Below are 54747 nucleotides of genomic sequence, written 5' to 3' on the forward strand. Positions count from 1 at the left end.
CTCGGCGACCGCGCCGCCACGGTGGCGGCGTCCATCGCGGAGGCGCCTGTCCTCCAGGACGGCGGCACCGTGTGCGCATGGTCGGACGAGGCGACCGGCGCGGCCCTGACGATCCGCCTCGTCGGTGAGGGTGTCGACCACTGGGCGGCGTTCAACCACTGGTACGAACACACCGACTGGACCGACACCGTCGGCGAGATCACCGGGACCAGGTGCTCGGACGACGGTTGCTCGGTCCATGCCCTCGACGGGGAGCGGTTCATCGAGGTGGACACCGTCGGCCTCGACGACCCGGACGGGCAGCGCACGGAGGAGATCGCCCGGGCCGCGCTCGCGGCGGCGCCGGCACCGACCCCGCGTCCGGTGGCGTCCGGCTCGGGCACCGGCACCGGCACCGGCTCGCGTTCGTGCGCAGCCGCGCTGCCCGAGGCATCGGTGCAGGCGATCCTCGGCGCGAGTGCCGGGGGCGCGAGCTATGTCAGCACCGCGACCCCGAGCTACCACCTCGCCCAGGACGCCCTCACCCGCGTCGGCGGCCTCGACTGCCGCCTGCTCTCCGCGGACTCGCGCGAGCTGCTCCGGTTCACCGTGCTGCCCGGAGGTGCGTGGCTGTTCCGCGACGACGCTCCGATCGCCGGCGCCAGATCGGGGTCGGCCGACGACGAGGGTTCGTCCGAGACGGCGCAGCGCGGCGAGGACTGGGTCAGCCTCCGGGCACCCGGAGCCGGCGCGGAGACCACGCGCGCCCTGCTGGCCGAACTGCTCGGCTGAGGGCGACGCGCGAGACCCGACGCGCGCTAGCCCGTGGGGCGGTCCGCGAAGGACACGACGACAGCGCCGACCACGGCGGCGATGGTGACCGCGACGGCGATGAACCACTGGATCCGAGGTGCCGCCCGCCGGATCACGACGACCAGATGTGCCAGCAGCGCCAGGACCGCCACCGCGCCGATGACCGTACCGACCACGCCTGGCTCGAACGCGACGACGCGCTCGGTCGCGAAACTGTCGTCGTCCGCCGGGGGCAGGTAGTACGTCGTGGTCATCTGCATCGCCGCGGCGAGCAGACCGAGCGCGGCGATCACGAGCAGGACTGAGGCTGCGACGATGCGCTTGGCACGGGACATGCCACCAGTATGGCGAGCGTCGGGCCCTGGACAGACGAACGCCCCACCCATGGAGCTGTGGGTGGGGCGTTCTGGCCGTTCGTTCGGACGAGTGCCGGTCGCCGCTCAGGCGTTGATCGCCTCCGGGTGGTCGACCGAGTCGACGGTGATCTTCCGGGGCTTCGCCCGCTCGCTCACCGGGATGATCACGGAGAGCACGCCGCTGTCGTACGACGCCGTGATGCCGTCGAGGTCGAGGCCGTCGCCGAGCGTGAACTGCCGGAGGAAGTGTCCGCCGCCTCGCTCACGGGCGAGCCAGCGCACGCCCTCGCGGCTGTCGGCCGTGCGCTGGGCGCGGATGGTGAGCTGGCCGCCGTCGACGTCGACGTCGATCGAACCGGGGTCGATGCCGGGGAGGTCGGCCAGCATCACGTAGCGGTCGCCGTCGCGGTAGAGGTCCACCGGCATTGGCCGGGGAGCGCGGACGGAGTCCAGCACGGAGGCTGCGAAGCGGTCCAGCTGACTGATCGGATCGAGGGTCATTGCCATGAGTGTTCTCCTTCCCTGTCGCCCGATGACGGTCGGGCTCATCGGTTGTCGCTGTCCAGGAGGTGGAGATCCGGGGCTTTGGATCTGCACTTCGTGGTGTAGATTTTTTATACATCGAACGCAGATTCCGTTGCAACCCGTTTTCAGGAGATCTCAAGCATGGCTGAGCGTGACTCGACGACACCCGTGTACGGCATCGCCGTCGCGGCCCAACTCGCGGGCGTTCCCGAGGCGACCCTGCGGCTGTTCGAGAGCAAGGGACTGCTCACGCCGTCGCGGACGGAGGGCGGCACGCGGCGGTACAGCGAGGACGATCTCGAGCGACTCAAACGCGTGACCGACCTGCGTGACGACGGGGTCAACATCGCGGGGATCGCCCGGGTGCTCGACCTTGAGGACGCCAATCGGGGACTGCAGGATCGGCTCGACGCCGTCGAGGACTGAGCGCGGCAGCTGCGCGACAGGTGGCGGCAAGTGGCAGCATAGAGGGATGAGCCTGCAGCGAAGCACTCCGTCAGCCCAGCACATCGACGCCTCCGGGATCGAAGCCTTCATCGACGCCCTCGAGCACCTGCCGAACGTCGAACCGCACAGCCTCATGCTGCTGCGGTCCGGCCAGGTCGTCGCGGAGGGATGGTGGGCGCCGTACTCCGCGGAGCGCGTGCACCTGCTGTATTCGTTGAGTAAGAGCTTCACCTCCACCGCCGTCGGCTTCGCCGTCGAGGAGGGACTCCTCAGCCTCGACGACACCGTGATCAGCCACTTCCCGGAACTCGACGCCGAGGTGACCGACCCCCGGAGCCGCGCCATGCTCGTGCGGCATGTGCTCGCGATGGCGAGTGGTCACCGGGAGGAGACGATCATGCGGGCGGCGGCGATCGACCCGACGAACCTCGTCCGCGGGTTCCTGCTCCTGCCGCCCGACGAGGACCCCGGCACCGTCTTCGCGTACAACCAGCCGTGCACCTACACGGCCGCGGCGATCATCCAGCGCATCACCGGCGGGACGCTCACCGACTACCTGCGTCCTCGCCTGCTCGACCCACTGGGCATCGGTGACTTCGACTGGCAGCGGGACGACCAGGGTTTCGAGCTCGGCTACAGCGGGCTGCACGCGCGCACGGAGGCGATCGCGTCGCTCGGGCAGCTCTACCTGCAGCGCGGTGTCTGGGAGGGGCGGCAGCTGTTGCCCGAGTCCTGGGTGGCCGAGGCGACGAGGTCGCACATCGCGAACGGTGACGACCCGGAGTCGGATTGGGCGCAGGGGTACGGGTTCCAGTTCTGGATCGCGCGCCACGGGTTCCGAGGCGATGGTGCGTACGGCCAGTACTGCGTCGTGCTGCCGGAACACGACGTCGTCCTGGCGGTGACCGGTCAGAGCCTCGACATGCAGGCCGTCTTGAACGCCGCGTGGGAGCACCTGTTGCCGGCGTTCGGGCGTGGTGATGAGGCCGAGTCGGTGGAGGGCGTGAGCACGGACGCGGACGCGAACATGGACGCGGATCAGGCGCTGCTCGAGCGACTCGCCGGCCTGGCGCTGCCGCCGGTGTCGGCAGATCAGGGCGGCTCTGCCGCGGAGAACGGCGCAGCTGAGGCGTCACTGCGCGACTTGGTCGGGCGGACGTTCGCTGCCGATCCCGGTTCCGCCCTGCCGCAGCTGACGGCCCTCGAGGTGGCGTCGGCCGACGGCGGTCAGGTGCTGCTGGTCGTGCAGGAGGGTGATGACCGGGTGGAGGTCGTCCCCGGTTTCGGCGAGTGGCGGACGCACGGGCCGGTCGTGGCGAGTGCCGGGTGGGGTGCCGACGGTGGCGTGCTGCGGGTCGAGGTGATCTTCGTCGAGACTCCGCATCGGATGCATCTCGTCGTCGATCCGGCGGCGGGCACCTTCGACGCGTGGTGGGAGACGACGCCGCTGCGGACGTCGCGGCTCGCCGAGGTGCGGCGTCCGAGTGAGGTCGTCGACGGTAGCGGTTCGTCCGTCTGGTGACCTGACGCCGGCGGCAGGCTGGGGAGTCCAGGGGCAGGCTTGCCGCCCTTCGACGAGCTCAGGGACCGAGCTGATCCGGCCACACCTCCGCCGATCACTGAGCACACCTCGCCCCGGTCACTGAGCCTGTCGAAGTGCGCACGAGGAACCCTTCGACAAGCTCAGGGAGCGGGACGTTCGGCGCACACGTCCGCCGGTCACGAGCACGTCGAAGTGCGTTCGGGGCGCCCTTCGGCGGGCTCGGAACGGGACGTTCCGGGGCCGCTCCCGCCGGTCACTGAGCCTGTCGAAGTGTTGAGGGACACAGGCAGCGTCCTGCCTGTGCGCGCGCTCGACTCCGGTCACTGAGCCTGTCGAAGTGCGCACGAGGAACCCTTCGACACTTCGACAGGCTCAGTGCGGCGCAGCTCAGGGACTAGGAACGGTCAGAACGGTGCGGGGTCCGGGGCTGTCCGGTGGTGTTTGCCGTCGGGTGTCGTCCAGTCGAGGACGCCGTCCGGCTGGTGGTCGAGGTTCCAGCCGGGAAGGTGCTTCATCCGGTGATGATGTCGGCACAGGCAGGCGAGATTCCCGACATCCGTCGTCCCGCCGTCCTGCCAGGCGACCGAATGGTCGAGGTCGCATGCTCTAGCGCGCCTGCCGCAGCCGGGTGCGCGACAGGTGCCGTCTCGGAGCCGCACCGCCCGTTGGAGATCGGCTGGCACCCGGTACTGATTCCGCCCAACGGAGAGGACGGCTCCGGTTTCGGGCTGGACGAGGATCCGGGTGAAGGAGGGTGCGTTCACCGCGATCCGCGCTGCGACCTCCGGGTCGATCGGCCCGTATCCGTCGAGGGTTGCGGGTGCGTCGGAGACGCCGGCCATGCTGAGCGCCGGGACGGTGATCTGCACGGTGGGCTTGATGTGTTCCTGCACTTCAATCGGGTGCGGGAGTGCCGGGTTCGACGCGACATCGTCTGGCGTGACGCCGGTGAGGGCGAGCGCGGCGAGGGCGTCGGCTTGGAGCTGTCCGCAGGTGCGCTGATCGCCCGCGCGACGTGATTCGGACGCTGCACTCTCAAGCCGCTCGACGATGCCCTGCGCGATCGGCGCGGTCGTGAACAGATGCACCCAGGCCATACCGTCTGAAGCTGGCTCGAACTCGACGCGGCGGTCCGCCTCGGAACGCACAGCGCGGGCGGTGATGGATTCTGGGTGGAGTCGCTCGCGGAGATCCTTCGCGCGCTGCTTCAGCCGCGCAACGGTAGACCGTTCCGCGATGGGAAGGACCTCGGCGAGGAAGGAGACACGGCCGACGGTCGGGACCTCACGCAGTTGGTCGGTGATCGTCCGCGCGTGCCGTCCGGAAATCGTGCCCGCCTCGAGCGCCGCCAACACTGCGGGGGCCTCGTTCACGAGCCGCTCGGCGTCGTCCGTCGCGTGCAGGACCGTCCGCTCCGACGAACGCGTCGCCATCGCGAGCATCGCGCACGTCGAGCGTCGCGAGAGTGCACGTCGCTCGGCGGGTGGGTAGACGGCGGGGACCACCGTGTCTGCGAGGGCGTCGGCGTACGCAGCAGATTTGGCGAGCAGGCGCGCTTCACGCGCGTCGAGCACGGCGCGGAGCCGGCCGATCTCCGCGTACTCATCCGAGAACTCCGCGAGCTGCGCGGCGTACTCGTCGCCAGCTCGAACTGCGAAGGTGGTGGTCTCGGTCATGACTCCAGTCCACCATGGACCACTGACATTCCAGATGCCGAGTTCGGGAGGGTGTGGAGATGCCCCGATGAGCGCTTCGACTGGCTCAGTGACCGGGGTTAGTTGGCGGGAGTCGGTCGGGACGCGGGCCCGCCGCTCAGCACACCTCGACAAGCCCCGCGACCGAAGCTTGGCTCGGTGTGGAGGCGTCTCCGTAAGCACTTCGACAAGCTCAGTGACCGAGGCTGGTCGGCGGGAGTCGGTCGGGTCGCGGCCCTGCCGCTCGGCACACCTCGACAGGCTCGGTGACCGGGTCTGTCGGGTTCGGCGAGCCTCGCGCAGGCCACGCGACCGCCCCCACCGCGCACCGACGACCCACCGACGCTACGCTGCTGAGCACACACGCCGTCACGATGGAGAGACCGCATGAGAGCCCTACGCATCACCGCCCCGAACACGGCGACCGTCCTCGACCGACCGGACCCGCAGCCCGGCCCCGACGACGTCCTCATCCGCATCGAACGCGCCGGAATCTGCGGCACCGACGTCGCCCTCTTCCGCGGCACGATGCCCTACCTGGCCGACGGCCGCACCACGCTCCCGCTCCAACCCGGGCACGAGTGGGCGGGCCGCGTGGTCGCGGTGGGCGACGACGTCACCACGGCGACCCCGGGAGACCTCGTCACGGGCGACACCTTCATCGGCTGCGGACACTGCGAACGCTGCACATCCGGACGCCACCACCTCTGCCCGGAACACCTCGAACTCGGCGTGCTCGGCCAACTCGACGGCGCCCTCGCGGAACTCCTCGTCCTCCCCGAACGCGCCGTGCACCGCCTCCCACCAGGCGTCGAAGCCGACCTCGGTGCGATGGTCGAGCCGGCCTCCTGCTCGCTCCGCGGCGTCCGCCTCACCGAGGCCGGCCCCGGCGACCGCGTACTCGTGTGGGGCGCGGGGACCCTCGGCATGTTCGCCGCACTCTTCGCCGCCGAGTCCGGAGCCACCGTCACCGTCGCCGCCCGACGCGAATCCGACCGGGGGTTCGCAGCCGGGTTCGGCCTCGACACCCGCGATCCGGCGGAGCTCGGCGACGAACGGTTCGACGTCATCATCGAGGCGACCGGCTCCGGCGAGGTCACCCGTCGCCTGCTCGACAACGCCACCGCGGGCGTCCGCATCGCCCTCCTCGGGGTGCCCGCCGGAGACGCCGGCCTCCCCTCCGGCACGCTCATCGCCCGCGATGCGACCGTCCACGCCGTCCTCGGCGGCTCGGCCTCCATCGACGAAGCCGTCAGCCGGTTCGCCACCATGCCCGACACCGTCCGACGCCTGATCGGCACCGTGATCACCCTCGACGAGGTCCCGCAGGTGCTCGCCGACGGACTCCCCCGGGCGACGGGAGCCGGACCGAAGACGCAGATCCGGTTCTGAGGGGGCTCGAGGCCGGAACGCCACACCGCCCACCCAGCCCCAGCACCCTCACACGGAGTCGCGCTCCACCAACCCGCACGGGATCGTCGTCATCTCGGGGACGTCCTCACCGGCGATCAGCCGGTGGAGGGTCTGCACGAGCAGCGCCCCCTTCTCAGCGGTGCGGAGGTCGACGGTCGTCAACGCCGGGTAGGCGTCCGCCGCGAACACGTTGTCGTCGACCGAGGTCATCGCGATCCGCACAGGCACCGGGATCCCCCGGTCGCGCAGCACCCCGAGCGCCCCCGTCGCCATCTGCGCGGATGCCGCGAACACCGCATCGACCGGCCGCCCGGCGGCCAGCAACCGCTCCATCGCCCGGGCACCGCTCGTGGGCGTGAAGTCGCCCTCCTCCTGGAGCCCCGGCTCGAGCCCGGCGGCACCCAGCGCGCGTCGCCACCCCGCCAGACGGTCGACGCCCGCCGCGGTGTCGAGCGGACCGGTGATCGTCGCGATGTCACGCCGCCCCGCCTCGACGAGCCGTCGCGTCGCGAGCGCACCCGCCTCCACGTTGTCGACGTCGACCACGTGCCCTGGCGGGTCCGTCGGCTCAAGCCCACGGACCCCGAAGACCACCGGGAGTGAGGCCGCGAGCTTGGCGTACGCCTGCATGCTCGTGTGATGGGACAGCACCAGCGCCCCGTCGACGTTGCCGCCCGTGAGGAACCGACGCGTCTTGTCGGGGTCGACGTCGGACTCGATGAGGAGCGTCAGCGTGTAGTCGGTCGACGAGGCGTACATGGCGGCGCCCTGGATGACCTCGGCGAAGTACGGGTCGGCGAAGAACTCCGCCGTGCGCTGCGGGATGACCATCGCGATCGTCTGCGCCCGCCGGCGGACGAGGCTGCGGGCCGCGCGGTTGGGCACGTAGTGCAGTTGCTCGACGGCGGCGTTCACGGAGGCCACCGCCTCCGGGGTCACCTGGGAGGATCCGTTGATGACCCGGGAGGCGGTGGACTTCGAGACGCCGGCGAGCGCCGCGACCGCGATGAGTGTTGGGACGGTGATGTCCGCATCGGTGTCGATGGTGTGTCTCCTCAGTCGTGCCGGTGTGAAGACACCTTATGCGGCGCGGGCGTCACCCCTTGACCGCGCCCTGCATGATCCCGGCGACCAACTGCTTGCCCGCGAGGATGAAGAGGATCAGCAGGGGGATGACCGACAGCACCGCGCCGGTGAGGACGAGCGAGTGGTCGGGCGTCTGTCCCCCGCTGGCGCTCAGTGCGGCGAGCGCCGTCTGCACGCTCGGGTTCCGCGGTCCGAGCACGAGGAGCGGCCAGAGGAAGTCCGTCCACGCGGCCATGAAGGTGAAGAGGGCGAGGACCGCCATCGCTGGGCGTGCGGCCGGGAGGGCGACGTGCCAGAACGTGCCCCACATGGAGGCGCCGTCGACCCGCGCCGCTTCGATGAGCTCGTCGGGGATGACGTCGACGAGGTATTGGCGCATGAAGAACACGCCGAACGCGGTGACGAGTCCCGGGATGATGACGGCCTGCAGTGTCCCGACCCACTGCCATTCGGCCATGAGCATGAACAGCGGGATGATGCCGAGCTGGGTGGGGATGGCCATGGTGGCGATGACGGCGAGCAGCAGGCCGTTGCTCGCCCGGAACTTCAGCTTCGCGAAGGAGTACCCCGCGAGCGTGGAGAAGAAGACGACGGAGACGGTGATCGCGCCCGAGATGATGACACTGTTCGCGAGGGCTTGGAGGAAGGGCGCCGACTCGAACACCTTCGTGGCGTTGCTGAGGAAGTTCGGGCCGGGGAGGATCGCCGGCGGCACCAGGTTGGTGTCGGACGACTGCCGGCTGGAGATGACGAACGACCACCACAGCGGGAACGCGGAGACCGCGAAGAAGGCGATGAGGATGGCGTAGGTGAGGACACCGGGGCGTTCGTGGTCCTTGCCCTTCCGGTACTGCGGTTCCGCGGATGTCACCGGTGGTGCGGTCCGGGTGCGTTCCATCAGGGTGCTCATGCTCGTCCGCCTCGCTGCTCGGTGGTGCTCGTGGTCTTCGCGCGACGCTTCGTCGACGTGGTGATCGCCCGCGTCGTGATGAGGGGGTCGCGCACCTTCGCGATGCGCACGGGGCGCGCGTCGTTCGTGCGGATCGCCCGGGTGATCGCGAAGTTGATCAGCCCGGCGAGGATGATCACGAGGAACAGGATCCACGCCGTCGCGGAGGCCCGCCCGAAGTCGCGCCTCGGGAAGGCGAGCTCGTACAGGTAGAGCACGATCGTCTGGAACTGCCGGTCCGATCCCCCGTTGCTGCGCGGGTCGAAGAGCTTCGGTTCCGTGAAGATCTGCAGCCCGCCGATCGTCGAGGTGATGACGACGAAGATGAGCGTCGGCCGGATCATCGGGATCGTGATCGACCAGAACCGTCGGATCTTGTTCGCGCCGTCGAGGGCGGCCGACTCGTAGACGTCGCGCGGGATCGCCTGCATCGCCGCGAGGAGGATGAGGGCGTTGTAGCCGGTCCAGCGCCAGTTGACCATGCTCGCGATCGCGACATGGGACGGGACGACATCGAACGCCCAGCGGATCGGATCGAGCCCGAACGCCTCGAGGAGCCCGGCGATCGGTCCGTGGTACTGGTTGAAGATCTGCAGGAAGATGACGGCGACGGCGACGGGCGCGACGATGTACGGCAGCAGGATGCTCATCCGCCAGAAGGTGCGTCCGCGGAGCGTCTGGTCGAGGAGCGCCGCGATCACCGTCGCGATGACGAGCTGCGGGACGGCCGACAGCAGGAAGATGCTGATCGTGTTGCCGAACGCGTTCCAGAAGAACGGGTCGGAGAGGACCGAGACGTAGTTGTCGAGTCCGACGAAGTCGCCCTGCCCCTTCAGCAGGTGCCACTCGTAGAGCGACACGTTGAAGGTGTAGACGATCGGGAAGATGCCGATGAGGGCGAAGAGGATGAAGAACGGCGCGATGTACAGGTACGGCGACGCGCGGTAGTCGAAGCGGTTCAGCTTCTGTCTGAAGGTCAGCGCGGCCGGTGGCCGGCGGACGGTTGCGGTGCTGGTCATGGCTCTGCCAATCCGAAGGAGGGAGCGGGAGGGGTGCCGGGGCGTCCGCGTGCGAACGGACGCCCCGGCGAGCTGCGTCGGAGAGGAGGTCAGCCGACGAGCTGGTCGAGCAGCTTGACCGCCTCGTTCCAGGCGGTCTCACCGTCGGTGATCTCGCCCTGGCTCACGCGGTCGAGGATCGGACCGAACACGTTGTCCTGGATGTTGGAGTCCTCAGGACCCTTCACCTGGGCGACGACGCCTTCGGATCGTGCGGCGAAGATCTCGCCGACCGGTGCGTCGTTGAAGAACGGGTTGGTGGAGCCCTTCACGAGCTCCTGCCCGTCGAGCGTGCTCGGGAACGGTCCGGCGAGTTCGAACGACGCAGCCTGTGCCTCGGGGGACGCGAGCCAGAGGGCGAGCTCGGCCGCCTCCTCCTTGTGCTCGGAGTTCTCGGCGACACCGAGGAACGCGCCACCCCAGTTGGCCGCACCGCCGGGCATCACGTCGGCGAAGTCCCAGCCGCTGTCGGTCGTGCCCTCGTCGTAGTAGCCCTGCACGATGCCGAGCATCCAGCTCGGGCACATGTAGGTGGCGAACTTGCCCTCCTTGGCCTCCGGGCCGACGTCCCAACCGGGGAGACCGGCACCGAGGCCGGCGTTCTCCGCCTCGACGATCTTCTCGAACTGTTCCTTGAGCACGTCGTTGCCCTCGATGTTCAGGGTCTCACCGTCGGCCTTGTAGTAGCCCTCCTCCTGCTGGTTCACGAACGAGTTCCAGAAGAATCGGGGGCTGTGGTAGAACGCCTGGCCGGTCGCGGCGACGTACTCCTCACCGACCTCGAAGAAGCGGTCCCAGGTCGCGTCCTCGCCGCCGAGGTACTCGGCGACCGCGGCCCGGTCGCTCGGCAGGCCGGCGGCGGCGAAGAGGTCGCCTCGGTAGCAGATGCCCTGCGGGCCGATGTCGAGACCGGCGCCGATCACGCGGCCTTCGGCGTCGGTGCCCTGCTCGTACTTCCAGTCGAGCCAGGTGTCCTTGACGTCCTCGATGCCGTAGTCCCGCAGGTCGACGAAGGAGTCGCTCACCTCGGAGATGGTCCCGAGCCAGCCCTCCTCGATGGCGACGACGTCGCTCAGGCCGGTGCCCGCGGCGATCTTCGCGTAGGCGTCGTCGCGCGCGGCTCCACCGCCCTCGAGGTTGGTCGCCTCGATGGTGATGTTCGGGTGCTCCTCCATGTACTGCTCGTAGTTGGCGTCGACGCCCATGGTGCCGAACGTCGTGACCGAGAGGGTGATCTTCTCGTCTCCGCCACCGCCTGCGGGCGAGCTGCACCCGCTGGCCAGGACGGCGAGGATCGAGGCCCCCGCGATGGATGCGGCGGCGATGCCGCGGCGCGTGCTGTTCACAGTCACTCCTTTGTGTGTGCGCTTCGGTGGCCGCTGAACCCGTCTGCAGGGTCCGCGGTCCAATCCCGTGGGAACGTTCCCACGGGCATGCAGGACACACTAAGCGCTCGTTCGGACGAGGTCAAGAGAGCGCTCTCATTTGTTGCAGAACCGGTTGCCTCGCGGTGAACGCTCGGAGACGGGGAGATGCGGACAGACGTTCAGCGTTCCGATTCGATCCAATTCATGATCGACTCATACCCATGACCGGCTTTGATTCAGGCTTCCTCGACATCGACGAACCGCTCGCCCTCCCGGCCCCGAACGACCCGCAGGAACGTGCTCGACTCCGGCGCCTCGACTACACGCACTTCTCCGTCCTCCTCGACCCCGACCGCCGGCTCGCAGCAGCCACCGGGGTCGACATCGACGGCGCCGCCCTGCTCGACCTGGGTCGCGGCGACGACTGGCACCTCGACGAGCGCATCCCGGCCGGCGAGCAGGCCGGGCCGGAGCTCTACGCACGGAACGACCTCGACCGCGGCCACCTCGTGCGCCGCCGGGACCCGGTGTGGGGTCCTGCGGACGTCGCCCGCCGGGCCAACGTCGACACCTTCTGCTACACGAACGCCGCTCCGCAGGCCGCGGACTTCAACCAGTCCCTCGAGCTGTGGAACGGCCTCGAGGACCTCGTCCTCGAGTACGCCTCGGCGGGGCGGCTGCGACTGTCCGTCTTCACGGGCCCCGTGTTCGCCGACGACGATCCGCTCTACCGTGGCATCCGCATCCCCAAGCGGTTCTGGAAGGTGGCGGCGTGGTCGTCGGCCGGTGCGCTCGCGGCCTCCGGCTACCTCCTCGACCAGTCCGCGCAGCTCGACGACATCGACCTCGACGAGCCGACGGCCACGGGTGATCGCGATGACGACGCCGTACCGCCACTTGGCCCGTTCCGTACCTTCCAGCTGCCGATCCTCGACCTCGTGAGCATCACGGGCCTCGACTTCGGGCCGTTGAGCCGGGCGGACGTCCTGGAAGCCGCCCCGGCGACCGTCCGGCCCGACGTCGACACCTGGATCGAACTGAAACGGCCCGACGACCTGCGGTTCTGAGCCGATGGAGCCGGCCCGGCATTCCCGGAGTACCGATAAGGCGAGCCTCAGTTAGGGTTACATTGGTTCCTCGGATCAGCGTGCCTATGCTGCACGGGTGAGCGCATCACGCGCCGCATCGCCGAAGGAGTCCCCCGTGCACGAGCAACGCCTGTCCACCTCCGTCCTCGTCATCGGAACGGGCGGCTCCGGCCTCCGCGCAGCGATCGAACTCGCCGAACGGGGTGTCGACGTCATCGCCGTCGGCAAGCGTCAGAAGGCCGACGCGCACACCTCGCTCGCGGCCGGCGGGATCAACGCGGCCCTCGCGACGATCGACCCCGAGGACTCCTGGCAGCAGCACGCCGCAGACACCCTCAAGGAGAGCTACCTGCTCGCCAACCCGCACACCGTGCAGATCGTGACCGAGGGGGCAGCCCGCGGGATCGAGGACCTCGAGCGGTACGGCATGCCCTTCGCCCGCGAGGAGGACGGCCGGATCTCGCAGCGGTTCTTCGGCGCCCACACCTTCCGACGCACGGCCTTCGCCGGCGACTACACCGGACTCGAGATCCAGCGCACGCTCGTGAACCGGGCGGCGCAGTTGGACATCCCGATCCTCGACACCGTCTACATCACGAGACTCCTGGTCCGCGACAACGTCATCTTCGGTGCGTACGGCTTCGACCTCGAGACCGGGACCCGCTACCTCATCCACGCCGACGCCGTCATCCTGGCGGCGGGTGGCCACAACCGCATCTGGCGGCGCACCTCCTCGCGCCGTGACGAGAACACCGGCGACTCGTTCCGCCTCGCGGTCGAGGCCGGCGGCAGGATCCGCGACCCCGAGCTCGTCCAGTTCCACCCCTCAGGCCTCATCGAGCCCGAGAACGCCGCGGGCACCCTCGTCTCCGAGGCGGCGCGCGGCGAGGGCGGCATCCTCCGCAACGGGCTCGGCGAGCGCTTCATGGCGCGGTACGACCCGGAGCGCATGGAGCTGTCGACCCGCGACCGCGTCGCCCTGGCCGCCTACACCGAGATCAAGGAGGGGCGCGGCACCCCGAACGGCGGCGTGCTCCTCGACGTCTCGCACCTGCCGCGCGAGACGATCATGCGCCGCCTGCCACGCGTCTACCAGACGCTGCTGGAGCTGCAGATGCTCGACATCACCACCACCCCGATCGAGATCGCCCCGACGGCGCACTACTCGATGGGCGGCGTGTGGGTGCGGCCCGAGGACCACGGGACGGACGTCGACGGGCTGTACGCGATCGGCGAGGCGTCATCCGGATTGCACGGCGCGAACCGGCTCGGCGGCAACTCCCTCATCGAACTGCTCGTGTTCGGGCGCATCGTCGGCGAGGCCGCAGCCCAGTATTCGGCGGGTCTCGAGGCCCACGTCCGTTCCGCCGAGGCGGTCGACGAGGCCCGGGCGGAGATCGACGGGCTCCTCGCCAGCGACGGACCCGAGAACGTGCGCGCCCTCCAGCGCGCGATCCGGAACACGATGACGGAGCACGCGGGGGTCGTCCGCGACGAAGCCGGGCTCCTCGCCGGGCTCGCCGAGCTCGACGCGATCGAGGCGCGGATCGCGGACGTCGGCGTCCACCCCGACATCGCTGGGTTCCAGGACCTCGCCCACGCCTTCGACCTGAAGTCGGCCGCGCTCGCGGCCCGCGCCACGCTCGAAGCGGCGCTCGAACGTCGCGAGACCCGCGGGTGCCACAACCGCTCCGACTTCCCGGAGCTCGACGAGGAGCTGCAGGTGAACCTCGTCTGGTCGGGGCGGGGCCGGATCGAGCGCGAGGCGATCCCCGCCATCCCCGCGGAGATCCAGGAGCTCATGCAGGACGTCTCCGTCGTCGGCAAGCTCGTGGAGTAGGGCGGAGCCCCGGTCCCTGAGCTTGTCGAAGGGCTAGCCGCGCCCCTCGCCACGTTCGAGGGTCGCGCCGATCACCCGGAGGCTCTCGATGAGCACCGAGATCTGGTCACGGCTGAGGCCGGACAGCATCGCGTTCTCATCGGCCACCAGGCGGCGCATCGCCTCGTCCACCCGCTGCCGGCCGAGCGTCGTGAGGACGACGATCTTGCTCCGGCCGTCGGCGGCGTTCTTCTGGCGGACGACCAGGGAACGCGCTGCCAGGCGGTCGAGCTGGCTCGCGAGGTTGCCGCTGGTGACGTGGAGTCGGCCGGCGAGCATCGACGGGGTCATCCCCTCGGCGCCGTGCTGCCGCAGCATGGACAGGAACTCGAACTCCCACGGCCGCAGCTTGCTGGCCGCGAAGGACACCCGACGGACCTCCTGGAGGTGCGGGACGAGCCGGCGCAGGCGCGACACGACGTCGAGCGGCGCGAAGTCCACGTCGGGCAATGCCGCGGCCCAGGCGTCGATGACGATGTCCACATCGTCGTCATCACCCATCGCCATCGTCGGTCCTCCTCGTGTCCTCGCCAACGCTACCCTGGGCTCCGCCACAGCTGGAGGATAGGCGTCCGCTCACGCCGCTGTGGTAAGCGATCCGCCTCGGTGACCCACCACGGTGATCCGTCTCAGCGGACCACCAGTGCCCCGAGTCCGTCGACGAGCAGTCCGACACCGAAGGCGAACCCCTCCGCCTGGTCATCGGGGTCTCGCGGATCGGACGTCGCGCCGGCACCGAGGACGCCGACGCTGTCGTACTGCAGGCGCTGCTGCTCGTGGGACACATGGCCGAGGACGAAGTGCAGGAGCGCGGTGCCCGCTCGTCGGGTGGTCGCCTCGTCGAGACCGGCGAGCGCCACGGCGTCCGTCAGCCGGCGGAGCACGCGTCCGGAGCCCAGCCCGAGCGCGTAGGTGCTCGAGACGACCTCGGCGCCGTCGCGGTAGGCGAGCAGGGCGTCCCGGAGGGCTGCTGCCTCGATCCGGGTCCGTTCCCGCCAGTCGGCGCCGGCGTCTGCGACCGCGTCGACCGGGGCCGGGTGGGCGTCGACGATGCGGTCGGCGAGTTCGGCGATGAGCGTCTGCTTGTTCTCGAAGTGCCAGTAGAGCGCGCTCGGTTGGACGACGAGGGAGGCGGCCAGGCGACGCATGGTGAGGTCTGCCAGGCCGTGGTCGTCGAGGATCCGGAGGGCGACGTCGGCCACGTCGTCGCGCCGATGACGACGGGTGGTTGCGGAACCGGACATGGTTCCAACTATAGTGAACGCTGTTCAGGTGAACGGTGTTCAGGTGGGAATCGACCACCCGGATCGCCTGGACGGATCGACCATCCCTCCCCGAGACAGAGGCATCACATGAGCAGGCTCCGGATCGACGCGACCGACATCGCCCGCATCGCCGTCTTCGCCGCGATCGTCGCCGCCCTGGGGCTGCCGGGGGCGTTCTCCGTCCTGGGTGCCGTCCCGATCACGGCGCAGACCCTCGGCGTCATGCTCGCGGGCGCGATCCTCGGTCCGTGGCGCGGGATGCTCTCGATGCTCGTCCTCCTCGCCCTCGTCGCGATCGGGCTGCCGCTGCTGTCGGGTGGTCGGGGTGGGGTCGGCGTCTTCGTCGGTCCGAGCGCCGGCTACCTGTTCGGCTGGATCGTCGGCGCCTTCGTCATCGGTCTCATCGTGCATGCCGGCGGCCGACGGCTGCGCTGGTGGCGGACGGCCCTCGGCGTCCTCCTCGGCGGCATCGTCGTGATCTACGCCGTCGGTGTCCCCGTCCAGTCCCTCGTCACCCGGCTGTCGCTCGGCGAGACCGTGCTGCAGAGCCTCGTCTTCCTGCCCGGCGACCTCGTCAAGGCGGTGCTCGCGACGGTCATCACGATGACGCTGGCCCGCGCCTACCCCCGGGCGTTCCGTCACGCCGCCGGTGTCGGGTCGACGCGACCGGGTGAGCCCGCCAGGGTCGCATGACGACGGACGCCGGACGCATCGTCCCGCTGCGGGGAGGGGCTCCGGCGGAACTCGTCCGACGCGCGCTGGAGGTCCGCGCGGCGGGCGACGTCCCGTTGCTCGGCGACGATCGGTGGAGCGACCCGTACTGGCGCGCCGTCTGCGATCGCGCCAGCGCTGCGGGACCGCAGCCCGGCCAGGCGTGGGCGACGACGACCTCGGGCACGACGGGCACCCCGCGCATCGTGCTGCGGACCGCCGGCTCCTGGGCGGGCTCGTTCGCGCCGGTCGCGCAGCTGCTCGGCGCCGGCCCAGACGACGTGCTCGCCCTCGCCTCGCCGCCCGCTTCCTCCCTGTCGCTCTTCTCGATCGCGCACGCTGCAGCTGCCGGGTTCGGGCTGATCCTGCCGAGCCGTCACGTGCTCACCGCCGGCGAGGCGCAGGACGCGACGCTCTTCCACGGCACCCCCAACGGTTTGCGGCGGCTCCTCGACGACGGCCGGCCCCCGCGGTTGCGCGCGGCCCTCGTCGGCGGCGCCTCCCTCGATCCGGCGCTCCGTGAGCGGGCGACGGCCCTCGGCGTCCGCGTGGTCTCGTACTACGGCGCCGCCGAACTCTCCTTCGTCGCGGTCGACGACGGCACCGACCCGGAGCAGCCGGGCCTCCGCGCCTTCCCCGGGGTCGCGCTCGAGGTGCGCGACGAGGTGCTCTGGGTCCGGTCGCCCTACCTCGCGAGCAGCACCCTCGGCGGGTCGGGAGCGCTGCACCGCGACGGCGTCTGGGCCACGGTCGGTGATCGTGCCCGACTCGACGGCGCTCGGCTCTCCCTCCTCGGACGCAGCGACGACGCGATCCTGACGGCCGCCGCGACGGTGATCCCGTCCGACGTCGAGGAGGCACTGCGGCTGGTGGACGACATCACGGACGCCGTCGTGTTCGGCCTCCCGAACGACGGCGTCGGCGAACTCGTCACCGCGGTCGTCGAAGCGCGGCCGTGCGCCCGTCCGACGCGCGCCGAGCTGCGGGCGGCCGTCTCCCGCCTCCTCCCGCCGTCGCACCACCCGCGCCGGTGGTTCATCGTCGACGAACTGCCCCGGACGACCACGGGGAAGGCCGCGCGAGCCGCCGTCATCGAGCGCGTCCGCGCCGGGGAGGTGGCCACCCTTGCGCCCTGACATCAGCACCCGACCGGTGGTCGTCGCCGCGCGCCGCACGCCCATCGCGACGCGCAGGCGGGCCCTCGCGGCGCTGACCGTCGAGCAGCTCGCCGTCCCGGTCGTCCGCGCCGTCCACGAGGATGCAGGCGTGGTGCTCGGTGGAGCGCCCGAGATCGCCGACGTCGTGCTCGGCAACTGCATGGGTCCCGGCGGCAATCCGGCCCGGGTCGCCGCCCTCGGCGCCGGGCTCGGGTTCGCGGTGCCCGGCCTCACGGTCGACCGTCAGTGCGGCAGCGGGCTCGCGGCGATCATCGAGGCCGCCACCGCGATCGCAGCCGGCGACGCGCGACCACGGATCGCGGGCGGGGTCGAAAGCGCTTCGACCGCGCCGGTGCGCTCCGTCGACGGCGTCGCCTACGCCCGCGCTCCGTTCGCGCCCGCGGGCTGGCACGACCCCGACATGACGCGGGCGGCGGAGGATCTCGCGCGCCACGACGGGATCTCCCGCGCACGCCAGGACGCGTACGCGGCGCGGAGCACGCACCGCGCGGCGGTCGCGGAGGAGGCGGGCCGGTTCACCGAGGAGCTGGTCGCCCTGCCCGGCACGGCGGACCGCGACGAGCCGACCACGCGGCACCTCGACCGCCTGCTCCCCCGCTTCACCCCGCTCTTCTCGGACGGATCACTCACCGCCGGCAACACCTGCCGCGTGAGCGACGGAGCCGCGGCCGTCCTCCTCGTTCCGGGCGGAGCCACCTCCCGAGGGACGGTGCCCGGCCTCGCGCTGCGCGGACACGCCGTCGTCGGATGCGACCCGGCTCTCCCGGGGATCGGTGCCGCCCCCGCGATCCTCGAGGCCCTCGAGCGGGCAGGCGTCGACCTCGCCTCCGTCCAGGCGGTCGAGCTCGTGGAGGCGTTCGCCGCGCAGACCCTCGCGGTCCTCGACCGGCTCGGCGTCGCCGAGGACGACGAGCGGCTCTGCGCCGACGGCGGCGCCCTCGCCCTCGGCCACCCCTGGGGTGCCAGCGGCGCGGTGTCCGTCGTCCGGCTGTTCTCCCGGCTCGTCCGCGGCGGAGCCCCGGCCGGCACCCTCGGCCTCGCCGCAGCCTCGGTCGGCGGTGGCCTCGGCGTCGCCGCCGTGTTCGAGGTCGTGCGATGATCGAGGACATCGAACCCCCAGCCCTCCGACTCGACCGCGTCACCGCGCGCCTCGGCGACACCACCGCCCTCGACGACGTGACCCTCCAGCTCGACAGCGCACGCATCGCGGTCATCGGGGCGAACGGTTCGGGCAAGTCGACCTTCGCCCGCCTTCTCGGTGGCCTCAGCCGACCGACCTCGGGCACCGTCCACGTCCACGGCGTCGACACCGCGCGGGAGACCGCCCGGCTGCGACGCCTGGTGAGCATCGTGTTCAGCAATCCGGACGCGCAGATCGTCATGCCGACCGTCGCCGAAGACGTCGCCTTCTCCCTCCGCGGCACGTCCGGCTCGAAGGCCGAGACCGCCGAGCGGGTCGCGCACGCACTCGAGGAGTTCGGGTTGACCGGCCTCGCCGACCGCTCCGCGCACGAGCTGTCCGGCGGGCAGAAACAGCTCCTGGCGTTGTGCGGCGCGGTCATCCGTCGGCCGGCGCTCCTCATCGCCGACGAACCGACGGCCTACCTCGACGCCCGCAACAGCGCCGCGGTGGCCGACCACCTCCTGCGACCGGAGGCCGGGCACCAGCTCGTGCTCGTGACGCACGACCTGGAGCTCGCCGCCCGCTGCGACGTCGCGCTCCTCTTCGACGGCGGTCAGGTCACGGCGCAGGGCGACCCGGCCGCCGTCATCGCGAGCTATCGCGCGAGTCTGGCGACGTGACGTCGTGATCACCCTGTATCGACCGGGGACCGGCTGGTTGCATCGGGCACCGGCCGGACCGAAAGCCCTCGGCATCCTCCTCGTGGTCCTCGCCATCTCGCTGCTGCCCACCAGCTGGTGGACGGCGGGGATCGCCGCGGCGGTCACCGTGCTCGCGTACCTCGTGTCCGGACTGGGCCTCGCAGAGCTCGGCCGTCAGCTCGTGCTCATCCGCTGGATCATCACGATCACCGTCATCGGCCAGCTGCTCTTCGTCGACCTCGAGTCGGCCGTCTCGAACACCGCACGCATCGTCGCAGCCATCCTCCTCGCAGCCCTGCTGGTGCTCAGCACCCGCGTCGCGGACCTGCTCGACGCCTTCGAGCGCGCCCTCCGACCGTTCGGCCGGTTCGGAGTAGACCCGGCCAGGATCGCCCTCATGCTCGCCGTCGCGATCAACACCATCCCGGTGCTCGCCCGCCTCGCGGCCGGCGTGCGGGACGCCCAACGGGCCCGCGGGGTGCGTTCCAACCCCGTCACCTTCGTCGTCCCGTTCCTCGTGGTGTCGTTGAAGCACGCCGACGAACTCGGCGACGCCCTCACTGCACGGGGTGTCCGGTGACCGGGGTGCGGGTGCTCGGCCGGACGGTCGACGACGAGACGCGGTGCGTGCACTACGCGACGCCGCTCGACGTCATCGCCATCCGCTTCGCCTGCTGCGGCGAGTACTACCCGTGCCACCGGTGTCACGCCGAGTGCGCCGACCATCCGGCTGAGCAGTGGCCGCGCGAGCAACGCGACCGCGAGGCGATCCTGTGCGGCGTGTGCTCGAGCGAGCTGACGATCGAGCGCTACCTGGAGGTCGACGCCTGTCCGAACTGCTCGGCGGCGTTCAACCCCGGCTGTCGTCTCCACTCGGCGTACTACTTCCAGGCGTGAGCCCCCTTCCAGGCGTGAGCTCCCGGCGGTAGACCCGGTTCCGGACGCTGAGGATCGCCGCACCGATGGCCGCCGCGATGAGCGAACCGGCGAGCACCCCCACCTTCACGTGGTCGTCGGACTCGCTGCCGACGCCGAAGGACAGCTCACCGACGAGCAGCGACACCGTGAACCCGATCCCGGCCACGAAGGCCATGCCGACGAGGTCGACCCACCGGATCGACGGGTCGAGCCGCAGTCCGGGCAGCCGGGTGACGAGGAACGTCGTCAGGGTGATGCCGAGCGGCTTCCCGAGCACGAGGCCCGCGACGATACCGAGCGCGATCGTGTCCTGGAACGACTCGACGAGGCCGGACAGCCCACCGATGACGACGCCGGCGGAGAAGAACGCGAAGATCGGCACGGCCACCGCGGTGGACACGACACTCCACCGGTCGGCGAAGTGTGCGGCCAGTCCGTCGTAGATCGGCGCACCGCTCGCATCCTCCCCCACCCGGACTCGCGCGCGCTTCGTCGCGACGACGGGCACCATGAAGCCGAGCAGGACGCCGGCGACGGTCGCGTGGATCCCCGAGGCGTGGATGAGCGCCCAGGTGGCGAGCCCGAGGGGGATGAGGATCCACCAGGCCCGCACGCCGCGCTGCACGAGCACGGCGAAGAGCGCGAGCGGCACCGCGGCGAGCGCCAGGGGCAGGAACTCGATGTGGTCGGTGTAGAAGATCGCGATGATGCTGATGGCGATGAGGTCGTCGACGACGGCGAGGGTGAGCAGGAAGGTCCGCAACGCCGGCGGGAGGAACTTGCCGACCACCGCGATGACCGCGACGGCGAAGGCGATGTCCGTCGCGGCCGGGATCGCCCAGCCCTGAAGCGCGTCGGGTCCTGCATTCAGGTTCACGAGCACGTAGATGAGCGCGGGGACGGCGACACCGCCGACCGCTGCGGCGATGGGGAGCGCGGCGGTCTTCGGGTTCCGGAGTTTGCCGGCGACGAACTCCTCCTTGAGTTCGAGCCCCACGACGAAGAAGAAGATCGCGAGGAGCCCGTCGGCCGCCCAGGCGCCGACGGAGAGGTTCAGGTGGAGCGCCTCGGGGCCGAAGGTGAGGTCGCGGAGACCGAGGTAGAACTCGGAGGCGCCGGTGTTCGCGAGGACGAGGGCGAGGGCGGTGGCGACGACGAGGAGCGCTCCGCCGACGGTGTCCTGCTGGAGGGTCTGGTGGATGCCGCGCCAGATGGAGTGCGGCGCCTGGTCGGCCGGCAGCTCGTGGTGGTTCGGTGCATCGGTCATGGGAGTCCTTCGGGGCGGGATCGGTCGAGCGTCGGAGCGGCCCTGCTTGGACCACCCGCCGACCAGACTTCCCGGCACACCGCCCACGAGTTTATCCGCTCAGCGTCGTCGACGGCCCGTTGTCTGGGAGTCCGCTGACCTCGTTGTGACTCGGCTGGGCGTCGGGTGTAGACCTGAAGTGCGTCCACCAGGTCGCCCTGTCGGATTCGATCAGTGCGGATCGACAGCCCGAAGAACACGTGAGGAGCAATATATGAGCGCCGGAGACAAGATCAAGAACGCCGCAGAAGACCTCGCTGGCAAGGCCAAGGAGGCCGTCGGTAAGGCGACCGACAACGACAAGCTCGTCGCGGAGGGCAAGGCCGACCAGACCAAGTCCGACGTGAAGCAGGCCGGTGAGAACGTGAAGGACGCGTTCAAGAACTGACCTTCGATCACACGGACGCCGGTGACCCCACGGGTCACCGGCGTTCGTCTGTCTGCAGCGATCAGTCCTTGATGAGGAGGATCGGCTTTCCGTCGTAGGAGTCGTACGGGTTCGGCTCGGTGAACCCGCCGTCGTACATGAGGCCGGCCGGGGCGTTGCCGCCCGAGGGTGCAGCCGCGACGTAGCACTGGGTGATCGGTGCTCCACCGTCGAACTCCTCCGTGAAGGATTCGGAGCCGCACTCGTCCCACCCGATGAGCGTGACCTCCTGGACCTTCTCGCCGTCGGCGTCGACCGGGGAGAAGGAGGTCGCGTCGCTGTTGAACGCCACCGGGTCGCCCGAGACCTTCGTCATCTCGAGCCGGATGAGCGTGAGGTCGAGGCCGTCGAGCTCGCCGCCGTCGAACTGCGACTTCAGGAACGAGACCTGCTCAGGCGTCGCGGGCGTGACCTCGGTCAGCTTCGCGCTGATGAGCGCGGTGACGTCGTCGGTGCCCTGCGACTCATAGACGATCTCTTCGTCGATACCGACCTCGGCACCGGGCTCGGTGACCTCACCGTCGGCGGATCCCGATGCCTTCGGCTTCTCGGACGGGGTCGCGGATGCCGATGCGGACGCCGTCTCCTTCGGCTTCGCCTCGGGGCCCGGCAGCATGCCGCATCCGGCGAGCACGAGGGCGGCGGCGATCGGGACGGTGATCAGGGCGGTGACGCGGGAGAGCTGCATCGGAGTTCCTTTCGACAGCGGACTCCTGCAGTCTGTCCGCCCCTGCTCGTCGGCGCGATGGGGACAACTCCCCACCCGGGCACCCCGCTGAAGGGTGTTTCGGCAGGGCCTCCCTCGCCGGTCGGGACGTGTCTAGGCTCGTCGGCATGGACAACCGAGAGGACGTTCGCGAGTTCCTCGTCACTCGTCGAGCACGCATCCGCCCCGAGCAGGTCGAGCTGCCGGCAGGCCCCAACCGTCGGGTCCCGGGGCTGCGTCGGGCTGAGGTCGCCCTCCTCGCCGGGATGAGCGTGGAGTACTACTCGCGACTCGAACGCGGTGACCTGCGCGGTGCCTCCGAGAGTGTCCTGCACGCCATCGCGACGGCACTCGTGCTGGACGACGCCGAACGCGAGCACCTGTTCGCCCTCGCCCGGGCCGCCGGGCCGGTCTCCACCCGACGCCCCACCAAGCCGTCCCGCACACCGACGGTGCGCCCGGGGCTGCAGGTGATCATCGACTCCATCACCGCCGGCTGCGCGATCATCCGGAACGGCCGGATGGACATCCTCGCGGCGAACGCACTCGGCCGGGCGATGTACGTGGACCTGTTCGACGGATCCGACCGTCCCCCGAACCTCGCCCGCTTCTGCTTCCTCGACCGCCCGCACGCCGACCGCTTCTATCCGGACTGGGACGCGGCGGCGGACGCGACCGTCGCGATCCTCCGCGGCGAGGCGGGACGCGACCCGCACGACAAGGGCCTCCACGACCTCGTCGGCGAGCTCTCGACCCGCAGCGAGGCGTTCCGCCGCAAGTGGGGCATGCACGATGTGCGCCGACACACCACGGGCCGCAAACACTTCATCCACCCCGTCGTCGGCGAGGTCGACCTCGTCTTCGAGGCGGCCGAACTCCGCGAGGACCCCGGCCTCAGCCTGATGATCTACGCCGCGGAACCCGGCACCCCCACGGAGGAGGCCCTCACCCTCCTCGCCAGCTGGGCGGCCACCCGGGCACTCGCGACGACCACCGCGCCGGCCGACCCCCACTGACCAGACCTCCACCGACCCCACCTCCGTCCCGACGCACCACCCCGAACCCCAGGAGTCCCCATGCACACACGCACCCTCGGCACCAGCGGTCTCACGGTCTCGGCCATCGGCCTCGGCTGCATGAGCATGACCGGCGGCTACAGCGGCCGTCCCGACCGTGGCCCGATGATCGACCTGCTCCGCTCGGCCGTCGATCGCGGCGTCACCTTCTTCGACACCGCGGAGATCTACGGACCCCACCGCAACGAGGAACTCGTCGGCGAGGCACTGCGCCCGGTCCGGGACCAGGTCGTCATCGCCACCAAGTTCGCGAACCACGTCGACCCCGACACCCACACGGCGACGGGCCGCATGCTCCGCCCGGACGAGGTCGCGACGGCCGTCGACGGCTCGCTCCACCGCCTCGGCATCGACACGATCGACCTCTACTACCAGCACCGCGTGAACCCCGAGCACCCCATCGAGGAGTTCGCCGAGGCCGTCCGCGAGCTGATCTCGGCCGGGAAGGTCAAGCACTACGGCCTCTCCGAGGCGGCCGAGTCGACGATCCGGCGCGCGCACGCCGTCCAGCCGGTCACCGCGGTCCAGTCCGAGTACTCGCTCTGGTGGCGGCGCCCCGAGGAGGGCGTGCTCGCGGCCTGTGCGGAACTCGGCATCGGCTTCGTCCCGTTCAGCCCGCTCGGCAAGGGGTTCCTCACCGGCACGATCGACACGACGACCGGGTTCGAGGAGGGCAACGACCTGCGGGCCAGCATCCCCCGCTTCGCCCCGGAGGCCCTCCAGCAGAACCTGGCGCTGATGGAGGGCATCACGGAACTCGCCCGCGGACTCGACGCCACCCCGGCGCAGGTCGCGCTCGCCTGGCTCCTCGGTCGCGAGCCGTGGATCGTCCCGATCCCGGGGACGACGAAACCGCACCGCCTCGAGGAGAACCTCCGTGCAGCCGACCTCACCCTGAGCGAGGCCGACCTCCATGCGCTCACCGAGCGATCCGACTCGGTCCACATCGTCGGCGGGCGCTACCCGGACGAGCTCGAGGCGCAGACGAACCGCTGATCCGGCTGCGCTGGTGAGCCGGGCGCCCTCACAGGGATCTCTCTGCTGCCGTTCATCCGCGCGGCGGACGATGGGCCGACGCGTCAGGTGGTCGCGTCCGAGGAGAAGCCATGACCGCGACGATCACCGTGCCGACAGGACGCCCGCAGGAACGCTGGGGCATGCTCCGCGCGCGTCTTGCCGGCCGGGCGATCGCCCCGGTCGTCGGCGTGTTCGCCACCGTCGTCTCGCTCATCGGGATCGGCACCCCGTCGTACTGGGGCGATGAGGCGGCGAGCGTCCTCGCAGCGGAGCGTCCACTCCCGGTGATGTTCGGGATGATCGGCCACATCGACGCCGTGCACGGGCTCTACTACCTGTTCCTGCACCTCTGGACCGGCGCCTTCGGAACCGCCGAAGCCGCCACGAGGATCCCCAGTGCGATCGGCGTCGGCCTCGCGGCGGCCGGCGTCGTGGTGCTCGCGCGGTCACTCTTCACCCCGGCGGTCGGCGTCACCGCCGGACTGCTCTTCGCCGTCATCCCGCAGGTGACGCGGATGGGTGCGGAGACGCGCTCGTACGCGCTGGGGATGGCGGCGGTCGTCTGGCTGACGGTGTGGTTCGTCTCTCTCGTCCGCCGCCGGTCGACCTCGCGCCGCAGCTGGGCGTTGTTCGCCGTCGCGAGCGCCGCCTCGATGTACCTGTTCCTCTACCTCGCCATGCTCCTGATCGTCCACGCCGCCTGGATGCTCCTGCAGCGCCCCGGACGCGCCGTGGTCCGGGCGTGGGCCTGGTCGCTCGCCGGGGCGCTGCTCCTGGGCGCCCCCATCGTGGTCGCCGGGATTGCGCAGCGGGGGCAGATCGCGTTCCTCGGGCGGCGCGACTACGCGACCCCGGAGTCGGTGTTCATCGGCCAGTGGTTCCAGGAACCCGTCTTCGCCGCCGTCGCCTGGGCGCTCATCCTCCTCGCCCCGATCGGCGTCCTCACGATGCGACGCGCCGTCGGTGAGCGGCAAGGGCTCGCGATGGTCGCCGTCTGGGCACTCGCCCCGACCGTCCTGCTCATCATCGGCAACGCCCTCGTGACCCCGATGTACAACCTGCGCTACGTCACCTTCTGCGTGCCGGCCGTCGCGATCATGATGGCGCTCGGACTCCGGACGCTCGTCGGGCTCCTCCCGGCGCGCGCGGACCGTGCCGTGGCGACCGCCGTCGGCGTCGTCCTGGTCATGGCCGTCGCGGTCCCGGTCCTCGTGACGCAACGCGGGCCGTTCGCGAAGGACGACGGGAGCGACCTCCGACAGACCGCCGAGGTCGTCCAGGCGCACGCGTCGCCGGGCGACGCCGTCGTGTTCGACCAGTCGGTGAAGCCCTCGCGGCAGTCCCGACTCGCCATCGACCTGTACCCGACGGCGTTCACCGGCCTCGACGACGTGGCGCTCGTGGAGAGCTACCGCGAGCGCCCCGAGTTGGCCGACCTCGCCGCCCCGTTGGCGGACCTCCACGACGAGCTCGCCGGTCACGCGCGGGTCTGGGCGGTGGAGGGCTCCGAGGCGGCTCCGGACGTCGCCGACCTCGAAGCGCTCGGGTACCGGGTCGAGCGCGTCTTCCCGGTGCACCGCAGCACGGTGTACGAGCTGGTGCGCGACTGACGCGTCAGCGACTCCGCGTCGACGGGCCGCGTCAGCGACTCGCGTTGTGCTGGGACACCGCGTCGCTGACCCAGGAGAACTCGTCGACGAACCGCGACAGGAGCCGGGCGAGTTCGGTGCGGTCGCGCTCGCTCCACTTGCCGACGAGCGTGTTGTAGACCTGCTGGGCCGCCTGCCGGTGCCGGTCGAGGGCGATCCGGCCCTCCTCGGTGGCGCTCACGAGGACGGCGCGGCGGTCGCTCGGGTCGGTCACGCGCTCGACGAGCCCGCCCTGCTCGAGGCGGCGGACCTCGGCGGTGGCGGTCGACTTGTCGACGGACATCCAGCCGGCGACGGCGGACATGCGGATCGGCCCGGCCGAGAGCACGTAGTCGAGGAGCCAGGCGTCGGTGCTCGTGAGTGCCGCGCCGTCGGCGTCGTGCAGCGTCCGTCGGTTGTCGGCCCGGCTCGACCAGCGCGACACCGTCGCGAGCGAGGCTTCGATGACCGCACCGGCGTCGTCTGGGCCGAGATCCTCGCTCATAGCTGAATTCTTTCTGAATACGGGCGTTCGGGTGTTCGTTGGACCATACCAACTATATAGTGGGACAGCACCAACTAACCCTCAACTGTCCCCCACCTCGAGCGCTGCGGAGAACACAGCCCATGGAAATCCCCGGATACGTCTGGCTGCTGACGATCGTCGGCATTCTGGCCCTCCTCGCCTTCGACTTCATCTTCCACGTGCGCAAGGCCCACGAGCCGACGCTGCCGGAAGCCGCGAAGTGGTCGGCCCTCTACGTCGGCGTCGCCATCGTCTTCGGCCTCGGCGTCCTCTTCTTCGGCGGTGGCACGCTCGGATCCGAGTACTTCGCCGGCTACATCACGGAGAAGGCCCTGTCGGTCGACAACCTCTTCGTCTTCCTCATCATCATGTCGAGCTTCCGCGTCCCGCGGGCCGACCAGCAGAAGGTGCTCCTCTTCGGCATCGTCTTCGCCCTCATCGCCCGCACCGGCTTCATCTTCCTCGGTGCCGCCGCGGTCAACGCCTGGTCCTGGCTGTTCTACATCTTCGGTGCGTTCCTCATCTTCACGGCGATCAAGCTCCTCCGCCCGGAAGAGGAGAGCGACGACGCGAACAACTTCGTCATCCGTCTCGCCAAGCGCCTGTTCAAGACCACGGACCGCTACGACGGCGACAAGCTCGTCACCATCGAGAACGGCAAGAAGGTCCTCACGCCGATGCTGCTCGTCATGGTCGCCATCGGCGGCACCGACCTGCTCTTCGCGCTCGACTCGATCCCCGCGATCTTCGGCCTCACGCAGAACCCGTACATCGTCTTCACCGCGACGGCGTTCTCGCTCCTCGGCCTCCGTCAGCTCTACTTCCTCATCGACGGCCTGCTCGACCGCCTCATCTTCCTCAGCTACGGCCTGGCGGCGATCCTCGGCTTCATCGGTGTGAAGCTCGTCCTGCACGCGCTGCACGAGAACACCCTGCCGTTCCTCAACGGTGGCGAGCACATCCCGGTGTTCGAGATCAGCACGGGCCTGTCGCTCATCGTCATCATCGGCATCCTGACCGTCACGGTCCTCGCCTCGCTCCTCAGCCCGGCCGGTCGTGCGCACACGATCATCAGCGACGCCCGCACCCAGGCGAAGAAGATCGTCGACCACGCCGACTCCCCGGAGGACATCCCGGACGGACACCACGTGGACGAGGTCGAACTCGAGACGAGCTACACCCGCATGGTCGAGCGCCAGAAGTCCTTCGCGAACCTGAAGCCCAAGCACCAGGCGAAGGCGGCCGACGACGAGGAGCTCCAGCGGCTGCTCGCCCGGGCCCACGAGCTGCAGGCGAAGAGCTCCGATTCGCGCGGTCTGCTCTGAACGGACCGGGAATCCGGGCGTTCACCTCGCTGAACCGATAACGTTGACGTGCGCTCCCAGCTTCGGCCGGGGGCGCACGTCGGACACCTCACCACCCGCAACACGATGATGCATCTAGGAGACGGAACCATGGGTCTGAGTCTGGAAAAGGGCCAGTCGCTCTCACTGACGAAGCAGGACGGTGGCGCACTCACGCGGATCCGTCTGGGCCTCGGCTGGGACGGCGTCGCACCGGTGAAGCGCGGCCTCTTCGGTCGCTCCTCCGCCCCCGACATCGACCTCGACGCCTCGGCGATCTTCTTCGACGCGACCGGCAAGGTGCTCGACACCATCTGGTTCCAGCAGCTCGCCAGCAAGGACGGCTCGGCCACCCACACCGGCGACAACCTCACGGGTGCGGGCGACGGCGACGACGAGACGATCCTCGTCGACCTCTCGAAGGTGGCCCCGTCCGTCCAGCAGATCGTCTTCGTGATCAGCAGCTACAGCCGCCAGACCTTCGACACCGTGCAGAACGCGTTCAGCCGCATCATCGACGACTCGACCCCCGGCTCGCCCGAGGTCGCCCGCTACCAGCTGACCGACTCCGGCCCGCACACCGCGATGATCATCTCGAAGGTGTCGCGCGAGGGCAACGGCTGGGCCTTCAAGGCGATCGGCGAGCGCGCGAACGGCCGCTCCGTCATGGACCTCCTCGGCCCCGCCGCCCAGGTCCTCTAGCACCACCCCCAGCAGTCCCCGGCGCCTCAGCGCGTGTTCCATCGAAGGAGAAGCGATCACCATGGCAGGACTCAGCCTCGAAAAGGGCAACAACCTCTCGCTCACCAAGACCAGCCCGGGCCTCACGGTCGCGACGGTGGGCCTCGGCTGGGACCCGCGCACCACGAGCGGTGAGGCCTTCGACCTCGACGCCTCGGCCCTGCTCATCGGAGCAGACGGCAAGGTGCGCTCCTCGGCGGACTTCATCTTCTACAACCAGCCCGCGGCCGCGGACGGCTCCGTGAAGCACCTCGGCGACAACCGCACGGGCGACGGCGCCGGCGACGACGAGCAGATCTCCGTCGACCTGGGCGCGGTCGCGGCCGACGTCGAGCGCGTGGTCATCGCCGTGTCGATCGACAAGGCCGACGAGCGTCGCCAGAACTTCGGACAGGTGCGCGGCGCGTACTGCCGCGTCGTCGACCAGGACGGCACGGAGATCGTGCGCTTCGACCTCAGCGAGGACGCGGCCCCCGAGACCGCCATGCTGTTCTCCGAGCTCTACCGCAACGGATCCGAGTGGAAGTTCAAGGCCCTCGGCCAGGGCTACACCACCGGTCTCGCCGGCATCGCCGGTGACTTCGGCGTCCAGCTCGGCTGAGCGCCCGACGCACCCCATCACGAGCAGCCACACACGAGAGCAAGGTCGAAGCCATGAGCACGCCACTCACTCCGCCGGACGCCAACGATCAGGCCGCAGCCTCCCTCGTCCTGCACGCACCGGACGCACCGGACGTCGTGCAGGCCGAAGAGGCACCTGGCATGGTCCCGGTCCCCGCTGAACGCCAGACCGAGATCCAGCAGCAGGCGCGGTCCTTCGTGACCGAGGTGGCGACGCTCGACCCGCGGTCCCCCGAGTTCACGCAGAAGATCGAGGGGATCAACCAGATCGGCGGCAAGGAGATGGTGCAGTCCAGCGGCTACTCCTCCCGCATGCTCGAACGATCCTCGACCTCGGTGGCCGGCGCGAAGCGTTCCGGCGACAGCGCGCAGATCAAGGTCGCGACGACGCTCGGCGACCTCCGCAGCACCGTCGAGGACCTGACGCCGAACCAGGCCGACCTCGGTGTCGGCCGGAAGATCCTCGGCTTCATCCCGGGTGGCAACAAGCTCGCGAAGTACTTCCAGAAGTACGAGTCCGCGCAGACCCAGCTCGACAAGATCATCAAGTCGCTCATGGCCGGCCAGGACGAACTCCTCAAGGACAACGCCGCACTCGCCGGCGAGAAGGTCCAGCTGTGGGAGACGATGCAGGCGCTCAGTGAGTACGCCGTCTTCGCGAAGGCGCTCGACGCCGCGTGTGTCGAGAAGATCGACCAGGCGCGCTCCGCCGGCCGTGTCGAGGAGGCGCAGAAGCTCGAGGCCGACGTCCTCTTCCCCGTGCGTCAGCGCCACCAGGACATCCTCACGCAGCTGGCCGTGTCGGTGCAGGGCTACCTCGCGATGGACCTCATCCGGAAGAACAACCTCGAACTCATCAAGGGTGTCGACCGGGCCCGCACCACGACGATCGCCGCCCTGCGGACCGCCGTCATCGTCGCCCAGGCGCTCGCGAACCAGAAGATGGTCCTCGACCAGATCGACGCGATCAACACCACGACGAACAACATGATCCTGCAGACCAGCGAGATGCTGAAGGACCAGACGACGCGGATCCACCAGCAGGCTTCCACCGCCGGCGTCAGCGTCGACACCCTGCAGCGCGCGTTCGACAACGTGTTCCAGACCATGGACGCGATCGACACCTTCCGTGCCGAAGCCGCGAAGAACATGGAGGGCACGGTCACCGCTCTGGAGTCCGGCCTCGAGAAGGCGAAGCCGTACCTCGAGCGCAGCCGTCAGGCTGAGCAGCGCGAACTCCGCTAGTCTCGGCTCGCTGCGAGGTCAGGGCGCTGAGGACGAGGGGGACGAGAGATGGCATTCGGACGACTGCTGAACGCACTGCGGACCGGTGGGACCGATCCGCTGGGCGTCGTCGACGCCGCACCGGCACCGGTGGGCGAGACGGAGGACGAAGCGACCGCCCGGCACCTCGACGAGCTCCGTGACTCGGTCCGCTCCGTGGGGCGCGACCTCCCGACGCTGCTCACCTCGCAGCTGCGGCAGATCGACGACCAGCTGCGGCTCGTGGTCGCGACGATCGCCGAGCAGGGCGCCTCGACGGAGCAGCGGGTGCTCCTCGACGCGATGATCACCGACTACCTGCCGACGCCGCTGCGCTCGTTCCTCGCCCTCCCCGCCGAGGACCGCGGCGACGACTCCCGCAGCACGATCGTCTTCGCACGGCAGTTGGAGCTCATCGAGGAGACCATCCGCGACCTCCTCAACCAGATCCGCATCGGCGCGATCGCCGAACTCTCCACCCACGGCCGGTTCCTCTCCGACAAGTTCCAGGAGCCCGACGCCGGGCTCGTGCTGGGCGGGCACTGATGGCGTCGCTCGTCGCGGGCGCGAACGCCGCGCTGACCGCCGAGAACCCCGGTCTCGACAAGCTCCTCATCGGGTTCGGTTGGGACGTCATCGCGAGCCGCGGCCCGCAGAGTGAACCCGTGCCGCTGGCGATCATGTGCGGCGACGACGGCAAGGCCCTCTCCGACGACCACCTCGTGTTCTTCAACCAGGTCGAGAGCCAGGACGGTGCGGTCACCTTCGCATCCGAGGCCGACGACGAGGAGATCGACGTCGACCTGTCCCGCGTGCCGGACGCGGTCACGAAGATCGCGTTCCTGCTGTACATCGACCCCGACGTCCGGGGGCCAGGGGACTTCTCCCCCGTCCGCTCCGCCTTCGTCCGCGTCGCGACCGCTGACGACCGCGAGCTCGTGCGCTTCGACATCCCGATGTCCGAGGTGCGCTCCAGCCAGGCGCTGCTGCTCGCCGAGCTGTACCGGCACCGCGACGACTGGAAGTTCCGCGCCCTCGGCCAGGGCTACGCCGGCGGGCTCGCCGGTGTCGCGCGCGACTTCCGAATCGACCTCTGAGCCGTGCCACTCAACACCTCCCCGGTGCGACGGGACATCGACTACCTCCGCCGTCGGGTGAAGCCGCGGCCTGAGCCCGTCGTGGCCGCGCCGGTTGCACAGGTGGCGCCGCCGGCGGCGCCGGCGAGCGCTCCGACCGCACCGCCCGCAGCCGCAGCGCCGTCGACCGGGCTCACGCTCGGCGGGCCGTCGAGCCCTGCGGCGTCGACCCCGGCGCCGGCGGCCCCGGCCCCGACGCAGCCGTCCGCGCCGTCGACCGGGCTCACGCTCGGCGGCGGCTCGTCACCCGCTCCGGCCACACCGTCGGCACGCCCTGCGGCCCCCGCAGCGCCGAGCACCCCGCAGCCGTTCCCAGCCCCGACGGCGGAGGAGGTCCGCGTCCTCGACGACGAGACCCCGCTCGTGCGGTTGGACCCACGGCAGTCGGCGATCGGCAGCCTCATCGTCGGCGGTGCGACGGCGATCGTGTGGGAGACCGTCGACCGCGTCACGGGTGTCGCTTCGGCCGACGGCGGAGCCGACGGGACACCGGTGACCACGCCCGGCAACCGACCGCTCCTGGGCTTCGACGGCGGCGACGCGATCCTCGCGCTCCGCCACGTGCACCTCATCCGACGCGCGCTGTTCGTCGGAACGGCGGGACAGCCGCTCACGGTGCAACTCTTCGACGACGAGAACTTCGCCGCCGCCGACGAGGCGGGCGGCGTGCCGGTCGTCTCCCTGCTCCGCATCGGCTCCCGTCTCGAGCTGCGCCTCGAACCACTTCCAGCAGACATCCCCCTCAAGACGCTTGTCCGGCAGTTCGGCTTCGAGCCGACGCCGTACGTCGTCGGCCGCGAACCCCGGAGACGATGACCATGCGCCACTTCAGCTACGTGGACGACAAGCGCGCCGCGAAACTGTTCCACAAGCTCCCCGAGCCCATCAGCATCGACTCACCTCCCGAGCATCTCGCCGCCGCGCTGGGCGCCACGCTGTACAGCCCGGGCACGCGCACCACCCTGGCGAAGGACGTCGTGAAGCAGGCGAAGCACGGTTGCCTGAGCATGGTCCTGTGCCTCGAGGACTCGGTCCCCGACGACGCGGTCGAGGTCGCCGAGACGAACGTCGCGGAGGCGATGCAGCAGCTCGCCGCCAAGCGTGCGGGGTCCAAGCGCCTCGTGCTGCCGCTGCTCTTCATCCGCGTCCGCACGCCGGAGCAGCTCGAGCGGGTCGCCTGCATGCTCGGTCCCGGCCTCGACCTGCTGAGCGGCTTCGTCATCCCCAAGTACGAGAACAGCGACGGGGTGGCCGACCGCTTCTTCGAGGCACTCGGCCGGGTGCAGCGCGAATACGGCCAGGACGGCTCGAACGGCGCTCGACGACTCCGCGTCATGCCGATCCTCGAATCGCCGCGGATGATCCACCGCGAGACCCGCGACGACACGCTCTCCGGCATCGTCGACGTCACGAAGGCCCACCGCGAGGACGTGCTCGCCGTCCGGATCGGGGCCACCGACCTCTCGAGCGCCTTCTCGCTCCGGCGCTCCCGCGACCTCACCGTGTACGACGTGAAGCTCGTCTCCTCGGTCATCGCCGACGTCGTCAACGTCTTCGGTCGCCCGGGCGACGACTTCGTCATCACCGGGACCGTGTGGGAGCACTTCCAGACGGCGGAGCGCCTCATGCGCCCGCAGTTGCGCATGACCCCGTTCCAGGACGCCAACGAGGCGCAGCTGCGGCAGAAGCTGCTGCTGAAGGGACTCGACGGTCTCATCCGCGAGATCGCCCTCGACCAGGCGAACGGCCTGCTCGGCAAGACGGTCATCCACCCGAGCCACGTGCCGGTCGTCCACGCGATGTCGGTCGTGAGCCACGAGGAGTACGTCGACGCGCTCTCCGTGGTGGGCGACGTCGGCGGCGGAGCGAACGCCTCGCCGTACCGGAACAAGATGAACGAGATGAAACCGCACCAGGCGTGGGCGCGGAAGACCCTGCTGCGCGCCGAGGCCTTCGGGGTGGCGGCGGAGGAGACGACCTTCGTCGACCTCCTCGAGACGAGCATGCGGTGACGGTCTGGACGGGCGGCTTCGTCAGCGAGGCCGTCGGCATCCGCCTGCGCTCGGACGAGGCCCGGAGCCTGATCCCCGTGGAGGACCTCGTCGGGCTGGCCCTCCGCGACAACCCGAAGCGCGCGCAGCTGCTCGTCTCGACGGTGCTCGCCAAACACGTCCCGACGGTGCCGGCGCTCGCCCTCGCGGCGGGTGAGCTCCTCGGTCTCCTCGTCCGGTGCGCGCTCGACGGCACCGAACCGGACCCGGCCCCGTTCGAGACGGTCGCGCGGCTCCTCGCTCGTCGCGGCCTGCCGGACACCACCGGGCTCGCCGAGCTCCGCGCCGTCCGACAGCAGCTGGCCGGCCTCCGCGACGCGGCGCCGGAGCCAGGCTCCGAGCTCGTCACCATCGGATACGCCGAGACGGCCACCGGGCTCGGCCACGTCGTCGCCGACGCCCTCCGCTCGCCCTACCTCCACTCGACGCGCCACGAGGAGGACGCCCCCTTCACACCCTTCGAGGAGGAGCACTCCCACGCGAGCGACCACCGGCTGTACCCGAGCGATCCCGACTGGGCCACCGCCGGCGGGACGACGGTGCTCGTGGACGACGAGCTGAGCACCGGCCGAACGGTCCGGAACACCATCACCGCGCTCCACACCACCACCCCGCAGTCCCGGTGGGTCGTCGCCGCCCTGATCGACCTCCGATCCGAGGAGGACCGGCGGGCGTTCGACGAACTCGCCGCCCGACTCGGCACGACGATCTCCGTGGTGGCGCTCGGCGCGGGTGCCGTCGACCTCCCCCACGACGTGCTCTCGCTCGCGCGACAGGTCATCGACGCAGCACCGCCGGCCGCCGTCGCCGACCGGGCCGCCGGGGTGGTCGACCTCGTCGACGCCACCGACCTCCCGCCGGTGCGGAGCGCCCGGTTCGGCACCGCCGGCCGGTTCGACGAGGCGGCGATCCGGGCGGTCGCCGAACGGGTCCTGCCGTCACTCCCCGCCGGCGAGGTCCTCGTCCTCGGCTCCGAGGAGTTCATCGCGGTGCCGCTCGTGGTCGCCGACCAGCTCGACGAGGCTCGCGGGGCCACCCGCTTCTCGACCACCACGCGGTCGCCCATCGCGGTGATCGACCGCGACGACTACGCCGTCGCGAGCGCCGTGTCCTTCACGAGCCACGACCGCACCATCGACGGCCGTGGCCCCCGGTTCGCCTACAACCTCTCGCGCGGCGGATCCCGCTTCGCGGCGGTGGTCCTGTTCCCCGAACCGGGCGCCGACCGCGAGCTGCTGCTCGAACCCGGCGGCGTCGTCGAGGCGCTCCGGACCGTCACCGACGTCGTCCTCCTCGTCCTGCTCGCCGAATCCGTCCCCACCCCAGCCGAATGGAACCCCGCACCGTGACCATCGACGCCGCCGCCCTGCCCGAGCCGCTCACCGGCCCCGACTTCGGGTCGTACGACGCGAGCGAGGTGCAGTGGCTCCTCACCGACCTCGGCGACACCCGCCTCGAAGCCGACGCGTCCGAACGCGAGGCCGCGATCCAGAGCGGCCGCGCGCACTACGCCGAGTCCCTGCCCATCGAGTACCTGCCCTCGCCCGAGTACGAGGAGCTGTACCGGGACGCCCTCGTGCGGTCGAGCCGTCGCCTCGCCGTGGCCGTCGGCGTCGTCACGGACCTCGTCCTGGCGTCCCGCGCGAACCGGCCCGTGCTCGTGTCGCTCGCCCGCGCCGGCACGCCCATCGGCATCCTCATGCGCCGCTGGGCGAAGGAGGTCCGTGGGATCGACGCCCCGCACTACACGATGAGCATCGTCCGCGGCGTCGGGGTCGACGGGACGGCGCTGCGGTACCTCGCCGCCCACCACGACCCCGAGCAGATCGCCTTCATCGACGGCTGGACCGGCAAGGGCGCCATCGCACGTGAACTCACGGAGGCGCTGGAGCTGTTCGCCCAGACCGACGGTGTCCGATTCTCCGACGAGCTGGCGGTCCTCGCCGACCCGGGCCACTGCGTCCCCGTGTACGGCACCCGCGACGACTACCTCATCCCCTCGGCCTGCCTGAACTCCACCGTCTCCGGGCTCGTCTCACGCACCGTCTACAACCGCGAGCTCCTCTCCGACGACCAGTTCCACGGCGCCAAGTTCTACCGGGAGTTGAGCAGCCACGACGTCTCCGGAGCCTTCCTCGACGCCGTGTCGGGCCGCTTCTCCGAGGTGCTCGACGATGTCGCCGCCGGCGTGCAGGAGGCCTCCACGGCCGACCGTGAGCCGAGTTGGATCGGGTGGGCCGCCGTCGAGCGCATCCGCGAGCAGTACGACATCCCGAGCGTCAACCTGGTGAAGCCCGGCGTCGGCGAGACCACGCGCGTCCTCCTCCGCCGAGTGCCGTGGAAGGTGCTCGTGTCGCCCGACGCCCTCGACGACGTGGCGCACGTACTCCTCCTCGCCGAACAACGCGGGGTGCCGGTCGAGGTCGTGCCCGGCCTGCCCTACAGCTGCGTCGGGCTCATCAACCCGCTGAGCGACGCCGCCGCCGGAGACGCCCAGTGAGCGCGCTCGTCGCCTGCGACCTCGACCGCACCCTCATCTACTCGCCGAAGGCGTTCTGGCTCGAGACCCCGGACCCGGAGGCGCCGTCGATCGTCGTCTCGGAACTCTGGAACGGCGTCCCGATCTCGTTCATGACACGCGAATCGGAGCGTCTGCTGATCGAGCTGCGGACGCAGGCCGTGTTCATGCCGGTCACGACCAGGACCGTGGCGCAGTACCAGCGGGTGCAGTTGCCGGGCGGCGCCCCCGACTACGCGATCACGAGCAACGGCGGCGAGATCCTCGTCGACGGGGTCCCCGACGCCGACTGGCGTGCGCGCGTGCGGACGCACCTCACCGACCACACCGCACCACTCGACGAGGCGCTCGCGCGGTTCGAGGAGCTGGCGTCGCCGACGTGGATCCACAAGACGAACGTCGCGGACGCGCTGTTCTTCTACTCGATCGTCGAACGCGACGCGATCCCCGCAGGCTGGTTGGAGCAGGTCGAGCAGGAGTGCGAGCGACTCGGGTGGACGGTGTCCCTGCAGGGGCGCAAGCTCTACTGCGTGCCGCGGACGCTCACGAAGCACGACGCCGTCAGCGAGGTCGCGCGCCGACTCGACGGCCCGCTCGTCCTCGCCGCCGGAGACTCCCTCCTCGACCAGTCGATGCTCGAGACCGCCGACCTCGCGTTCCGGCCGGCCCATGGCGAACTCGACGACGAGGGGTTCGCGCTCGACACCCTCACCGTCACCGGGCGACGTGGCATCCTCGCCGGCGAGGAGCTGCTCCGGCTCATGACGGCCGCGGCGCAGGGCGGACGAGGGATCCGCTGATCCGCTGATCCGCTGACCGCTGATCTCTGGCCCGGCCTGCCGCTACCAGGGCAGGTCGAGGGACGGCACCACCGTGCCCGCCGCCGCACCGGTGCCCGAGTGCACGAGCACGCCGTCGGCGTCGGCCAGGCCACGGAGCATGGCGGCTCCGTGCCACGGTGACGGCTCCGCGGTGACGGCCGCCGTCTCAGCGTCGAGCACCGCCCGGTACGGACGCAGCACCGTCTCGGAGCGGGTCGGGTCGACGGGAGACGCGAGCACCACTGGCCGGAGGGGCGGCAGCCCGAGCCCCTGCTGGCCGGCGAGCAGCGGCTGCACGAGGGTGAGGACGCTGAGCAGCGCCGCGAGCGGATTGCCCGGCAAGCCGACGACGAGCCGACCGTCCGGCAGCCGGGCGAGCAGAGCCGGACCGCCGGGGCGCACCTCGACGCCGTCGACGAGGAACTCCGCCCCGGCGTCGCGCAGCAGCGCGCGGACGTGGTCGGCTCGCGAGCCGCCCGTCCCACCGGTGGTGACGATGACCTCGCCTGCCCGACGGGCGGGTGGCTCGGTGAGCGCGGTGGTGCCGAGCGTCGTGGTGCCGAGGGCCTCGGCCGTCGCGGAGGCGTCGTCGCGCACCCGGACACTCGAGGTGACGACGCCGCCGAGCGACGCGATCACCCCCGGCAGCGACGGGCCGAAACTGTCGCGCACGAACCCCGCGCCGGGCACCCCGCTCGTCACGACCTCGTCACCGGTGAGGACGAGTCGGACCTTCGGCCGCGGCACCACCGGCACCCGGTCGAAACCGCCGCCGGCCGCGACCGCGAGGTGCACGGGGCCGAGCCGGGTGCCCTGGTCCAGCAGGATCGTCCCCGCCGGTGACTCGGTCCCGGCGTCGCGGATGTGGCGCCCCGCTACCGGTTCCTCGCGCGGAGCCTGCGGGGAGAGACCGAGTCGGAGGGCGTCGGCGGTCTCCTCCACGATGCCGTGTTCCCGCTGCAGGACGGCGACGGCACCGGTCGGGATGAGCCCGCCGGTCAGGACCTCGACCGCGGTGCCGACCTCCAGGCCGACCGAGCGCGCCCGGTCGGCGGCGGCCCCACGGACCAGCTCCCAGGGCCCTGCGCCGGCGACGGCCCATCCGTCCATCGCCGAGGAGGCGTAGTGCGGGATCGCGATGGGCGACACGAGGGGCGCGGCGAGGACGTGGCCGAGCGCGGTGGCGAGCTCGACGCTGTCGACGACCTGCGATCGCTGCTCGACCCCGGCCGCGTGGGCGATGCGGCGGGCGTCCGACCACGACGACCTCGTCATGCCGTGCCGCCGGTGTCGGCGTCGTCGGACGCCGCGGCGGCCAGCCGTTCGACCGCCGCCGTCGCCGCCTGCGCGACGGCTGTCGGGTCGGCCCCGGCTGCGACGGCCTTCCCGACGGCGATGCCGACGAGGTAGGTGGTGAGCGGAGCGGCAGGACGGCGGACCGCGTGGGCCGCGGTGCCGGCGAGCCCCAGGACGGCGTCGATGTCGACCGGGACGTCACCGAGGTCGAGCGCCTCGGACACCCGGTCGCTCCACTCGGCGAGGACGGCGTGCAGGTCATCGGTCATGGGGACTCCTCGGGGTGCTGGACGTGGTGGTGGACGCGGGATCCGTCGGAGCCGGCGTCGTCGGCGTCTCGCTCGCGACGACACCCAACGCTGCCGCGTCGGCCCAGGTGTCGACGTCGGCGGAGCCGCCCTCGGGGACGGCCACCCGCCGAAGCCCGAGGCCGGACAGGAGGTGACGCACGGCGACCCCCGTGAGATCGCCGCTCGGCTGTGCAGCCTGCAGCTCGGCCACCCGACGCTCGAGGGCGTCGCTCCGGTACACGCCGAGCAGCGGCTGGTCGCGGCCACTCGCGTCGACCGCGATCCAACCGTCGACGTCTGGTTCCTGGGCGGTCGCGAGCGCCGCGGTCTCGAGGATGACGGCGAGCGCCGGAGCCGCGCCAGGCATGTCGCAGGCGAGGACGGCGACGCCCCTCGACAAGCTCGGGGACCGGAGAGGTGCGCTCGGGGACCGGAGGTGCGCGCTCGAAGGTCCCTCCTCGCGGAGCGCGTGCAAGCCCGCGGCGATGGCGGCGGCGGGACCACCGAAGGCGGGGTGCTCGCGGACGAATCGGACGGGCTCAGTCGTCTCAGCGGCGGGCTCGGCCGTCTCGGCATCGGGTCCGACGATCACGATCGCCCCGCCGGTGAGGCGTGCGGCCTCGATCGCGAGCTGGAGCAGCGTCCGTCCGTCGTGCAGCAGCGAGGCCTTCGCGACCCCGCCGAGACGGGACGATCGCCCTCCCGCGAGGATGATCGCGTCGACGGGCATGGCACCAGCCTAGGCCGCTCGTCAGCCTCACCGGCGGCTGCGGATCCGGTGAGGCACCTTGCCCTCGTCGGGAGGTGGTGATAGCCATGAGCCATGACTCGCATCACGGCGCGCAGACGCGTCACCCGGATCACCGTGGGACAGCCCGCGCGCACTCGCGAGGACGTCCTCGCCGTCGAGGAGCCGCTGGAGATCCGCGTCGGCGGCCGTTCGCTCGCCATCACCATGCGGACGCCCGGCCACGACGTCGACCTCGCCATCGGGTTCCTCGTCTCGGAGGGCGTCGTCGCTCGGGGTGACGAGGTCAGGACCGCCCGGTACTGCGCCGGTGCCACCGACGAGGGCGTCAACACCTACAACGTGCTCGACGTCGCCCTGGCTCCCGGCGTCCCCGCCCCCGACCCGAGCCTGGAGCGGAACTTCTTCACGACGAGTTCGTGCGGGCTCTGCGGGAAGGCGAGCATCGACGCCGTCCGGACGAGTTCGCGGTACACCGTCGCGGACGACGACTTCCGCCTCGACCCGGCGCTCCTCATCACCTTCCCCGACCGCCTCCGCGCCCAGCAGGCCGTGTTCGAGCGGACCGGCGGGCTGCACGCTGCGGGCCTGTTCGACGCGACGACCGGCGAGATGCTCGTGCTCCGGGAGGACGTCGGTCGACACAACGCGGTCGACAAGGTCGTCGGCTGGGCGGCGAAGGAGGGCCTGCTCCCGCTGCGGTCCATGGTGCTCATGGTCTCCGGTCGGGCGAGCTTCGAGCTCACGCAGAAGGCTTCGATGGCCGGCATCCCGATGCTCGCCGCCGTCTCCGCGCCGTCGTCGCTCGCGGCCGAGTTGGCGACCGAACTCGGGATGACGCTCGTCGGGTTCCTCCGCGGCGACTCCATGGTCGTCTACAGCGGTGCGCACCGACTGGCGTCGCCGGACCCGGCGGTCGTCCACGAGGTCGTCGAACACGGCGTGGTCGAGCACGGAGTCAGCGCATGAGCGCCGAGCCGCCCGTCGAGGACGTCACCGACGCCGCGATCACGGTCTCCCACCCGAAGCACGTGGCCGTCGGCCTCCCCGGCATCCTGCACTCGATGGAGCCGGCGCTCCGCCAGCTCGGGCCGCTGCGGACCGCCGAGCTGCTGACGTCGATCAACCAGCGCGGCGGCTTCGACTGCATGAGCTGCGCCTGGCCCGACCCCGACGATCGCAAGAAGCTGGAGTTCTGCGAGAACGGGGCGAAGGCCGTGATCTGGGAGGCGACCCCGATCGTCATCCCGAGCGCGTTCTGGGCGGAGCACTCGCTCACCGACCTCGCCGACAAATCGGAGTACTGGCTCGGCATGCAGGGCCGACTCTCGGAACCGGTCTACAAGCCGGCGGGCTCCGACCACTATCACCCGGTCAGCTGGGACGAGGCCTTCGCGCTCGTCGGTGAACAGCTGCGCGGGCAGGACTCCCCGGACCAGGCCGCGTTCTACACGAGCGGACGGGCGTCGAACGAGGCGGCGTTCGCCTACCAACTGTTCGTGCGGGCGTTCGGCACCAACAACCTGCCGGACTGCTCGAACATGTGCCACGAGTCCACGGGCACCGCGCTCGGCGAGGTGATCGGCATCGGGAAGTCCACGATCTCCTACGCCGACTTCGAGCAGGCCGACCTCATCGTCGTCATGGGCCAGAACCCGGGCACGAATCACCCGCGCATGCTCACGGCCCTCGAGGACGCGAAGCGGGCCGGGGCGACCATCGTCTCCGTCAATCCGCTTCCCGAGGCCGCGCTCGAACGGTACAAGAACCCGCAGACGGTGCGGGGCATGGTCGGGCGGGGCACCGTCATCTCGGACCAGTTCCTGCAGATCCGGCTCGGTGGCGACATGGCGCTCCTGCAGGCCGTCTCGAAGCGCGTCCTGGCGGCCGAGGCAGCCGCACCCGGAACCGTGCTCGACCACGCGTTCCTCACCGAGCACTGCCTCGGACTCGAGGAGCTCACGGCGCACCTGGCCGAGCTCGACGAGGCGGAGGTGCTCGAGGCGACCGGGCTCACGAGTGATCAGATCGACGAGTTCGCCCAGCGGTACATCGACTCGAACGCGACGATCGTCACCTGGGCCATGGGGCTGACACAGCACAAGGCCGCCGTGAACGGGATCAAGGAGATCATCAACCTGCTCCTCCTCCGCGGCAACATCGGCAAGCCCGGTGCCGGCGCCTCGCCGATCCGCGGGCACAGCAACGTGCAGGGCGACCGGACCATGGGCATCTGGGAGCAGATGCCGGAGTCCTTCCTCACCGCCATGGAGGACGAGTTCGGTGTGCCGATGCCGCGCGCGCACGGGGTCGACGCGGTGAACGCGATCCGCGCCATGCAACGCGGTGAGATCCGCACCTGGGTGTCGCTCGGCGGCAACTTCGTCGCCGCGATCTCCGACACCGCCGCCGCCGAAGCGGCGATCCGCGGAACCGGGATGTCGGTGCAGATCTCGACGAAGCTCAACCGCTCGCACGTGGTCACGGGCGACGCGGCGATCATCCTGCCGACCCTCGGGCGGACCGAGATCGACCTGCAGGCGAGCGGCCCGCAGATGGTCAGCGTCGAGGACTCCGTCTGCGCCGTCCACGCCTCGCACGGACGGATCCCACCCGCAGCGCCCGGGCTGCTCTCCGAGGTCGCGATCATCACGCGACTCGCGCGGGCGACCCTCGGCGAGGACTCCGGGATCGCCTGGCAGGCCTTCGAGGACGACTACGACACCATCCGGGAGCACATCGGACGGGTCATCCCGGGGTGCGAGGACTACAACGAGCAGATCCGTCGTGAAGACGGGTTCGTGTTGCCGAACGGTCCCCGTGACTCCCGCACGTTCACGAACCCCGAGGGTCGTGCGCTCCTGACGGTGAACGAGCTGGAACCGCTCCACTGCCCGCCGGGCCGTCTGCTCCTGCAGACGCTGCGGTCGCACGACCAGTTCAACACGACGATCTACAGCCTGAACGACCGGTACCGGGGGATCAAGCAGGGACGCAACGTCGTGTTCGTCAACCCGGACGACCTCGCGGAGCTCGGGCTGGAGGACGGCCAGACGGTCGACGTCTTCAGCGAGTGGCCGGGGCAGCCGGACCGGGAACTCCTCGGCTTCCGGGCCGTCTCCTACCCGACGGCCAGAGGGTGCGCGGCGGCGTACTTCCCCGAGGCGAACGTCCTCGTCCCGCTCGACGCGACGGCCGACCGCAGCAACACCCCGGTCTCGAAAGCCATCGTGGTGCGGCTGCAGCCGGCGGGCGCGCGGCTGTCGTGACCGGCGGCACGGATCATTCGTAGGCCCGCAGGAGCTGCCAGCGGCCTCGGACCGCGTCGAGACGGATGTCGAAGACGAAGGTCCGGCCGTCGGTGGCGGTCGCCTGGAACCGCCATGCCGGCGTGGCTGCCGGCGGGTGGGTGAGGAAGGCGACGTTCGGCTCGAGCGGGGTCGGGGTGTCGGTCACGAGGTACCGCGCCCCCTCCCAGAACAACCGCTCCGGCACACCCGCCGGCGTCGTCCAGACCGCGATCTCGGTGCTCGTGATCAACATGAGTGGCCTCCTGCCATTCGAACATACGTTCGATAGACAGCGAGCCTAACCCGACATCCGACGACACGCCAGCCCGGATCCGCCCGGTCCCTCAGCCGGTCGGCGTGTCGCCGAGGAACCGCTTGATGTCGGCACCCATCTGCGGCGACTCGGTGTGGTGCAGGTAGTGGCCGCCGTCGAGCAGGACGAGCTCGGACCGGTCGATCCCCGCGAGCTGGGCCTCGTGGAGGGACACCCAGTCGGCGAGTTCCGGGTCGTCGCCGACGACGAACATGAGGATCGGGAGGTCGGCCGGGAACGACTGCGACCGGGCGGCGCGGAAGTTGGCGGGGGTGTGCGCGATCTCGTCGAGCAGCGTCGGGTTCATGGCGTTGCGGTTCGCGAGGATCGCGAGTTGTCGCTTCGTCGCCGTGTCATAGGGCAGCCCTGCGGTCGGGTCGGGCGCGATCGCGGTGAGCACCCGGAGGATCCCGAGCGACTTCAGGGCCTCGAGGCCGTCGGTCGGCGTGGCCTCGTCCGCACCCGGTTGTGTGGGGACGCTCGTGTCGATGCCGATGAACGCGGTGACCTCGTCGCGGTACCGCTGGAGGTATTCAAGGGCGGTGATGCCGGCGATCGAGTGTCCGGCGAGCACGTAGCGGTCGATGCCGAGGCCGCGCAGGGCGGCGTGGACCTCGCCCGCGATGTTGGCCGAGGTGCGGGGGACGTCGGTCTGGTCGCTGAGGCCGTATCCGAAGGGTTCGACGACGACCACGCGGTACTGGTCGCGGAGCTCGGCGACGAGCGGCTGGAAGTCGAGACCGGGCGCGGCGGTGCCCTGACCGGGCAGGAGGACGATGGTCTCCGGTGCGTCGCCGCTGGTGACGACGTTCATCCGCTTGCCGTCGACGTCGACCAGCTGACCGTACGGGTGCAGTTCCGCCGCCTCCGTGGCGTTGGCGACGGCGTTGACGATGCTCGTGGTGGCGAGGGTCGCTCCGATCAGCCCGGCGATCGTGGCGATCGTGATCAGTGGAACCTTCAGGAGCTTGCGCATCGTCACCCATCGTGTTGGAGCCGGCGGCGGGCGGTCGCACCGCGCCGATTCCATCCTCACGGGAGGCCGCCCGCCGCACATCCGTCGTGAGGCGAGGGTGCGCCGACGGGCCGTACGCAGATGTGCGCAGCTCGGCGCATATGAAGAGAACCGGCTGGAAGCGAAGGCTTCCAGCCGGTTCATCATGCGTTCGCCTACTCGGCGGGTGGCGTCGGCCGCTCGGGCGGCGCCACCTCTTCCGGAGGAGTGGGTGGCTGCACCTGCTGCTGCGCCTGCTGCGGCGGAACGGGCGGCTGCTGCGCGGGAGCGGGCGGCTGCTGCGGGCTCGACGGTTGCCCTGGCGCCTGCGGCCCGGACGGCGGCGGGCCCCACTGCTGCGGCGCGGCGTTCGGCCTGGGCGCCTGCTGACCAGGCGTGGAGCCCTGCCACGCCGGTGCCGACCATTGCTGGCCGGGCTGCGGTGCGGGCTGCCCCTGCGGCTGGCCGTACTGCCCCTGGGACGGCGCAGCTTGGTAGCCCTGGCCCTGCTGACCCTGACCCTGACCGTGGCTCGGCTGCCCCTGGTAGGGCTGAGCGGGATACGGCTGACCCTGGTACCCCTGCTGCGGCTGACCCTGGTAGCCCTGACCTTGGTAGCCCTGCTGCGGCTGGTTCTGGTAGCCCTGCGGCTGACCCTGGTAGGGCGGCTGGTGCTGCCCGGGGTGGCCCTGGACCGGGTACGCGGGCGCGCTCTGGTACACCTCGGGACGGTACGGCTGCTGGCCGTAGTTCACCGGTTCACCCTCGGGCTTCGGCGAGAACGCACGGACGATCACCGGGATCACGGCGGAGATGGCTGCAGCGAGCGTCGTGGCCGCTGCGATGCGCCACCACCAATCCGCCCAGGTGCCCTCGGGGAACGCCATCGGCAGCACGAGCACGAGGACCGTCGCGATGATGAGCGTGATCGTCACGATGCCGGTGGCCCTGATCACGGTGGAGGAGGCACGCGTGACGAAGTGCAGGAAGTACACCTGGATGATGATCAGTGCCACGCGGGTGATGATGACGATGCCGAAGAACAGCATGATCTGTCCGGACCAGACGAAGCCGTCGTCGGTGTTCGGGGGCTGGAGCCACCCGTTCCACAACTTCAACAACCCGACCGTGACGAGGAAGATGTTCACCAGGGTCGACACGGCCAGGTACCACTTGTTGGGCCCGTGTCCGGCTGCCGCGTCGAGTGAGACGGCTCCGACGAACGCCGCGAGCAGCAGCAGTGTGAGCCAGACGCGTCCGGCGATGTCGGCCTGATCGCCGACGATGATGAAGTACCCGCCGATGATCGCCGCCGCGACGAGCGTTCCGATCGTCAAGGTCAGCGCGAGCACGGCCGACCGTGAGCGGCGCGGTGTGGTCTCGACCATTCGAAATCCCCTATCTGTCGTGAGTGCCAACAGTACCGGGGTGGTATCCGAGCGGAAGGGAGCAGCCCCTACCCGATGGACGACGCCCGCGCCAGCGTGCCTGTGATGCGCACTCGACCGCCTGCGACGCCGCGGATCCGCACTACTCTGGACTCCGTCCCCGCCGAGCCCGCGGTGGCGCGACACCCGAGTCAAGGAGAAGCACATGTCGGTCGGCCTGCTCGCCGTTGTCGATGACATTCTCAGCGCCGCCCTGAAGGCGAGCGCGAAGACCGCGGGTGTCGTCATCGACGATGCCGCCGTCACCCCGCAGTACGTGCAGGGACTCACGCCGGCGCGGGAACTGCCGGTCGTCTGGCGCATCGCCCGCGGCAGCCTGATCAACAAGTTCGTCATCATCATCCCGATCGCCCTGCTGCTCACCGCCTTCGCCCCCTGGGTCCTGCCGTTCCTCCTCATCATCGGCGGCACCTACCTCTGCTTCGAGGGCGCCGAGAAGGTCATGGAGTGGTTCGGCGTCCACCACGAGGCGGCCGAGGAGGACGTCCGGGACGAGAAGAAGCTGGTCTCCGGCGCCGTCCGCACCGACCTCATCCTCAGCACCGAGATCATGCTCATCTCGCTGGCCAGCCTCGACGCCGACATCGGCATCTGGATGACCCTCGGCGCACTCCTCGTCATCGGCCTCGTCATGACGGCCGTCGTCTACGGCGCGGTCGCGCTGCTCGTGAAGATCGACGACATCGGACTCCGGCTCATGAAGAACCCCTCGCGCGGCGTCCGGCGCACGGGCGCGCGCATCGTCGCCTCGATGCCCGCCGTCTTCCGCGTGATCAGCATCGTCGGCACGGTCGCGATGCTGTGGGTGGGTGGCCACCTCGTCGTCGCGAACCTCGCCGAGACGATCTGGCACGGCCCGTTGGACCTCTTCCACGTCGTCACGCACGCGATCGAAGCCGCGGGGCCGGTGGTCGTCTGGATCGCCGACACCGCGATGTCGGCCGTGGTCGGACTCGTGCTCGGCCTCATCGTGGTCGGGATCGTCCTCGGCATCTCGCGCCTGCGCTCCGGCAAGCAGCCGGCGACCACGTCGCACTGACGGCGGCGGCCGCACGACCGGACGCTATCGCAGCTGCCGTGCGTAGCAGAGCGACATCGGGATGACCTCGTACGGCGGGTAGATGGGGATCGGCTCGTAGCCGAGCCACTCGTACAGGCGGACGGCCTCAGGCTGCCGGTCGCCGGTCTGCAGGATGAGTCGCGAGGCACCCTCGGCCCGCGCGGCATCCTCGACGGCCGCGATGAGCAGCCGTGAGACACCCCGGCCACGGTGGCCGGGCAGGGTCACGACGCGCTTGAGTTCCCACTCCTCGCCGAGCCGTCGCAGCGCGGCATGGCCGACCGGCTCGCCGTCGACGAGCGCGAGGAAGGTCGCCCGGATGTCCGCGGAATCCACGGTGAACGCCGCCTGCGCCCGCTGGGCCGCCTCAGCGTTCCAGTCCTCCCAGGCGGACGCGTACCGCGCGCCCATCTCCTCGTCCATCGCGGCACGCAGCCGCACCGCCCGCTCGTCGTCCCAGGAGACGGACTCGATGCTGGCTGGGGTCACGACGGTCATGTGCTTCTTCCGGGGCGGGCTGCGACGGCGTGATCGAGCGACCGACGCCGTCTGCCAGTCTCCCACGCACCACTGGGCCCGAGCGCGTCAGGAGGACACCGATGCGACCGGGGCACGCCCGGCGACCGACCGCGTGATCAGTTCGCGGTGTCGGCGACCTGCACGGCCACGTGGTACTTCGTGCCCTCGACGTCGCTGATCGTGACGACGGCGTCGTACTCGGAGCCCGAGGACGGGTCGGTGAGCGTGCAGTCGACGGTGGTCTCGTCGATGAGCTTGACGCGCTCGTCCCCGCAGTCGAGGTCGGGCCGGGTGCCGACCTGCTCCTCGAGGGCTCCGGCCGCGGCGTCCGCGACGTCCGAGGCGGGGACGGTGAGGCCGGCACTGGCGCTGAAGCTGCAACCGGTGAGCAGGAGCCCCATCGGCAGCAGAGCGATGGCGAGGGACGACAGGAGACGGTGACGGGTCATGCCGCCAGTCTGTCCGCTCTCCGGCACGTGGGCGATGGGGAGTCCTCCCCAGCGGGCGCTGCTACCGTGGCGGCACCGTCCAGAGAAGAGGCACCGTGTTGATCGTCCCCAACGCCCTCGTCGGCCCGGCGCTCCGCCTCATCCGCGCGAACCGCGCCTTCGTGAGCGAAGCGGGTGCCCGGCGCCGGATCCGGGAACGGACGCTCCGACCGGTGCCCTACGGACCACCGGCCACGCTGCGGCCGGACGTCCGGGTCGATGTCGAACGGTTCGGCGACTGGCCGGTGTACACGGTCAGCCCGACGAAGCGTGCCTCCGCCGGCGGGGTCGTGTACGCGCACGGCGGCGGGTGGGTCGGCGAGATCGCGCCCCAGCACTGGGTGCTCGCGGCCACCATCGCGGCGGAGACGGGCGCGACCGTCACCCTGCCGATCTATCCCCTCGTGCCCTACGGCACCGCGGCGGAGGCCCGGACGGGCATGGTCGAGCTCGTCCGACGCAGCCTCGACCGACACGGACCGACCGTCCTCGCGGGCGACTCCGCCGGCGGCCAGATCGCCCTGTCCGCGGCGCTCCGCCTGCGCGACGAGGGCATCGTCCTCCCCATGACCACCCTCCTGTCCCCCGCGCTCGACCTCACCTGGAGCAACCCGCGGATCCCCCTCGTGCAGCCGAGCGACCCGTGGCTCGCCACCCCTGGCGGCCGGGTGTTCGCGGAGCACTGGCGCGGCGACCTCGAGCTCACCGACCCGGCGGTCAGTCCCCTCTTCGGCGAGCTCGCCGGGCTCGGACCGATCACCCTGCTGAGCGGCACGCGGGACGTCCTCAACCCCGATGCCGAGTTGCTCGTCGCGCGTGCCCGAGCGGCCGGGGTGTCCCTCGACTTCCACGAGGGTGTCGGTCAGTTCCACGTGTGGGCGCTGCTGCCGACCCGCTCGGGGAAGGCGGCGACGCAGACGATCGTCCGGAGCGTCGCCCGCGGGCTGCGCTGACCCGGCCACTGACCCGGCCGGGAGACGACCGGTCGCGCGGCTAGGCCGTGCGGCGCTTGCGGACCTCGCGGAGCACCATCTGCTCCGGGCACACCGTCGACAGGAAGTCGCCGACCGACAGCGCGAGGCGTTCGCCGACGAGCGAGTAGAGGATCCGGTTGGCGTCGCGACGCTCGGAGACGAGCCCCGCCTGCCGCAGCACGCTGAGGTGGCGCGAGATGGTCGGCCCCGTGGCGTCGAACCGCGACGCGATCTCGCCGGCGGCCAGCTCGCCGTCCTTGAGGTCCTGGAGGATCTGTCGTCGCGTCGGGTGCGCGAGTGCGGCGAAGATGTCCGACGCTGTATCTGCCATGGTTGCAATCTAGCACAATTGCGATATACGGTTTAGCTCTATTGCTAACAAGCGAAGGAGTTGTCATGCGCATCGCCATCACCGGCGGGACCGGGTTCGTCGGTCGCCACTTGGCCGAACGCCTGCGGGGGGACGGCCACGAGACGGTGATCGTCTCTCGGCGCACCGGGATCGACATCGACGACGCCGAGGCACTCGCGACGGCGTTCGCGGGCTGCGACGCCGTCGCGCACTGCGCCGGCATCAACCGGGAGATCGGCGAGCAGACCTTCGAGCGCGTGCACGTCCGGGGCACCCAGGCCGTCGTGGACGCGGCCCGCCGAGCGGGCGTCGGGCGCCTCGTCCTCGTGAGCTTCCTCCGCGCCCGCCCCGACTGCGGCTCGGGCTACCACGAGACGAAATGGGCGGCCGAGGAGCTCGTCCGCGGGTCGGGCATCCCGCACACGGTCCTGAAGTTCGGGATGATCTACGGGGCCGGCGACCACATGATCGACCACGTGACGAAAGCCGTCCGCACCTTCCCCGTGTTCGCGACCGTCGGCTACCGCGAACGCCTCGTGCGTCCGGTGCCGGTCGCCGATGCGGTCGACGTCCTCCTCGCCGCCCTCGAGGGCCGGGTCACCGAGCCGACGGTCGCGGTGATGGGCGCCGAGACGCTGCCACTGGGGACGGCCGTCCGGCGGATCGCACGCGTCGCCGGCCGACGATCGCTGTACGTCCCGGTGCCGGTCTGGACGATCCGGTTGCTCGCGCGCCTGACCGAGCGGCTCATGGTGACACCGCTCGTCGCGAAAGCACAGGCGCAGATGCTCGCCGAGGGCGTCGACGCCGCGGCACCGCCGACACCCGAACTCCCCGAGGCACTGCGACCCCAGCGGCGGTTCGACGAGGCACGCATCCGCGCAGCGCTCCCCGCCGGACGGTTCACGCTCGCCGACCTGCGACGGTTCGCCTGATCGGAGCGCGGCGCCGAACGACGGGTGCCGACCGATCAGCGGTCATCGGGCCGACGGGGACCGGTCGACTCCCGTTCGATGAGCGTCGTCGCGAGCTCCAGGTGGTGCGAGAACGGCCGCTCTCCCGCCTGCAGCCGGAGCAGGGTGTCGACGGCCGCGCGGCCGATGTCGTGCATGGAGGTGTGCACCGTGGTCAGGCGAGGAACGGTGAGCATGGCCGAGTACGTGTCGTCGTAGCCGACGACGCTGACGTCCTCCGGCACGCGGAGCCCCGCCTGGAGCAGGGTGCGGATGACCGCGAAGGCGTCGGCGTCGTTGGTCGCGAAAACGGCCGTGGGTGGGTCGTCGAGCGCGAGCATGCGCTCCACGGCGGGCGCCGACGTACCCATCCCCTCCTCCGACACGAGCTCGGGGTCGAGCGGGATGCCGGCCGAGCGGAGCGCCTCGCGGTAGCCGACCGCCCGCGCCCGCAGCCCCGGATTCGCCGGGTGACCACCCACGAAGGCGATCCGCCGGTGGCCGAGGCCGATGAGATGCTCGACGGCCTGCTGCCCGCCGACCGCGTGGCTGGAGCCGATACTCGCCACCGACCGGGCGAGCGGATCCGGGGAGTCGACCGCGACGAGCGCGACGCCCGCATCCAGGCAGGCGTCCACCACGTCGGCGTCGATCGGTGTCGTCACGACGATCATGCCGAGCGCGCCCCGCGCGGCGACCCGCTCGACGAAGGCGCGGTCGAGCGCCAGCTCGTCACCGGTCGCGCCGTCGGTCCCGAATCCGGAAGCGGGCGACAGCACCCGGGTCACGAGGTCGACGTCGAGGCGTTGCGCGGCCGCGACCATGCCGTCGAGCACCCGCAGGGAGTACACGCTGTGCAGGGTGTCGAACACGACGTGGACCTGGCGTGGACCGCCGCCAGCCGAGCGCGCGGCCGGGCGGTACCCGAGCTCACGGACAGCCGCCTCCACGCGCGCCCGCGTCGCATCGGACATGCCCTGGCGGCCGTTGACGACCTTCGAGACGGTCGCGACGGAGACGCCGGCGCGTTCGGCGATCGACGCCAGGGTCGGGCCGGTCATCGGCGTGCGTGCCATACGGCTCCTCCAGGATCAGGGTCACGGATCGACCCAGCGTAGCGAAACAGTTTCGTGATCGACGCGTTGACCGGAACGAAGCCGCTCGCATAGCGTGAGCGGACCGTCGACCACAGACGAAAGACTTTCGCATCGAATCGCACTGGAGCGCGCCATGACCATCACCTCGTTCACCGACGGCTGGATCGTCCGGGCACCTCGGGGGCCCTTCGCGGCCGTGCAGGGCGGTGCCGACGACTCGGTGGCCGTGACACTCCCGCACGACGCACTCCGCGACGCCGACCGCTCAGCCGATGCCCCGGCGAAGGGTGGGGCCGCCTACTTCCCGGCCGGGGCCTTCAGCTACGTGAAGACCTTCGAGGCTCCAGGCGCGTGGGCGGGGCGGATCGTGCGACTCGAGGTCCAGGGCGCCTTCCGCCACGCGATGGTGTACCTCAACGACGAGTTCGCGGGCAACCGATCCGACGGCTTCGCGCGGTTCTTCGTCGACCTCACGCCGTACCTCCGAGCCGGTGCGACGAACACCCTGCGCATCGAGGTGCGCTCCGGCCAGGACTCGCGATGGTACGCCGGCGCAGGTCTCCACCGGCCGGTCCTCCTGCACGTGGACGAGCCGACGCACATCGTGCCCGACGGCGTCCGCATCACGACGGTCCGCATCGAGGACGACCAGGCGGTGTTGGAGGTCGCGACCTCCGTCGCCAACCGCGGCCTGACCACGAGCTCGCGGGTCCTCACCACCGAGCTCACCTCGCCCGAGGGCGTCGTCGTCGAACAGGACAGCACGCCCGTCACCGTCGCGCCGGGCGGCACGGCGACCATCCGGCAGCGACTCTACGTCCAGGATCCGGCGCTCTGGAGCGTCGAGTCCCCCGCGCTGTACACCGCGCAGACCATGCTGGCACCCGCCGCCGGCGAGTCGGACGCCGGCAGCGCCGTGCACACCGTCCACGGCATCCGAACCGTCACCGTCGACCCGCGGAAGGGACTCCGGATCAACGGCGAACCCGTGCTCCTGCGGGGTGCCTGCATCCACAGCGACAACGGCCCGCTCGGGGCGGCCTCGATCGCGCGTGCCGAGGAGCGGCGCATCCAGCTCCTCAAGGACGCGGGGTTCAACGCCATCCGGGCCGCCCACAACCCCGCCTCACCGGCCATGCTCGACGCCTGCGACCGGATCGGGATGCTCGTGATGGACGAGGCCTTCGACCAGTGGCACCGCGGCAAGACCACCTTCGACCCGTCACTCGACTTCGAGCAGTGGTGGCGGTCGGACCTGGAGTCGATGGTGGCCAAGGACGTCAACCACCCGAGCGTCATCATGTACTCGATCGGCAACGAGATCGTCGAGGTCGGGACCCCGCACGGCGCGATCCTGGCCCGCGAGCTCGCCGAGCACGTACGCGCACTCGACCCGACCCGACCGGTCACGAACGGCGTGAACGCGACCCTGTCGGTGCTCGACGAACTCGACGAGATCATGGCGTCGGACCAGGGGCTGAACGAACTGATGGGCGAGGCCGGCGCGAACATGATGAGCCTCATCGGCTCCTCCGACGCCGTCACGACCCGCACCGAGGAGTCCAGCGCGGCGCTCGACGTGCTGGGCCTCAACTACGCGGACGGCCGCTACGCGAGCGACGCCGAACGCTTCCCCCACCGGGTGATCGTGGGTTCTGAAACGTTCCCGACGCAGATCGGAGAGCTCTGGCCGCTCGTCGAGGCCAACCCGAACGTCATCGGCGACTTCACGTGGACCGGCTGGGACTACCTCGGCGAGGTCGGCATCGGGGCGACCTCCTACGCCGAGGACCCCGAGGCGAACGGGGCCCTCGAACGCGAGTTCCCGTACCTCACCGCCTGGTGCGGCGACCTCGACCTCACGGGCTGGCGCCGACCCGCCTCCTATTACCGGGAGATCGTCTTCGGCCTGCGCACGGAACCGGCGATCGCCGTGCTGCGCCCCGAACGCCACGGTCAGACGGTCACGATGCAGTCGCCGTGGGCGTGGAGCGACTCGGTCGACTCATGGACATGGCCGGGCTTCGAGGGAGCGCCGGTCACGGTCGAGGTCGCGGCGGACGCCGACGAGGTCGCGCTGCTCCTCGACGGGACCGAGGTCGCACGCGGGCAGGTGGGTGCACGCCGACCGATGCTCGCCTCGTTCGAGACCGTCTACCGGCCGGGCACGCTCGAGGCCGTCGCCTATCGCTCAGGGACGGTGGTCGGCCGCACCTCGCTCGTCTCCGCCACCGGCCCGACCCAGCTCGTCGCGACCGCCGACCGCACGGTGATCCGCGCCGACGACACCGACCTCTCCTTCGTCGCGATCGAACTGCGCGACACCGCCGGGGTGCTCGTCACGGGAGCCGACCGGGAGGTGTCGGTCGCCGTCGCCGGTGCCGGGGTCCTCACCGGGTTCGGCACCGGCGCGCCGAGCACGACCGAGCGGTTCGACGCCACCACCCGAACCACCTTCGACGGGCGGGCGCTCGCGATCATCCGCCCCACCGGGCCAGGATCCATCACGGTCACGGTCAGCGGTGCCGGCCTGCGCGACGTCGTCCTCGACCTGGAGGCTGTGGAGACGCCTTCGAGATCGTGACCGTCGGCGCCAGTGCCCGCCGCGTGTTATACAATGCTCTATATAAGACGGGAGCATCCATGACCATCACCTCCATCGACATCGACCAAGCCGAACTCAAGCAGGCGAAGGAGCTCGCCGGAACCACCTCCAACCGGGAGACGGTCGACCTCGCCCTCAGGACGCTCATCGCCGTCCGCCGTCAGCCTGCCGCTGTCGAACGCATCATCGGGCGGTCGTTCGAGCCGGATCAGTTGGATGCACCCACGATCACGCCGAGGGTCGGGCCTGCCGCCCGGTGACCGTCTACCTCGTCGACAACAGCATCTGGCAACTGGCGCACACGAGTGCCCGCATCGCGCAGCGACTTCGGGACCTCTCACCGCACCACTTGATCATCACGTGTCCTCCGCAGGTCCTGGAGTACTGCCATTCGGCGCGCACTGCCGACGAGTATCGCGAGCTTCGCGAGGACATGGACGGGCTGCTCCCTGCGTGGGAGCACCCGTCCGCGTCTGAGACTCTGGCCCTGCAGCAGGCGCTGTGGGAGAACGGGCTGGTCCGGGCGGCAGCGGCATTCGACTGCCTGATCGCCGCGTATGCGGTCGCCAACGACGCAGTCGTCCTCAACGCGGACCACGACTTCGGGTACCTCGAGCTGGCCACCCGGGGCGCCGTCCGCCAGGAGTACGTCGAACCCTGACTCGGTTCGGAGTGATGCTGAGTCAGTTCCCGTGCGGGTCGAGCCGGTTGACCGTCGCGACGGTCTGCGCGTAGTCGCCTCGGGCCTCGGCGAACCGGAGGAACTTGACGTTCTCCACCAGGATCTCGGTCGCGTCGGGCTGGGCCTCGATGAGCGCCATGACCTCGTCGACGTAGGCGTCGAGCGGCATCGCGAAGTCGCTCGTCTCCTGCCCCGGCATGAGCGAGGTGCGGACGGCGGGCGGGACGAGTTCGACGACGTGCACGCTCGTGGATGCGAGCTGCAGGCGGATGGACTCGCTCAGCATGTGGATCGCGGCCTTGCTCGCGTTGTACGTCGGGGTGACGCGCAACGGCGTGAACGCGAGGCCCGAGGAGACGGTCATG

General features: G+C 70.6%; 58 protein-coding genes (2 of these 58 cut by a window edge). 35 read left to right on the top strand and 23 right to left on the bottom strand.

Annotated features, from left to right (window positions below; all coding sequences use genetic code 11):
- A protein-coding gene (locus tag ASF68_RS09335) for a hypothetical protein (protein ID WP_157580287.1) crosses the window boundary here: on the top strand, window positions 1–771 show its 3' portion. The gene continues 231 nt to the left of window position 1, outside the view; only the last 771 of its 1002 coding nucleotides appear in the window; its start codon lies off the left edge, out of view; the stop codon is at window positions 769–771.
- Window positions 772–797: 26 nt separating this feature from the next.
- Here ASF68_RS09335 and ASF68_RS09340 read toward each other — a convergent pair whose 3' ends face one another.
- Window positions 798–1127 carry a hypothetical protein gene (locus ASF68_RS09340; protein WP_056009552.1) on the bottom strand — a complete coding sequence of 110 codons (330 nt, stop codon included), beginning with the start codon at window positions 1125–1127 and terminating at the stop codon, window positions 798–800.
- Window positions 1128–1232: 105 nt separating this feature from the next.
- Window positions 1233–1655: an Hsp20/alpha crystallin family protein gene (locus ASF68_RS09345; RefSeq protein WP_056009554.1), complete on the bottom strand. Its 423-nt coding sequence runs from the start codon at window positions 1653–1655 to the stop codon at window positions 1233–1235.
- 159 nt (window positions 1656–1814) lie between these two features.
- Here ASF68_RS09345 and ASF68_RS09350 point away from each other — a divergent pair, with 159 nt between their 5' ends.
- Both ASF68_RS09350 and ASF68_RS09355 read left to right on the top strand, forming a co-directional pair.
- Entirely contained in the window at window positions 1815–2099 is a 285-nt protein-coding gene (locus ASF68_RS09350) for a MerR family transcriptional regulator (protein WP_056009556.1), read from the top strand.
- A 46-nt stretch (window positions 2100–2145) separates the two neighbouring features.
- Window positions 2146–3642, top strand: coding sequence for a serine hydrolase (locus ASF68_RS09355; protein ID WP_056009557.1), 1497 nt, complete (start codon window positions 2146–2148; stop codon window positions 3640–3642).
- A 425-nt stretch (window positions 3643–4067) separates the two neighbouring features.
- On the opposite strand, the gene ASF68_RS09360 is transcribed toward ASF68_RS09355, so the two are convergent.
- Window positions 4068–5339 (bottom strand): HNH endonuclease signature motif containing protein, encoded by a 1272-nt coding sequence (locus ASF68_RS09360; RefSeq protein WP_056009558.1) that lies wholly within the window; start codon window positions 5337–5339, stop codon window positions 4068–4070.
- A 405-nt stretch (window positions 5340–5744) separates the two neighbouring features.
- Here ASF68_RS09360 and ASF68_RS09365 point away from each other — a divergent pair, with 405 nt between their 5' ends.
- The gene (locus ASF68_RS09365; protein ID WP_056009560.1) at window positions 5745–6749 is read left to right on the top strand and encodes a zinc-binding dehydrogenase; all 1005 of its coding nucleotides are present in this window, start codon (window positions 5745–5747) and stop codon (window positions 6747–6749) included.
- A 48-nt stretch (window positions 6750–6797) separates the two neighbouring features.
- On the opposite strand, the gene ASF68_RS09370 is transcribed toward ASF68_RS09365, so the two are convergent.
- From ASF68_RS09370 to ASF68_RS09385, 4 genes are all read right to left on the bottom strand, one after another.
- Window positions 6798–7829, bottom strand: a complete 1032-nt coding sequence (locus tag ASF68_RS09370) for a LacI family DNA-binding transcriptional regulator (protein WP_369796479.1) — start codon at window positions 7827–7829, stop codon at window positions 6798–6800.
- Window positions 7830–7866: 37 nt separating this feature from the next.
- Window positions 7867–8766: a carbohydrate ABC transporter permease gene (locus ASF68_RS09375; protein ID WP_056009562.1), complete on the bottom strand. Its 900-nt coding sequence runs from the start codon at window positions 8764–8766 to the stop codon at window positions 7867–7869.
- Complete coding sequence (locus ASF68_RS09380) at window positions 8763–9824, bottom strand: carbohydrate ABC transporter permease (protein ID WP_056009564.1); 1062 nt, start codon at window positions 9822–9824, stop codon at window positions 8763–8765. Before ASF68_RS09380 ends, ASF68_RS09375 begins: the two co-directional genes overlap by 4 nt.
- Window positions 9825–9913: 89 nt before the next feature.
- Entirely contained in the window at window positions 9914–11215 is a 1302-nt protein-coding gene (locus ASF68_RS09385) for an extracellular solute-binding protein (protein ID WP_369796441.1), read from the bottom strand.
- Window positions 11216–11451: 236 nt separating this feature from the next.
- Between ASF68_RS09385 and ASF68_RS09390 the strand changes: the two genes are divergently transcribed.
- Complete coding sequence (locus ASF68_RS09390; protein ID WP_056009568.1) at window positions 11452–12297, top strand: DNA/RNA non-specific endonuclease; 846 nt, start codon at window positions 11452–11454, stop codon at window positions 12295–12297.
- Window positions 12298–12394: 97 nt separating this feature from the next.
- A complete protein-coding gene (locus ASF68_RS09395; RefSeq protein WP_157579907.1) occupies window positions 12395–14158 on the top strand; it encodes an L-aspartate oxidase in 1764 nt (587 codons plus the stop codon).
- A 33-nt stretch (window positions 14159–14191) separates the two neighbouring features.
- Here the strand turns inward: ASF68_RS09395 and ASF68_RS09400 are convergent, their stop codons facing one another.
- The gene (locus ASF68_RS09400; RefSeq protein ID WP_056011686.1) at window positions 14192–14698 is read right to left on the bottom strand and encodes a MarR family winged helix-turn-helix transcriptional regulator; all 507 of its coding nucleotides are present in this window, start codon (window positions 14696–14698) and stop codon (window positions 14192–14194) included.
- Window positions 14699–14826: 128 nt separating this feature from the next.
- Window positions 14827–15441: a TetR/AcrR family transcriptional regulator C-terminal domain-containing protein gene (locus ASF68_RS09405; RefSeq protein ID WP_056009574.1), complete on the bottom strand. Its 615-nt coding sequence runs from the start codon at window positions 15439–15441 to the stop codon at window positions 14827–14829.
- Between the two features lie 108 nt (window positions 15442–15549).
- Between ASF68_RS09405 and ASF68_RS09410 the strand changes: the two genes are divergently transcribed.
- Genes ASF68_RS09410 through ASF68_RS09435 form a run of 6 tightly spaced genes read left to right on the top strand, consistent with a single transcriptional unit; the run spans window position 15550 to window position 20072 of the window.
- The gene (locus ASF68_RS09410) at window positions 15550–16155 is read left to right on the top strand and encodes a biotin transporter BioY (RefSeq protein ID WP_056009577.1); all 606 of its coding nucleotides are present in this window, start codon (window positions 15550–15552) and stop codon (window positions 16153–16155) included.
- The gene (locus ASF68_RS09415) at window positions 16152–17309 is read left to right on the top strand and encodes a class I adenylate-forming enzyme family protein (protein ID WP_056009579.1); all 1158 of its coding nucleotides are present in this window, start codon (window positions 16152–16154) and stop codon (window positions 17307–17309) included. Before ASF68_RS09410 ends, ASF68_RS09415 begins: the two co-directional genes overlap by 4 nt.
- Window positions 17299–18450 (top strand): thiolase family protein, encoded by a 1152-nt coding sequence (locus ASF68_RS09420; RefSeq protein WP_235526775.1) that lies wholly within the window; start codon window positions 17299–17301, stop codon window positions 18448–18450. Before ASF68_RS09415 ends, ASF68_RS09420 begins: the two co-directional genes overlap by 11 nt.
- Window positions 18447–19154 carry an energy-coupling factor ABC transporter ATP-binding protein gene (locus tag ASF68_RS09425; RefSeq protein ID WP_056009582.1) on the top strand — a complete coding sequence of 236 codons (708 nt, stop codon included), beginning with the start codon at window positions 18447–18449 and terminating at the stop codon, window positions 19152–19154. The genes ASF68_RS09420 and ASF68_RS09425 overlap by 4 nt, the downstream gene beginning before the upstream one ends.
- A 4-nt stretch (window positions 19155–19158) precedes the next feature.
- Window positions 19159–19755: an energy-coupling factor transporter transmembrane protein EcfT gene (locus ASF68_RS09430; RefSeq protein WP_056009585.1), complete on the top strand. Its 597-nt coding sequence runs from the start codon at window positions 19159–19161 to the stop codon at window positions 19753–19755.
- On the top strand, window positions 19752–20072 hold the full coding sequence (locus tag ASF68_RS09435; protein WP_056009588.1) for a CHY zinc finger protein: 321 nt from the start codon (window positions 19752–19754) through the stop codon (window positions 20070–20072). Before ASF68_RS09430 ends, ASF68_RS09435 begins: the two co-directional genes overlap by 4 nt.
- On the opposite strand, the gene nhaA is transcribed toward ASF68_RS09435, so the two are convergent.
- The gene (gene nhaA / locus ASF68_RS09440; RefSeq protein WP_082498559.1) at window positions 20026–21360 is read right to left on the bottom strand and encodes a Na+/H+ antiporter NhaA; all 1335 of its coding nucleotides are present in this window, start codon (window positions 21358–21360) and stop codon (window positions 20026–20028) included. The two genes, ASF68_RS09435 and nhaA, sit on opposite strands and share 47 nt — an antisense overlap.
- Before the next feature lie 253 nt (window positions 21361–21613).
- On the opposite strand from nhaA, the gene ASF68_RS18480 reads away from it, so the two are divergent.
- Window positions 21614–21787, top strand: a complete 174-nt coding sequence (locus ASF68_RS18480) for a CsbD family protein (protein ID WP_082455973.1) — start codon at window positions 21614–21616, stop codon at window positions 21785–21787.
- A gap of 61 nt (window positions 21788–21848) precedes the next feature.
- Here ASF68_RS18480 and ASF68_RS09445 read toward each other — a convergent pair whose 3' ends face one another.
- Window positions 21849–22514, bottom strand: a complete 666-nt coding sequence (locus ASF68_RS09445; protein WP_056009591.1) for a hypothetical protein — start codon at window positions 22512–22514, stop codon at window positions 21849–21851.
- 146 nt (window positions 22515–22660) lie between these two features.
- On the opposite strand from ASF68_RS09445, the gene ASF68_RS09450 reads away from it, so the two are divergent.
- The 3 genes from ASF68_RS09450 (at window position 22661) to ASF68_RS09460 (ending at window position 26235) form a co-directional block, all read left to right on the top strand.
- Window positions 22661–23548 carry a helix-turn-helix transcriptional regulator gene (locus tag ASF68_RS09450; protein ID WP_056009594.1) on the top strand — a complete coding sequence of 296 codons (888 nt, stop codon included), beginning with the start codon at window positions 22661–22663 and terminating at the stop codon, window positions 23546–23548.
- A 60-nt stretch (window positions 23549–23608) separates the two neighbouring features.
- A complete protein-coding gene (locus ASF68_RS09455; RefSeq protein WP_056009597.1) occupies window positions 23609–24604 on the top strand; it encodes an aldo/keto reductase in 996 nt (331 codons plus the stop codon).
- A 110-nt stretch (window positions 24605–24714) separates the two neighbouring features.
- Window positions 24715–26235, top strand: a complete 1521-nt coding sequence (locus tag ASF68_RS09460) for a glycosyltransferase family 39 protein (RefSeq protein ID WP_056009600.1) — start codon at window positions 24715–24717, stop codon at window positions 26233–26235.
- Window positions 26236–26266: 31 nt separating this feature from the next.
- Here ASF68_RS09460 and ASF68_RS09465 read toward each other — a convergent pair whose 3' ends face one another.
- Complete coding sequence (locus ASF68_RS09465) at window positions 26267–26758, bottom strand: MarR family winged helix-turn-helix transcriptional regulator (RefSeq protein WP_056009603.1); 492 nt, start codon at window positions 26756–26758, stop codon at window positions 26267–26269.
- Between the two features lie 122 nt (window positions 26759–26880).
- On the opposite strand from ASF68_RS09465, the gene ASF68_RS09470 reads away from it, so the two are divergent.
- The 11 genes from ASF68_RS09470 to ASF68_RS09515 all read left to right on the top strand — a co-directional run bounded on the left by ASF68_RS09470 (window position 26881) and on the right by ASF68_RS09515 (window position 37252).
- Window positions 26881–28104, top strand: coding sequence for a TerC family protein (locus ASF68_RS09470; protein ID WP_056009606.1), 1224 nt, complete (start codon window positions 26881–26883; stop codon window positions 28102–28104).
- Between the two features lie 129 nt (window positions 28105–28233).
- Window positions 28234–28824, top strand: coding sequence for a TerD family protein (locus ASF68_RS09475; RefSeq protein WP_056009608.1), 591 nt, complete (start codon window positions 28234–28236; stop codon window positions 28822–28824).
- Window positions 28825–28885: 61 nt separating this feature from the next.
- Complete coding sequence (locus tag ASF68_RS09480) at window positions 28886–29464, top strand: TerD family protein (RefSeq protein ID WP_056009611.1); 579 nt, start codon at window positions 28886–28888, stop codon at window positions 29462–29464.
- 53 nt (window positions 29465–29517) lie between these two features.
- Window positions 29518–30729 carry a toxic anion resistance protein gene (locus ASF68_RS09485; RefSeq protein ID WP_056009614.1) on the top strand — a complete coding sequence of 404 codons (1212 nt, stop codon included), beginning with the start codon at window positions 29518–29520 and terminating at the stop codon, window positions 30727–30729.
- 48 nt (window positions 30730–30777) lie between these two features.
- Complete coding sequence (locus ASF68_RS09490; protein ID WP_056009617.1) at window positions 30778–31293, top strand: hypothetical protein; 516 nt, start codon at window positions 30778–30780, stop codon at window positions 31291–31293.
- On the top strand, window positions 31293–31844 hold the full coding sequence (locus tag ASF68_RS09495; RefSeq protein WP_056009620.1) for a TerD family protein: 552 nt from the start codon (window positions 31293–31295) through the stop codon (window positions 31842–31844). Before ASF68_RS09490 ends, ASF68_RS09495 begins: the two co-directional genes overlap by 1 nt.
- A 3-nt stretch (window positions 31845–31847) precedes the next feature.
- Complete coding sequence (locus tag ASF68_RS09500; RefSeq protein ID WP_056009623.1) at window positions 31848–32699, top strand: hypothetical protein; 852 nt, start codon at window positions 31848–31850, stop codon at window positions 32697–32699.
- Window positions 32700–32701: 2 nt separating this feature from the next.
- Window positions 32702–33895 (top strand): HpcH/HpaI aldolase/citrate lyase family protein, encoded by a 1194-nt coding sequence (locus tag ASF68_RS09505; protein WP_056009626.1) that lies wholly within the window; start codon window positions 32702–32704, stop codon window positions 33893–33895.
- A complete protein-coding gene (locus ASF68_RS18755; RefSeq protein ID WP_162239352.1) occupies window positions 33892–35283 on the top strand; it encodes a phosphoribosyltransferase domain-containing protein in 1392 nt (463 codons plus the stop codon). The genes ASF68_RS09505 and ASF68_RS18755 overlap by 4 nt, the downstream gene beginning before the upstream one ends.
- Window positions 35280–36434 carry a cysteine protease StiP family protein gene (locus ASF68_RS18760; protein WP_162235751.1) on the top strand — a complete coding sequence of 385 codons (1155 nt, stop codon included), beginning with the start codon at window positions 35280–35282 and terminating at the stop codon, window positions 36432–36434. The genes ASF68_RS18755 and ASF68_RS18760 overlap by 4 nt, the downstream gene beginning before the upstream one ends.
- The gene (locus ASF68_RS09515) at window positions 36431–37252 is read left to right on the top strand and encodes an HAD family hydrolase (RefSeq protein ID WP_056009629.1); all 822 of its coding nucleotides are present in this window, start codon (window positions 36431–36433) and stop codon (window positions 37250–37252) included. Before ASF68_RS18760 ends, ASF68_RS09515 begins: the two co-directional genes overlap by 4 nt.
- Window positions 37253–37294: 42 nt before the next feature.
- On the opposite strand, the gene ASF68_RS09520 is transcribed toward ASF68_RS09515, so the two are convergent.
- The 3 genes from ASF68_RS09520 to ASF68_RS09530 are packed head-to-tail and all read right to left on the bottom strand — an operon-like array spanning window position 37295 to window position 39589.
- Window positions 37295–38548, bottom strand: coding sequence for a molybdopterin molybdotransferase MoeA (locus ASF68_RS09520; protein WP_056009632.1), 1254 nt, complete (start codon window positions 38546–38548; stop codon window positions 37295–37297).
- Window positions 38545–38838: a DUF6457 domain-containing protein gene (locus ASF68_RS09525; protein ID WP_056009635.1), complete on the bottom strand. Its 294-nt coding sequence runs from the start codon at window positions 38836–38838 to the stop codon at window positions 38545–38547. The genes ASF68_RS09520 and ASF68_RS09525 overlap by 4 nt, the downstream gene beginning before the upstream one ends.
- Entirely contained in the window at window positions 38828–39589 is a 762-nt protein-coding gene (locus ASF68_RS09530) for a molybdenum cofactor guanylyltransferase (protein ID WP_056009638.1), read from the bottom strand. Before ASF68_RS09530 ends, ASF68_RS09525 begins: the two co-directional genes overlap by 11 nt.
- A gap of 93 nt (window positions 39590–39682) precedes the next feature.
- Here ASF68_RS09530 and fdhD point away from each other — a divergent pair, with 93 nt between their 5' ends.
- Complete coding sequence (gene fdhD / locus ASF68_RS09535; RefSeq protein ID WP_056009641.1) at window positions 39683–40576, top strand: formate dehydrogenase accessory sulfurtransferase FdhD; 894 nt, start codon at window positions 39683–39685, stop codon at window positions 40574–40576.
- Window positions 40573–42876: an FdhF/YdeP family oxidoreductase gene (locus ASF68_RS09540; RefSeq protein ID WP_056009644.1), complete on the top strand. Its 2304-nt coding sequence runs from the start codon at window positions 40573–40575 to the stop codon at window positions 42874–42876. Before fdhD ends, ASF68_RS09540 begins: the two co-directional genes overlap by 4 nt.
- A gap of 13 nt (window positions 42877–42889) precedes the next feature.
- Here the strand turns inward: ASF68_RS09540 and ASF68_RS09545 are convergent, their stop codons facing one another.
- The 3 genes from ASF68_RS09545 to ASF68_RS09555 all read right to left on the bottom strand — a co-directional run bounded on the left by ASF68_RS09545 (window position 42890) and on the right by ASF68_RS09555 (window position 45592).
- Window positions 42890–43150 carry a hypothetical protein gene (locus ASF68_RS09545; RefSeq protein ID WP_056009647.1) on the bottom strand — a complete coding sequence of 87 codons (261 nt, stop codon included), beginning with the start codon at window positions 43148–43150 and terminating at the stop codon, window positions 42890–42892.
- A 91-nt stretch (window positions 43151–43241) separates the two neighbouring features.
- Window positions 43242–44186, bottom strand: a complete 945-nt coding sequence (locus ASF68_RS09550) for an alpha/beta fold hydrolase (RefSeq protein ID WP_056009650.1) — start codon at window positions 44184–44186, stop codon at window positions 43242–43244.
- 194 nt (window positions 44187–44380) lie between these two features.
- Window positions 44381–45592, bottom strand: coding sequence for a hypothetical protein (locus tag ASF68_RS09555; protein WP_056009652.1), 1212 nt, complete (start codon window positions 45590–45592; stop codon window positions 44381–44383).
- Window positions 45593–45797: 205 nt separating this feature from the next.
- Between ASF68_RS09555 and ASF68_RS09560 the strand changes: the two genes are divergently transcribed.
- Window positions 45798–46691 (top strand): DUF808 domain-containing protein, encoded by an 894-nt coding sequence (locus tag ASF68_RS09560; protein WP_056009655.1) that lies wholly within the window; start codon window positions 45798–45800, stop codon window positions 46689–46691.
- Between the two features lie 24 nt (window positions 46692–46715).
- Here ASF68_RS09560 and ASF68_RS09565 read toward each other — a convergent pair whose 3' ends face one another.
- Both ASF68_RS09565 and ASF68_RS09570 read right to left on the bottom strand, forming a co-directional pair.
- Window positions 46716–47210, bottom strand: coding sequence for a GNAT family N-acetyltransferase (locus ASF68_RS09565; protein ID WP_056009658.1), 495 nt, complete (start codon window positions 47208–47210; stop codon window positions 46716–46718).
- Window positions 47211–47347: 137 nt separating this feature from the next.
- The gene (locus ASF68_RS09570; protein WP_235526776.1) at window positions 47348–47680 is read right to left on the bottom strand and encodes a DUF4333 domain-containing protein; all 333 of its coding nucleotides are present in this window, start codon (window positions 47678–47680) and stop codon (window positions 47348–47350) included.
- A gap of 95 nt (window positions 47681–47775) precedes the next feature.
- Between ASF68_RS09570 and ASF68_RS09575 the strand changes: the two genes are divergently transcribed.
- A complete protein-coding gene (locus ASF68_RS09575) occupies window positions 47776–48672 on the top strand; it encodes an alpha/beta hydrolase fold domain-containing protein (protein ID WP_056009661.1) in 897 nt (298 codons plus the stop codon).
- 40 nt (window positions 48673–48712) lie between these two features.
- On the opposite strand, the gene ASF68_RS09580 is transcribed toward ASF68_RS09575, so the two are convergent.
- Window positions 48713–49024 (bottom strand): metalloregulator ArsR/SmtB family transcription factor, encoded by a 312-nt coding sequence (locus tag ASF68_RS09580; protein WP_056009664.1) that lies wholly within the window; start codon window positions 49022–49024, stop codon window positions 48713–48715.
- Window positions 49025–49089: 65 nt separating this feature from the next.
- Here ASF68_RS09580 and ASF68_RS09585 point away from each other — a divergent pair, with 65 nt between their 5' ends.
- Complete coding sequence (locus tag ASF68_RS09585) at window positions 49090–49980, top strand: NAD-dependent epimerase/dehydratase family protein (protein ID WP_056009667.1); 891 nt, start codon at window positions 49090–49092, stop codon at window positions 49978–49980.
- A gap of 35 nt (window positions 49981–50015) precedes the next feature.
- On the opposite strand, the gene ASF68_RS09590 is transcribed toward ASF68_RS09585, so the two are convergent.
- Window positions 50016–51074: a LacI family DNA-binding transcriptional regulator gene (locus tag ASF68_RS09590; protein WP_056009669.1), complete on the bottom strand. Its 1059-nt coding sequence runs from the start codon at window positions 51072–51074 to the stop codon at window positions 50016–50018.
- 154 nt (window positions 51075–51228) lie between these two features.
- Between ASF68_RS09590 and ASF68_RS09595 the strand changes: the two genes are divergently transcribed.
- Genes ASF68_RS09595 through ASF68_RS09605 form a run of 3 tightly spaced genes read left to right on the top strand, consistent with a single transcriptional unit; the run spans window position 51229 to window position 54361 of the window.
- On the top strand, window positions 51229–53679 hold the full coding sequence (locus tag ASF68_RS09595) for a glycoside hydrolase family 2 TIM barrel-domain containing protein (RefSeq protein WP_056009672.1): 2451 nt from the start codon (window positions 51229–51231) through the stop codon (window positions 53677–53679).
- A 59-nt stretch (window positions 53680–53738) separates the two neighbouring features.
- Window positions 53739–53960, top strand: a complete 222-nt coding sequence (locus tag ASF68_RS09600) for a type II toxin-antitoxin system VapB family antitoxin (protein ID WP_056009675.1) — start codon at window positions 53739–53741, stop codon at window positions 53958–53960.
- Window positions 53957–54361, top strand: a complete 405-nt coding sequence (locus ASF68_RS09605; protein WP_056009678.1) for a hypothetical protein — start codon at window positions 53957–53959, stop codon at window positions 54359–54361. Before ASF68_RS09600 ends, ASF68_RS09605 begins: the two co-directional genes overlap by 4 nt.
- 22 nt (window positions 54362–54383) lie before the next feature.
- On the opposite strand, the gene ASF68_RS09610 is transcribed toward ASF68_RS09605, so the two are convergent.
- Window positions 54384–54747, bottom strand: the final stretch of a protein-coding gene (locus tag ASF68_RS09610) for an SDR family oxidoreductase (protein ID WP_056009681.1). 398 nt of this gene lie beyond the right edge of the window; 364 of the gene's 762 nt are visible here — the last part of the coding sequence; its start codon lies off the right edge, out of view; it ends in the stop codon at window positions 54384–54386.

This window comes from Plantibacter sp. Leaf314, assembly GCF_001423185.1.
Classification (GTDB): Bacteria; Actinomycetota; Actinomycetes; order Actinomycetales; family Microbacteriaceae; genus Plantibacter.

What these genes read in the sequence shown, in the direction of transcription:
- ASF68_RS09340 (WP_056009552.1), bottom strand. Translation starts at nt 1,127, where the DNA reads ATGTCCCGTGCCAAGCGCATCGTCGCAGCCTCAGTCCTGCTCGTGATC.
- ASF68_RS09345 (WP_056009554.1), bottom strand. Translation starts at nt 1,655, where the DNA reads ATGGCAATGACCCTCGATCCGATCAGTCAGCTGGACCGCTTCGCAGCC.
- ASF68_RS09350 (WP_056009556.1), top strand. Translation starts at nt 1,815, where the DNA reads ATGGCTGAGCGTGACTCGACGACACCCGTGTACGGCATCGCCGTCGCG.
- ASF68_RS09355 (WP_056009557.1), top strand. Translation starts at nt 2,146, where the DNA reads ATGAGCCTGCAGCGAAGCACTCCGTCAGCCCAGCACATCGACGCCTCC.
- ASF68_RS09360 (WP_056009558.1), bottom strand. Translation starts at nt 5,339, where the DNA reads ATGACCGAGACCACCACCTTCGCAGTTCGAGCTGGCGACGAGTACGCC.
- ASF68_RS09365 (WP_056009560.1), top strand. Translation starts at nt 5,745, where the DNA reads ATGAGAGCCCTACGCATCACCGCCCCGAACACGGCGACCGTCCTCGAC.
- ASF68_RS09375 (WP_056009562.1), bottom strand. Translation starts at nt 8,766, where the DNA reads ATGAGCACCCTGATGGAACGCACCCGGACCGCACCACCGGTGACATCC.
- ASF68_RS09380 (WP_056009564.1), bottom strand. Translation starts at nt 9,824, where the DNA reads ATGACCAGCACCGCAACCGTCCGCCGGCCACCGGCCGCGCTGACCTTC.
- ASF68_RS09390 (WP_056009568.1), top strand. Translation starts at nt 11,452, where the DNA reads ATGACCGGCTTTGATTCAGGCTTCCTCGACATCGACGAACCGCTCGCC.
- ASF68_RS09400 (WP_056011686.1), bottom strand. Translation starts at nt 14,698, where the DNA reads ATGGGTGATGACGACGATGTGGACATCGTCATCGACGCCTGGGCCGCG.
- ASF68_RS09405 (WP_056009574.1), bottom strand. Translation starts at nt 15,441, where the DNA reads ATGTCCGGTTCCGCAACCACCCGTCGTCATCGGCGCGACGACGTGGCC.
- ASF68_RS09410 (WP_056009577.1), top strand. Translation starts at nt 15,550, where the DNA reads ATGAGCAGGCTCCGGATCGACGCGACCGACATCGCCCGCATCGCCGTC.
- ASF68_RS09415 (WP_056009579.1), top strand. Translation starts at nt 16,152, where the DNA reads ATGACGACGGACGCCGGACGCATCGTCCCGCTGCGGGGAGGGGCTCCG.
- ASF68_RS09425 (WP_056009582.1), top strand. Translation starts at nt 18,447, where the DNA reads ATGATCGAGGACATCGAACCCCCAGCCCTCCGACTCGACCGCGTCACC.
- nhaA (WP_082498559.1), bottom strand. Translation starts at nt 21,360, where the DNA reads ATGACCGATGCACCGAACCACCACGAGCTGCCGGCCGACCAGGCGCCG.
- ASF68_RS18480 (WP_082455973.1), top strand. Translation starts at nt 21,614, where the DNA reads ATGAGCGCCGGAGACAAGATCAAGAACGCCGCAGAAGACCTCGCTGGC.
- ASF68_RS09445 (WP_056009591.1), bottom strand. Translation starts at nt 22,514, where the DNA reads ATGCAGCTCTCCCGCGTCACCGCCCTGATCACCGTCCCGATCGCCGCC.
- ASF68_RS09450 (WP_056009594.1), top strand. Translation starts at nt 22,661, where the DNA reads ATGGACAACCGAGAGGACGTTCGCGAGTTCCTCGTCACTCGTCGAGCA.
- ASF68_RS09455 (WP_056009597.1), top strand. Translation starts at nt 23,609, where the DNA reads ATGCACACACGCACCCTCGGCACCAGCGGTCTCACGGTCTCGGCCATC.
- ASF68_RS09460 (WP_056009600.1), top strand. Translation starts at nt 24,715, where the DNA reads ATGACCGCGACGATCACCGTGCCGACAGGACGCCCGCAGGAACGCTGG.
- ASF68_RS09465 (WP_056009603.1), bottom strand. Translation starts at nt 26,758, where the DNA reads ATGAGCGAGGATCTCGGCCCAGACGACGCCGGTGCGGTCATCGAAGCC.
- ASF68_RS09470 (WP_056009606.1), top strand. Translation starts at nt 26,881, where the DNA reads ATGGAAATCCCCGGATACGTCTGGCTGCTGACGATCGTCGGCATTCTG.
- ASF68_RS09475 (WP_056009608.1), top strand. Translation starts at nt 28,234, where the DNA reads ATGGGTCTGAGTCTGGAAAAGGGCCAGTCGCTCTCACTGACGAAGCAG.
- ASF68_RS09480 (WP_056009611.1), top strand. Translation starts at nt 28,886, where the DNA reads ATGGCAGGACTCAGCCTCGAAAAGGGCAACAACCTCTCGCTCACCAAG.
- ASF68_RS09485 (WP_056009614.1), top strand. Translation starts at nt 29,518, where the DNA reads ATGAGCACGCCACTCACTCCGCCGGACGCCAACGATCAGGCCGCAGCC.
- ASF68_RS09490 (WP_056009617.1), top strand. Translation starts at nt 30,778, where the DNA reads ATGGCATTCGGACGACTGCTGAACGCACTGCGGACCGGTGGGACCGAT.
- ASF68_RS09495 (WP_056009620.1), top strand. Translation starts at nt 31,293, where the DNA reads ATGGCGTCGCTCGTCGCGGGCGCGAACGCCGCGCTGACCGCCGAGAAC.
- ASF68_RS09505 (WP_056009626.1), top strand. Translation starts at nt 32,702, where the DNA reads ATGCGCCACTTCAGCTACGTGGACGACAAGCGCGCCGCGAAACTGTTC.
- ASF68_RS09520 (WP_056009632.1), bottom strand. Translation starts at nt 38,548, where the DNA reads ATGACGAGGTCGTCGTGGTCGGACGCCCGCCGCATCGCCCACGCGGCC.
- ASF68_RS09525 (WP_056009635.1), bottom strand. Translation starts at nt 38,838, where the DNA reads ATGACCGATGACCTGCACGCCGTCCTCGCCGAGTGGAGCGACCGGGTG.
- ASF68_RS09530 (WP_056009638.1), bottom strand. Translation starts at nt 39,589, where the DNA reads ATGCCCGTCGACGCGATCATCCTCGCGGGAGGGCGATCGTCCCGTCTC.
- fdhD (WP_056009641.1), top strand. Translation starts at nt 39,683, where the DNA reads ATGACTCGCATCACGGCGCGCAGACGCGTCACCCGGATCACCGTGGGA.
- ASF68_RS09540 (WP_056009644.1), top strand. Translation starts at nt 40,573, where the DNA reads ATGAGCGCCGAGCCGCCCGTCGAGGACGTCACCGACGCCGCGATCACG.
- ASF68_RS09545 (WP_056009647.1), bottom strand. Translation starts at nt 43,150, where the DNA reads ATGTTGATCACGAGCACCGAGATCGCGGTCTGGACGACGCCGGCGGGT.
- ASF68_RS09550 (WP_056009650.1), bottom strand. Translation starts at nt 44,186, where the DNA reads ATGCGCAAGCTCCTGAAGGTTCCACTGATCACGATCGCCACGATCGCC.
- ASF68_RS09555 (WP_056009652.1), bottom strand. Translation starts at nt 45,592, where the DNA reads ATGGTCGAGACCACACCGCGCCGCTCACGGTCGGCCGTGCTCGCGCTG.
- ASF68_RS09560 (WP_056009655.1), top strand. Translation starts at nt 45,798, where the DNA reads ATGTCGGTCGGCCTGCTCGCCGTTGTCGATGACATTCTCAGCGCCGCC.
- ASF68_RS09565 (WP_056009658.1), bottom strand. Translation starts at nt 47,210, where the DNA reads ATGACCGTCGTGACCCCAGCCAGCATCGAGTCCGTCTCCTGGGACGAC.
- ASF68_RS09570 (WP_235526776.1), bottom strand. Translation starts at nt 47,680, where the DNA reads ATGACCCGTCACCGTCTCCTGTCGTCCCTCGCCATCGCTCTGCTGCCG.
- ASF68_RS09580 (WP_056009664.1), bottom strand. Translation starts at nt 49,024, where the DNA reads ATGGCAGATACAGCGTCGGACATCTTCGCCGCACTCGCGCACCCGACG.
- ASF68_RS09585 (WP_056009667.1), top strand. Translation starts at nt 49,090, where the DNA reads ATGCGCATCGCCATCACCGGCGGGACCGGGTTCGTCGGTCGCCACTTG.
- ASF68_RS09590 (WP_056009669.1), bottom strand. Translation starts at nt 51,074, where the DNA reads ATGGCACGCACGCCGATGACCGGCCCGACCCTGGCGTCGATCGCCGAA.
- ASF68_RS09595 (WP_056009672.1), top strand. Translation starts at nt 51,229, where the DNA reads ATGACCATCACCTCGTTCACCGACGGCTGGATCGTCCGGGCACCTCGG.
- ASF68_RS09600 (WP_056009675.1), top strand. Translation starts at nt 53,739, where the DNA reads ATGACCATCACCTCCATCGACATCGACCAAGCCGAACTCAAGCAGGCG.